Raw genomic sequence first — 55,857 nt, 5'->3', positions numbered from 1 at the left:
TACCTTCACTTTCGGGTTCGAGACTTCAGGGTTCGAGGTCCAGGACCGACCGCCCGGTGGCGAAGTCGGTCGGGACCGAGATCTGGTCGTGCGTGATCAGCCAGGCGCCGTCGAGCTTGCGGAAGCACGCCGTCCACCTGACCCAGTAGCCGGTCCGGTCGCCGGTCTGCAGCATGCCGCTCAGGCGGTTGACGGCGTACGCCACCGCCAGGTCGCCGTTCACGAGGACGGTCAGGTCGCGGACCTCGTAGTCGAGCTCGGCGTAGACCGTGAAGACCTTGGTCCAGTTCTGCAGCTTCGCCTCCGCGCCCAGGTGGCGCAGCGGCGGCTCGATGTCGAACGAGACCAGGTTCGGCGCGAACATCGTCCTGACCGCGTCGAGGTCCTTGGTCCGCACCGCCTCGACCAGCGTGTCGATCCGCTCCCGGATGTCGACTTCGTCCACTGCTTGTTCGGTGCTCATGACCACTCCGACGAGACAGCCCCCGAAAGTGTGAGGACCTCACACTTGGGTACGGCGTTTCGTCGTAGGGGTGTACGGCGGACCCGAGGAAGGGAAGCGTGGACACCATGACTGGAGCAGGGCCGGACGCAGCAGATCCCGGCCTGAGCGCGATCATGAGCGAGCGGCGCCAGCTGATCAACCTCGCCTACCGGCTGCTCGGGTCGCTGGCCGACGCGGAGGACGTGGTCCAGGAGACCTACACCCGCTGGTACGCGATGCCGGCCGAGGAGCGGGAGGCGATCGAGTCGCCCGGCGCCTGGTTGACGACGGTCGCCAGCCGGATCTGCCTGGACCTGCTCGGCTCGGCCCGGGCCCGCCGGGAGCGGTACGTCGGCGAGTGGATCCCGGAGCCGCTGCCGGACGGCGCCGAGTGGCGGTCGGCCGGTGTGGCCGTCGACCCCGCTGACCGGGTCACCCTGGACGAGTCGGTGAACATGGCGTTCCTCGTCGTACTGGAGTCGATGACGCCGGCCGAGCGGGTCGCGTTCATCCTGCACGACGTGTTCCGGTACCCGTTCCCGGAGGTGGCCGAGATCGTCGGCCGCTCCCCCGCGGCCTGCCGCCAGCTCGCCACCTCGGCGCGGCGCCGGATCGCCGCGGCCCAGACGCCGCCGACTCCCACCGCGCAGAGCGCCAGCCTGGTCCGGGACTTCAAGGAGGCGTGGCAGGCGCAGGACATCCAGGCATTGATCACCCTGCTGGATCCCGACGCAGTCGCGGTCGGCGACGGCGGCGGTCTGGTCAGCGCGGAGCTGCACCCGGTCGCCGGCGGCGAGCAGATCGCCCGCTACTTCGCCGACCTGGCCGGCCGCCGGCCCGGCATCACGCTGCTCGAGCGCACCGTCAACGGCCAGCCGGGCCTGGTCGCCCAGGAGGACGGGGTCACCGTCACGGTCATCGCGTTCGACATCGCCGACGACCAGATCAAGCACATCTGGGCCGTCCGCAACCCCGAGAAGCTCCGGCCCTGGACTCGCTAATCCCGCAAAGTCACCACGGTGTAGCGGATCAGCACTCATCGACACCTCCCAGCCGCACCGAAAGTCCAGGAACGACCGGTGCGCCGCCGCCCGGTTACTCGGCGTGTCCGGCCGACTGCTTGTAACGGAGGTCGGTCGTTGTCCGATGTGATGGTTGACATCGGTGTTCCGAGCAGCAGCGCCGAGACGGTCGCCCCTGCCGTGATCGTTTGACGACAGTGCCATGACTACCGCCTCGGAGGCTCCGATGACGTGCGAGACGACGCAGCGACTGCTCGCGCTGCTCCGTATCGTGGAGCGCGACGCGGCGCCGTTCGGCGCGCTCGGAGACGACGCGGTACTCGACGCCTGGTTCGGGATCCGCTCACCGGTGTGGCAGCAGAACTCCCAGGAAGCGCCTCAGCCCCAGCAGGTGTGACCGCCGGCGGTCACTCGTCGGTGTGCCGGGTGCCGGGGTCGACGTTGGCGGCCAGGTCGAGGGCGATCAGGGCGCGGCGGAGGGTCTCCAGGCTCGGCTGCCTGTCCTCCGGCGGTCCGAACAGGCAGACCACGGTCAAGCCGTCGCTGGTCAGGCCGGCTCGCTCCACCTTGCCCTCGTCGTCGTACAGGAGCTCCCAGCCCTCCTCGTCGAGGTGGCTCAGCGCGCGTCGCCAGTCAGCCGTATGCAGCGACAGGCCGCCGACGAACGACTCGTCCGGCGCCGGGATGTCCCGCTCGGGGTCGGGCGTGACCAGGTAGCCGGTCCCGGTCCGCGGGTCCAGGTACGCCGTGTGCGACGCGAACTCGACGACCGTCACATCGACGTACGGCTCGCGCTCCGCCCGGTTCACCGCAGCTCGCCCGTCATGCCGCCTCTACCTCGAAGACCCGGTCGAGACCGGTCCGGCGCAGTACGTCGGTCAGCTGCCGGCTCGCATGCCGAATCACCACCCCACCCCCACGGCGACGGCACACCCGGTGCGTGTCGAGCAACGCGGTGAGCAGCGTCGACGAGATCTGCCCGAGCTCGGACACATCGACGACCACCAGGCAGGCGCCGTCCATGACCAGTCCGTGCAACCGCCAGCGCAGCGCGGACAGCTCGCCGTCGAGGTCGGACTCGGACAGCGTTACGATCGCCTTCTGCGGCAGCGGGCTGTGGGTGGCGTCGCTCATGGCGGTCCCTCCCCCTGGACGGTGCAGGCATTGGGACCACTCTCCGGGTTGGACTTTGAGATTCGCCGTACCCCTTCTTGACGATCCGATGACGACCCGTCCGGGGCCGGTCCGGCGGGCAACCCGAACTTTACGATCGGATGACATGCCGCCCCAGGCCGTCACAACGCGCGGCCGGATTGCCAGGATGTGACGATGCCGATGCAGGTCTTGGTCGTGGAGGACGACGATCGAATCCGGGAGGTGCTGCGCCTCGCCCTGGAGGACGAGGGGTACCGGGTCGCCGAGGCGGCCGACACCCCGTCCGCCCTCGAGCAGGTCCGCACCGCGATGCCGGACCTGATGATGGTCGACCTGATGCTCGGCGAGATCGACGGCTACACCTGCATCCGTGAGGTACGGCGGCTCAGCGACATCCCGATCGTGGTCGTCAGCGCCCGGTCCGACACCCACGACATCGTCGCCGGACTCGAAGCCGGCGCGGACGACTACGTCACCAAACCCTTCCAGATCAAGGAGATCACCGCCCGGCTGCGCGCCCTGCGCCGGCGGCTGCGGACCAGCGCGGAGGCCGCCGAGCCGGACATCGTGCTGGACTCCGACGCGAAGCGGAGCCTGGTGCTGTCCACCTCGCGCGGAACGGTGATGCTCGACGGGCAGGACGTCAACCTGACCGTGACCGAGTACCGGCTGCTGGCCGAGCTCGCCAAGCCGCCGGGCCGGGTGCTCAGCCGGTCCGCGTTGCTCGCGTCGGTCTGGGAGCACGGGTACTACGGCGACGAGCGGATCGTCGACGTCCACATCCGGCGGTTGCGCACCAAGATCGAGCGCGACCCCGGCCGGCCGCAGCTCGTGATGACGGTCCGCGGGATGGGTTACCGGCTGGACCCGCGATGAGACTTGGTGGGCGCCCTCCTGGACTGAGACATCGCTTGGTGCTCGCGTTCAGCCTGGTCGCCCTGCTGGTGTCGGCGGTGTTTGCCGTCAGCACCTATCTGCTGGCGCGCGGGTACCTGCTCGCCCAGCGCGAGCGGGTGGTCCAGCACCAGGCCTTCGAGGACGCCGCGTTCGTGCAGCGCCGGCTGCGCAACACCAACGCGGACGTTTCCTCCGTCCTGACCGCCGCGGGCACGCCGGCCGGGAACACGATCATCTTGAAGTGGCGCGGCCAGTGGTACGCGTCCGCGCTCGACGAGGGCCGCGACGCCGTACCGGCAGCGGTCCGGGAGCAGGTCGCGGACGGGCGGGCCACCGGCCAGCGGTTCCACTCGGTGGACGGGCCCTCGATCGTGGTCGGGGTGCCGGTGCCGGCGGTGCAGGCCGAGTTCTACGAGATCGCGCCGCTGACCGAGCTCGACGAAACACTCCGGCTGCTCAGCGGGATCCTCATCGGAGGCGCACTGCTTGCGACCGCGGCCGGAGCGGCTCTTGGCCTCTGGGCGAGCCGGTCCGTCGTCACGCCGCTCAACCGGGTCGCCGTCGCGACCGCGACCATCGCGGGTGGTGACCTCGACACCCGGTTGCCCGCAACCGAGGACCCTGAGCTCGCCACGATCGTCGGCTCCTTCAACAGCATGGTCGACACGTTGCAGCAGCGCATCAACCGCGATGCCCGGCTGGCCGCGGACGTCAGCCACGAGCTCCGGTCGCCGTTGACCACGCTGGTCGGCAGCGTCGACCTGCTCAACGCCCGGCGCGACGAGCTGCCCGAGCGTTCCCAGCGGGCGCTCGACCTCGTCACCGCCGACCTGCAACGCTTCCGGCGGTTGCTCGACGACCTGCTCGAGCTGGCGCGGTCCGACGGCGGACTCGATCGGCGGCCGAGTGCGCGACTCGAGCTGACCTCGCTGATTCGTCAGGTACTGAGTGAGGTCGGGCGAGATCCGGCGATCCTGACCGGCGTCGAGGATGTCGTCGTACTGGCCGACAAGCCGCGGCTGGGCCGGATGTTCCGGAACCTGTTCGAGAACGCCGAGACGCACGGCGGCGGGCTCACCGGCGTCGAGGTCAGCCGGGTCGGATCGGATGTGCTGGTGCTCGTGAACGACTCCGGACCCGGCATCCAGCCGCTCGACCGGGAGCGGGTGTTCGAGCGGTTCGCCACCGGCGCGAACAAGCGCGGATCGTCTTCCGGGACAGGGCTCGGGCTTGCCTTGGCCGCGGAGACCGCGGCCGCGCATGGCGGGGCAGTGTGGTGTACGGCGTCCCCGACCGGCGGGGCGCAGTTCGTCGTACGCCTTCCAGAGGCGGCGACGTGAGACGGCTGACCGGGGTAGTCGCGGCGCTGCTGGTGCTTGTCAGTTGCGGCGTGCCGCTGCAGGACGAGCCGGCGCCGATCGAGCCTCGGGCCATCCCGTCGCACCTGCAGACTCCCGCCGTACCGACGTCCCTTGCGACTACGGCGCGAACGGCGGTGCAGGTGGTCTATGTCCGCAACAACCGGCTGGTCAGCGTTGCCCGGGAGGTGTCCGGAGTCGGCGTCCTCGACGGGGTGATCCAGGAACTGACGAACGGCCCGACGGGACCCGAACAGGCCGACGGCATCACCACGGCGCTGCCGCCGGGGCTCGAGCTCGCGGTCGTGGCCGTGCAGGGAACCCGGGTCGTGCTCGAGCTCTCCGGTGAGACCGACGGCCGCTCCGCCACCGAGAACGTGCTGGCAGTCGGGCAGATCGTCCTCTCCGTCACCGCTCTGCAGTCGGTCGAAGAGGTCACGTTCTCGCGCGCCGGCGAACCGGTCGAGGCGCTGCTCGCGGACGGCGCGCTCACCACCCAACCGCTGACCGCGGCCGACTACGAGGCGTTGCGGGTGCCGTGAGTTTGACGAGGACGCTGAGGGATCTTTGAGATCGTGTGTCACCCTCCGGGGCGGCGCGGCTACCGACCCATCTGAACGTTACACAGGTCTGAACGGCACCTTTCGAAGGAGGATCGTGACCGAGCGGCCGCCCACGCACCAGACAACCCGGCAGACATGAAGCCCGTCGCCTGGATCGTCCTGCTCCTCGTCGTCGCCGCCGTGATCGCCCTGCCCTGGGTGCTCAAGCAGCGCCGCCGCCGCGCGGCCGCCGTACAGGTCATCGGCAACGAGCTCACCAGCTGGAGCGACGCCCAGCTGTACGCCGTCTGGTCCGCCACCGCCGACGAGCTCCACCGCGCCGCCCACTCCGACGACGCCGCCACCGCCGCCCGCGCCCGCGAGCTCCTCCTCACCGAAATAGAACGCCGCCACCCCCGCCAAACCGCCACCTGGCTCTCCTCCCCCGAAGCCCTCACCGGCGAACCCCCAGCCTTCCTCCTCAACCCCTAGAGCAGGACGGGGTTCAGCTCCGGGGACTGCATGTTGGGGTCGAAGGGGTACATGGGGCGGGCGATGGCGTGGTGACCAAGGGAGAGGAGGTCTTGGTTGACGCCGCCGGGGGTCAGGGCCAGGAGCCAGTCGGCGGACATGGTGTAGAGCTCGGGTTCCAGGTAGCCGATCTTGACGATGACCAGGTCGGCGTCGCGCGGGGACAGGCCGAGGGCGGTGAAGTCGGACTCGAGGTGGTACGGCTTGCGGTGGGTGGTGACGATGATGTGGAGACCGCCGGTGCTGAGGGCGACGGCTGCGTTGGTGGGGTCGAGAGCGGATACCTGAGCAGTCAGGGGAACAGGGCCGCAGGGGACGGAGTCGATCTTGCCGCCGAGGTGTACGTCGATCGTGGCGCCGACGCCGGCCTTGGTGGCAGCCGCGGTGACTTCGGGGTCGACGATGGCGGCGTAGATGGTGGTCAGGTCCGACGACGTGATCGCGGGCATGCGGAGGAGAGCGTCCAGGGTCCACGACGTGTCACCGGCGCCGCCGGCCGTCGGGTTGTCGCCGGAGTCGCTGATGAAGAAGGGCCGCGCGGTGCTTGCCACGGCGCGCTCGACACATTCCTCGAGAGTGCCGGTCGGCGCGACGAACTCGAACTCGTCGTGCGCATCCCAGTAAGCATCAGCAAGCCGCTTCGCCTGCTTGGTGATCACGTCGGCGTCATCACCGGTCACGACGACAGCTGCCTGACAGCGCGGCTCGTCCGCCCACGCGTACCCGACCCAGATCGCCGCATCCAGTACGCCGTCCATCGCCTCGACGTCGTCGACCATCGCGTAGATCCGCTTGGCCGGGTTGATCCGGGTGCTCGTCTTCTCCCCCGGCAGCAGCACCGGCACCTGCACCCACGCCTTCTGCGGACGGCCGCCAGACCGGAGCCGAGCCACCAGGTTGCGTGCTGCGCGCTCCCTCGTGTCCCACGCATCGGTGTGCGGCGCCTTGCGGTAGCACGTGATCAGATCCAGCGTCTCCGCCAGCGAACGCGACACGTTCCCGTGCAGATCCATCGACGCGGACAGCAACGTCGATGGGCCGACGAACTCCCGGATCCCGGCGACGAACTCGGCCTCGATGTCGGTCCGGCCGAGCACGGTCATCGCGCCGTGGAAGTCGATGAACACTCCGTCCAACGGGCCCGCCGTACGCAGCCGGTCGAAGATCTCGCCCGCCAGCTGCTCGTACGTGTCCTCAGTCACTGGGCCGCCCGGGACCGCGACTGCGTGCAGCAGCGGCACCCACTCGACGCCCTCGGTCAGCTCCGACCCAGGCGACAGGAACGCGTAGCGGGCCAGCAACTCGGCCCCGCGCGTCACCCGGAAGTCGTCCAACGTACTGCGATGTGGCGAGAACGTGCTCGACTCGATCGCGATCCCGGCAATTCCGATCCGCAAGGGCTTCATCCGCCCGACCCTATCGGGGCCGGACCGCCCGCACGTAGGCCAGCACCGGCCGCCGGTGACCGGTCTCGACGATCTCGAATCCCGCGCCGAGCGCCAGGTCGAGCAGCGGCACGTGCTCGGCCGCATGACGGGTGAACGCACCGATGGCCAGCCGCGACAGCCTCCCCGTCGGCGGCCGGAAGTCGGCGATGACCAACCGGCCACCTGGCTTCAGCACCCGGTACATCTCGGCAAACGCCCGACCGCGGTAGTCGGCCCCGATGTGATGCGCGGCCAAGCACGACACGACCGCATCGAACGAGCCGTCGTCGTACGGCAGCTCCTCCGCGCCCGCTACCCGGAAGGTCGCGTTCGGCGCCGCCCGCTCGTTGGCGTAGGCAACGACCGACGTCGACGGATCGATTCCCTCGACGCGGCCGTCCGGCCCGACCGCCCGCGCCACCCGCCCGCTCAGGTACCCGGTGCCGCACCCGACGTCGAGCACCCGGTCTCCCGGACGGACGTCGCTCAGCCGGACCAGGCCGTCGTACACCCGCCGGCGCTGACCGGCGAACCCGATCGCCGCGGAGATCTCGTAGAAGCGCGGGTTCTCGACGTGCATGTGCTGGTGGTTCATGTCCCGACTGCCTCTCCCGACTTGTCCCAGTTCGAGCGCAGCCGGTCGAGGTAGGACTGCGCCTGCGGGCCGGGCTTCACGCCCCGCGCGAACTTCCGCATGTTGCCGCCGCCGGCGTTGTAGCCCAGGGCAAGCAACTCGTCCTTGGTCAGCTGACCGGTCAGCGTCGACGGCAGTCGCCTGGCCAGGTCGTGCAGGTGCCAGGCCGCGGCCTGAATGGCCAGCGCCGGGTCGTCGGGCAGCTCCTCCCACTTCCGCTTCGCGAACGCCCGGCCGCGCTTGGTGTCGTCGAAGGCCGGCCGGTGCATGTTCGCGATACCGAACGCGGGGTCGGAGTCGATCTGCGCCCACGACCGCTCGAGCTCGGGGTCGTGCGGCTTGTACGACTCGTTGTACAAGATTGCCATCAGCAACTGCGGCCGGATGCCCGCCTGCCCGGCATACTTCCGGACCTGTACGGCGAACTGCGCCGGATCGTAGTCCACGTACCAAGGCTTGGGAGTCGTGCTCTTTGCCGCCGGAGCGGGAGCCGACGGCGACGGTGTCCGGCTGCTGGCCGATGACGTCGGCGCCTGCCCGGACTCGGGTGTATCGCCGCACTGCGCAGCCACCGCTCCCACGGCGACGGCGCCGACCGCGATCCAGACCCACTGCTTCGCCACGACCCCAACCTAGAGCATCAGCGGTAAGCCCGAGCCTGCAACTCGAAGAGCTCCGCATAACGGCCGCCGGCCACGAGAAGCTCCTCGTGGCTGCCGACCTCCTCCACCCGCCCGTTGTGCATCACCACGATCAGGTCGGCCATCCGCACGGTCGAGAAGCGGTGCGACACCAGGACCGTGACCCCACCGGTCTCGGCCGAGGCGACCTTCGCGGCTGCGGCGTACTGCTCGTACAACCGGTGCTCGGCCTCCGGATCCAGCGCCGCCGTCGGCTCGTCGAGGAGCAACAGCAACGGCCGCTCCCGCATGAACGCCCGCGCCAGCGCTAGCCGCTGCCACTGTCCACCCGACAGTTCGACGCCGTCGGTGAACTTCTTGCCCAGTTGCGTGTCCAGCCCGCGCGGCAGCCCGGCGACCACCGTCGCCGCGTCACCTCGCCCGATCGCCGCGAGCACGGCTTGCTCGTCGGACTCCCGCCGTACGTCGCCGACTGCGACGACCTCGCGCGCGGTCAACTCGAACTTGACGAAGTCCTGGAACCCGGCCGAGAGCTGGGACCGCCAGGAGTCCGGCTCGATGTCCGCCAGGTCCACGCCGTCGACCAGGATGCGCCCGCTCGTCGGGTCGTACATCCGCGCGAGTAGCTTCACCAGCGTGGTCTTCCCGGCGCCGTTCTCCCCCACCAGCGCAACCGCGGATCCCGCCGGCAGCACCAGGTTCACATCGCTGAGTACGGCGGAATCCGTGCCAGGGTAGGCGAATCCGACCTGACGCAGCTCGATCCCGGAGGTGAGCCGGGCCGGCGCCGGCGTGGTGCTCGCTCGCCACGAGTTGTCCTTGGCGTACGTCCGCAGCCAGTCGTAGCGGCTGAAGCTGCGCACTACCTCGCCGACCCAGTAGACGTTCTGCGCGATACCACCCGTCATCTGATCCACCTGCGGCGCGAGCAGCAGCACGAGCACTACGTCCCCGGCCGTCTGCTGGCCGTTGCGCGCCCGCGCGATGATCCAGATGACGGCCACGGCGTACGCGAGACCGAAGGCCAGCCGCACCGACCCGTCAACCTTGCCGCCCCAGCGAGCTGCCGCGACCCGGCGACGGAAGCGCTCGGTCTGCAACGCGTGGATCCTGTCCAGCAGCACCCGCCCGAGCCCGAAGACGCGCACCTCCAGCCCGCTGCGCGGATCCTTGGCCACCTCGATCAGCCGATCGACGAGCCGCTCCTGCGGCAGCGAGTCCTCATACGCCTTGTGCCACCGCGTGCTGCTCACGTACGCCGACCAGATCCGCGCGGCACCGAGCAACGGCAGCAACAACAGCAGCGGATGCACAGACCCGAGCAACCCGAGCACGGTCACCGTGTTGGCCACGGTCGCGAACGCCCACAGCAAGACCTCGGCACCCACGCCCATCCGCCAGGCACGTTCGCGGACGAGCTCCAGCCGGTCCGCGATGTCGGGGCGTTCGTGATGGGTCAGCCCCGGGATCCCGGTCGTCACGTCCAGCAGGTCGCGGTGCACGCGGCCGGCCATCCGCTCCTGCGCGGTGTCCTGCAGCGGCCAGCCGATCACGTCGGCGACGAACGAGATCGCCAGGCCGCCGACGATGATGCCGATCCCGAGCGCGATGGTGTCCGACTGGTTCCCCGCGATCCCCTCGACCAGTTGGCTGACGCCGTACGTCTGGATCGGCGCGGCGATGGCCCGGGCGGCGACGAGCACCGCGGAGATCGCCATCAGCCACGGTGCGGCGCGGAACGAGGTGGAGAACCACAACCAGGTGATCCGCAGGCTACGCATCGAGGGCCTCCGGAGCGTCCGGTGAGGTCACGTACCGCTCGGCCTGCAGCCGGAACATGCCGGCGTACATCCCGTCCTGCTCCAGCAACCGGTCATGCGTGCCGTCCTCCACGATGCGCCCGTCGGCGAGCACGCAGATCCGGTCGGCGTTCCGAACCACCGAGAACCGGTGCGAGATGATCAGCGACGCCACGCCCGAGGTCAGCTCGAGATACCGCTCGACCAGCTCGGCCTCGGCCCGCACGTCCAGCGCAGCCGCCGGCTCGTCGAGCACCAGCACCCCGGCCCCGGCATGGACGGCGAACAGCGCCCGGGCCAGCGCGATCCGCTGCCACTCGCCGCCGGACAGGTCGACGCCGCCGTCGAAGGACTTGTCGAGCACCGTGTCCCAGCCGTCGGACAGGCCGCGGACCACTTCGTCGATCCCGGCCTCCCGCGCGGCCTTGGCCAGCGTGACCTCGTCATCGACGCGCTCGACCGCACCGAACACGACGTTGTCGGTCACCGACAGCGGGAACCGCAGGAAGTCCTGCACGATCGCGGCGATCCGCCGCTGCCACGCGGCCAGGTCGAGCTCGGCGAGGTCCACGCCGTCGACCGTGATCCGGCCCTCGGTCGGCCGGTAGACACCGCCAAGCAGCTTCACCAGCGTGGACTTGCCGGCGCCGTTGACACCGACGAGCGCGAGCGCCTCGTGCGCGTGGATGGTCAGGTCGAGGCCGCGGAGCACGTCGACGTCGGAGCCGGGATACCGGAAGCTCACGTTCTCGAAGCGCACCTCGCGGGCCGGCATCGTCTCCACCCGGTGCCGCGTGGTCGCGGCCGGCTCGGGGTGCCGCTCGGCGATCGTCCCGGGCAGCTCGGCCATCGCCCGGTACGCCGACAACCCCCGCTTCACCTGGACGACGCCGTACCCGTTCGCTGCCACGCTGATCGACAGGATGGCCGGCACCGTCGTCGCGACCTCGGTGAGCGGCAGGTCGCCGGCCAGTGCGGCGCGGCCGACCAGGAGGATCGCGGCCCCGGTCGCGGCAAGGTTGACCGCACCCGCCGGGATCGACCACCGCACGTTCCGCGCGCGTCGCGCCCAGACCGCCTGGAAGCCGAGCGTCCACTCCCGCACGTACCGGTCGACGAGCCAGCCGTGCAGCCCGAACACGCGCAGCTCCTTCGGCGCGTCGCGCATGCCCAGGTTGAACAGGTACTCCGCGCGCCGCTGCTCCTCGGTGTTGCCCCACCAGACGTCGATCTCGCGCGCGATGAGGCGACCGAAGTGCCACTCCAACAGCAACGCCACCACGACCAGCATCGCAGCGACGAGCCAGGAGAACATCACTCCGACGATGACGCCCGACCCGATCAGCGTGACCCGGCTGGCGAGCAGCCAGGGCAAGTTCCCCAGGCCCTGGGCGAGGTGGAAGCCACCTTTGCCCTTCGCGCGCTCCTGCAGGTCGAGCACCTCGGCGTCCTCGAGGTGCGTGACCCTGCTCGGCCGCAGCAAGGGCTCTGTGATGCCGGTCCCGATCGCGCGCACCAGCGCCGCGTCCATGGTCTGTGAGGCCACCTGGTGGATCGACGGCGTCAGGCTGTCGATGACGAAGACGGCCAGCAGCGCCGCGAGCATCCAGCCGAACCCACCGAGCGGCTGCTCCGGGCCGGCGTCGATCACACCTGGGACCGCCCCGACGACCTGACCGGTCAGCAGCGTGACCGCCATCCCCAGCACCGAACCGAGCACGGCAAGGCCCATCGTCAACGCAGTACTACCAGGTGAGACCCGCAGCGCGTACCGAAGCAGAATCACCATTCCACCGACCGTAACGACCCCCACCGACAAAAGCATTCGAGTTTCCCCTCGGCAGACCGTCACACATCGCGAAGCTGCCCGGTCCTACTGGTGAGGGCACAGCTGAGAGGTGGGCAAGTGAGCACAATCGCGTTCCTCAACATCGCCATGCACGGGCGGGTCAACCCGACGCTGCCGATCGTCGCCGAGCTCGTCCGGCGCGGCCACTCGGTCAGCTACCACACCTCCCCCGCGTTCGCCGCGGAGATCGAGGCCGACGGCGCGAAGGTGTGCCTCTACCCCGGCGGCGACCAGCCATTGCCCGACCCGCCGACGCCGATCTCGCTGCTGGAAGGTCTCGCGCGCACCGCCGTCCACGTGCTGCCGACGGTTCTGGCCGACCTGCGTGCCAGCCGGCCCAACCTGATCGTGCACGACTCGGCCTGCCCGTGGGGTGCGATCGCCGCTCGCGAGCTCGGCGTACCGGCGGCCTCGTCATTCACCACCTTCGCCTTCAACGAGCAGGTCCCCAGCCCGACTGCCGCGTCGTGGCAGCTGCTGTCGGAAGCTCGGCTCAGCAACCTGACCGGCTACGTGCGGGCGCGCTGGAGGCTGCGCCGCAAGTACGACGTGCACGGGCTGCCGCTGCTCGACCTGGGCAACATCCAGCAGCCGCTCAACCTGGTCTACACCTCGCAGGCGTTCCAGCCTGGGTTCGAGGAGTTCGACCAGACCTTCCGGTTCGTCGGACCGAGTATCGGTGCTCGCCCGCCCGACCAGTCGTTCCCCATCCATGAGCTGCAGGACCCGGTGCTCTACGCCTCGCTGGGCACAGTCTTCAAGGCCAATCCGCAACTACTGCGGTCGTTCGCCACTGCACTCGCCCCACTGGGCGGTACTGTGGTCGTCGCGACCGGTCAGACCGATCCCGCCGCGCTGGAGCCGCTGCCGTCCAACGTCCTGGTACGGCGCTCAGTGCCACAACCAGACGTACTCGCGCGAGCCGCGCTGTTCATCACGCACGGCGGTATGAACAGCGTCAACGAGGCCATGTACGCCGGTGTCCCGATGCTGGTCGTCCCGCAGGGTGCCGACCAGCCGTTGGTCGCCGCCCGCGTCGAACAGCTCGGAGCCGGTCTGTCGCTCCGCAGCCAGGACGTCGCCGAGGACACTGTCCGGGACCTCGCCCGGAACCTGCTCGACGACCCCAGCTTCACCACGGCTGCGAGCGTCCTGCAGGGCGCACAGCACGAGGCTGGTGGCTACCTGCGCGCCGTCGACGAGTTGGAGCGCTACCTGCAGGCCGCTGAGCCGGCCACGCCCTGGCGAGGCTGACGATGTCGGCTGTCCTTGTACTGATCCTGGTGGCTGGGCTGTCGGAGGCCGCTGGCCGTGTGCTGCCGCTGGTAGCTCGCCGTCCTTCCATGTCGCACTTCCACGTCATCGGGTTGCTGCTCACGGGAGCTCTCGTCGAAGCCACAGTGATCGCACTCTGGCCGGTGACCGCCGCGGCGCTCGCCGAGCTGGCAACCGAAGGCGCTGTCGAGCTGTCATGGACGGCCGGTCTGGTCGCTCCACTGGTGCTCGCCGCCATCCTCGCTTTCCCCATGCTCGGGCCGGCGCTTCACCTCCTGCTCCTGATCGGAGTCGGCGCCGGCCTGACCGGCCACCTCGCAGACGCCTCCGGACTCAGCTGGGGAGCCAGCGCGCTCTGCGTGGCCGTCGCAGGCTTCGGCCTCGCGCTCGCTGTGGACCTCGTACGGCGTCTGGTCGCGGCACTGATCGCGATCCGCATGCCGGAGCCGGTCGCATGAACGGCTTCCTGCTCTGGGGCGGTCTGATCGGCCTGACCCTCATCGTCGAAGGGCTGTTGGCGCGCTACGAAGTACTGGCGTACAGCGTCGGCTGGCGCGGTCTGATCACCGAGCTCCCGGCCGACCTGCCGTACGCGCGGGGTGCTGCCGCTGACCGCCCTCCGGATGCGTACCTGGTGTACCTCGACGGGATCGGGAAGCGGCAGTTCCGCGACACGCGTGACGGCGGCAAGCTCGTTCAAGGGCTGATCGCAGGCGCACCCGAACTGCGGGTGCTGGGACAGGTCCAGCCGTACTCGCCACTGGCGGCCCCGCTCGCTCAACGCCCGGTCTGGGCCTGGCTGCGGCGGCGCGCCGGCCTGTTGCTGTTCCTGCACAACGTCATGCAGACCTTCGTCGCCGCCGACCACAGGTACCGGCCGATCTACAACCGGGCCGTTGGCAACCAGATCGTCACCCAGCTCCAGCTGGCCGGCTACCAGCCCGACAGTGGCATCCCGGTGGTGCTGCTCAGCTACAGCGGTGGCGCTCAGGTCGCCACTGGAGCTGTCGACGAGCTGCACACCCAACTACGCGCACCGCTGCTACTCATCATGCTCGGCGGCTTCCACAGCGGCGCCAACGACCTCACCCATGCCGAGCACCTGCACCAGCTCACCAGTGCGAGCGACCGCATCGAGCGGGTCGGCACCTGGATCTTCCCGCAGCGGTGGCGCTTGTACCGCCGCAGTGCATGGAACCGAGCGATCCGGGACGGCAAGATCACCGTGCATCGGCTCGACCCGGCGACTCATGTCGGGCCGCGCAGCTACATCAGCCCGACCGCGCAGCTGCCCGACGGCCGCACCCACCTCGAGCGCACGACCGACACAGCCATCGAGCTGATCCGCGACTACTGCGCCGACAGAACCAAGACGCCAGGCTAACGGCGCTGGCTCACGCATCGAGTGCACTGGGCCGGTGCCAACTCCGGAGCTTTTCCGGGTTCAGGACGACCCACACCGCGGTCGCCTCGGCCCCGGCGACACTCAGGCTGATCACGGCCACGGCTTGCTCGGCTCGCCGCAGTACGACGCCCGCTTGGCCGTTCACCGGCTGGACGGCCAGGTCGGCGTCAAGCAGACCGCTCAGCAGCGCCGCGACGAACCGAGCGGCTGCGCGTGCGCCATGGACCGGGCGGATCGAGGCCCGCACCTTGCCGCCGCCGTCGCTCACGACCACGGCGTCAGCGGCAAGGACAGCCTCCAGGGCGGCCAGGTCACCCGACTGGCAGGCCGCCGCGAACCGCCGTACGACGGCCGTGTGCTGGTCGAACACCCACTGACCGGCCCGCCGCTGCACCGCCGGTGTCGGGCTGGGCGGCGGCGGACAGGGAACGGCGAACCGCAGCTGTGACGTGGTCGCCGGGACCGTGGCCGCTGCCGCCAGCAGCTCCAGCGAGATCCCGCCGGCCACCCTGGTCAGCCAGGCCCGCGGTACGGCGATGGCGACCCGCTGCTCGTCGTCCAGGTCGTACCAGCGCCGGTAGGTCTCCTGGACGATCCAGTCCGCCGTCGCGGCCGAGCCGAAGATCCACAACGCGATCTCGAGCAGGTGCCGGCGCTCGTCCAGCATGTCCGCCAGCGACGCGGCAGCATCCCCGTCGTACTCAGGGTCGACCACCTGCGGTCTCCGTTCTCTCGGTGCCTGCAGCTAAGACAGGTACGACCCCGCGGTTGTGACTCAGATCGCTCCGAACGGGTCAGGACGGCCGGGGAGCGCGGCGGTCCTGCCGCTCGGCCAGCTCGTCCTCGTCCACCAGGACCAGCATCGGCTGGTTCGGGTCGCACAGCATGGTGACGAGGAACCGGACGGGTACGTCGTCGCGCGCGTTGCCGTCCTGGTAGTGGATGACGTCGCCACCGGGCTCCCAGAACGTCTCCCCGGCGCGCACGATCCGCTCCGGCTCACCCTCGAGCTCGAACCGCATCTCGCCCTCGAGGACGTAGCCGAACGCCGGTCCGCCCGGGTGCCGGTGCGGCGGCGCACCCGGGTCGCCCGCCGGGTACTCCACGACCACGGTCATCGCGTGCGCTCCGGCCGGGATGAACGGCGGCTCGGCCTCCTGCAGCACGGTCAGCGCTGTCTGCCAGGCGTTCGATCGGGGTGTCTGCTCAGTGGTCACCACTACCTCCAGGACGATCGGGCACTCGTACCCCAGCTATGACCGCCCACTGTGGCCCGCTGTGACATGACCCCCGAGGCTGATAGGGAGTGGACGGTCAACGAGGGAGGGGTTTCTGTGTCTGAGCACACGACCGGATACGCGCCCGTGAACGGGCTGCAGATGTACTACGAGATCCACGGGTCGGGCGGGACGCCGTTGCTGTTGCTGCACGGCGGGCTGTTCGACATCGACCAGCAGTTCGGGGAGCTGCTGCCGAGCCTGGCCAAGGACCGGCAGGTCATCGCCGCGGACTTCCAGGGGCACGGCCGGACGAACGACATCGACCGCCCGCTCGGCACCGTCGACCTGGCCTCGGACGTGGTCGGGCTGCTGCAGCACCTCGGGGTGTCCAAGGTCGACGTGTTCGGCTTCAGCGTCGGCGGCGCGGTGGCGCTGTACCTGACCATCAAGCACCCGGAGCTGGTCCGCAAGGCGATCATCTCGTCGGTGTCGTTCCACCCCGACGGCGACCGGATCGAGAACACCGAGGCCGTCGGCGAGATGAAGGTGGAGATGATCGCCGGCACGCCGATGGAGGCGGAGTACCTGCGCAAGTCGCCGCACCCGGACCTGGAGCACCTGCAGACCCTGCTGACCAAGCTCGGCGGATACGACAAGGGCGTGACCGGCTGGTCCGACGACGACATCCGCGGGATCGCCGCGCCGACCCTGATCACGGTCGGCGACTGCGACGCGGTGAAGCTGGAGCACGCCGTACGGTTCCTGCAGCTGCGCGGCGGTGACGTGAACGGCGACTTCGTCGGTGTGCCGTCCTCGCAGCTCGCGGTGTTCCCGGGGACCACTCACTTCACCGGCCTGGCCCGCACGGACCTGGCCCGCGACGTCGTCCTGACCTTCCTCGACGCCCCGATGCCGGAGGCCTGACCCGCACGGGGGAACCAGTTCCCTCGCCTGGGGGATCCCGGACGCCGGCGGCGGGAGCATGCTCCAGACATGCTGAAAACCTGTCGCCGGTGGCCGGAGTGGGTCGGACGCGCCACGCAAGTCTGGGCAGTCCTGTACGGCGCCCTTGCCGTCTACTGGACCGCTGGCGGCCGGACGGGCTTCCCGGTCGCGAACCTGCAGGGCGACGCGCCCGGCGGAGTCACCGGCGGCACGGCGATTGCACTGCTGCTGGTGACCGGCTGTGTCGCCGCAGTGATGTCGGCCCGGTCGACGTCCCGGATCGCTGTGCTCGGGCTGGTCTTCGCGACTGCCACAGCCGGGGTCGGCACGTTCGGACTGGTGCTGAGCGGCGTCGGCATCGTCGCGTCCGGGACAATCGAGCGTCCGTTCGCCATGGTGACCCAACTGGCGGCCCTGGGCGGGGCAGTGCTGCTGTTCGCGACCGCACAGGCCCAGTCGCGCCGACGCCGGGACCGGTGCCCACGCTGCGGCGGTCACCACCCGCTGCCGCTCAGGCCCACTGCACCCCTGTCGCGGCCGGCCCGGCGACCGTCGTCCACGCGTAGCCGCCGTAGGTCGTACGTCCTCCTGCTCGGCCTCTTGCCGTGGGCAACCGTGAAGACGATCTGGATACTCGGTGGGTCCGCACTGGGTGTGACGAGCAGCGAGTGGCGCTCCACGATGGACAGGAGCGACCAGTCGGAGCTCACCCGGCTCCTGGAGACCGTCGGCATCGACATCACCGTCCTGGCCGCGCTCGCCGGCGCCTGCCTGGTCGTGGCACTCCTGCACACCTACCGTTTCCCCCGCTGGCTCCTGCTCCTGCCCGCCTTGACCGCAGCGGCCAGCCTCACGCTGTACGGCGTACCACTCGTCATCTGGGGTTCGCTCACGCTGACCGGTGTGGCGCCCGCTGCGGGTGATCCGGGACCGTTCACGGCGTCCGGCCTCGCCTGGATGGTGGTCTTCGGCGGGCTCGCGTTCGGTGGGCTGGGAGGCGCGCTGGCGATCAGCGCGCGGTCCTACCTGCGCCGTACTCGGCCGATTTGCGCACCCACGGGCTGGCGCGACGGCCGGCTGGGGCTACGATTGGGATAGCACCGAACGTCGGCAACCCTTCACGACGCCGATTGCCCCGCGAGGGTGCACCAGCGACGCAGTTCACGGCCGCCTGTCCAGCGGTCGCGAGCCCCGTCGGAAGCCAGCGTGTTCGTCGCGCCGGTCTGAGCATCGAGTGCCGGTGAGCACCCCGGTCACTCGGCATCGCGTCGCGTGGTGTGCCGCCGTGCGGTGGTGTGTTCGGCTGCGGCACCGGTGCCGCGGCAGACCGAGGAGGATTCTTTGGCCCGACGAGGCCAGCGCCAGTCCGGCGCTACGCGTAGCGCCACCCCACGCCGGCGTCGTGTCCGCGACGCCGAGGGGATCATGCCCGTGCTCGCCCGCGCCGTGCGCGAGGTCGAGGGCGCCGTCCAGCGCGGCGCCGTCCAGGCGTCCGTGCGGACCAAGTTCCAGGTCATCGCGCTGCTCGTGCGCGAGGAGCGGGCCCGGGTGAACGCCGACCAGTCGGCCGCCGAGGCCGACCGCACCAAGCAGCTGCGGCGGCTCGACGGGATCGCGACGATCCTGGCCAAGACCGCCGCCCGCGACACCTCGCTGCTGGCGCTGCTCGCCGAGGACGCGACCGTCTCCCCCGCGGCCGCCGCGCTCAAGCGCGAGATGATGCTGGACGCCGGTCTGGAGGTGCCTGCCGAGGAACCGAAGCGCCCCGAGCCGGCGCCGGCCAACACCTCGACGGCGCGCCGCGTCGTACCGCAGTCGGTGGTCCAGCGGCAGCTCGCCAACCCGTTCCTCACCCCGGACTTCTCGTCGCCCGCGCCGAAGCAGGTCCGCCCGCAGCGGCTGGCGGGCTGGGAGCTGCTCGGCCCGCTGTTCAAGTCGTTCGAGTACGCCACCGCCTCGGCCAGCAAGTCCCTGCCCGAGCCGACCTCGCTGCGTGCGGCGAACGGCCAGGAGCTCATGCGGCACCAGGCCCGGCTGATCGCGGCCGTCGCGAACGGACACCGGACCTTCCTGCTGGCCGACGAGCCGGGTCTCGGCAAGACCGCTCAGGCGCTGCTGGCCGCACAGGCCGCCGACGCCTACCCGCTGCTCGCCGTCGTGCCGAACGTCGTGAAGACGAACTGGGCCCGCGAGGCCGGCCTCTGGACGCCGCGGCGCAAGCCGACCGTGATCCAGGGCGACGGGGACACCATCGACGGGTTCGCCGACATCGTCATCGTCAACTACGAGGTGCTCGACCGGCACGTCGGCTGGCTCGGCGACCTCGGCTTCCGCGGCATGGTCGTGGACGAGGCGCACTTCATCAAGAACAAGAAGTCGCAGCGCTCACAGAACGTGCTGCACTTGTCCGACCGGATCCGGTCCCGGACCACCCGGCCGCTGCTGATGGCGCTTACCGGCACGCCGCTGATCAACGACATCGAGGACTTCGCGGCGATCTGGCAGTTCCTCGGCTGGATCGACGACAAGAGCCCGCGCGCCGAGCTGACCGAGAAGCTGGAGGAGTCCGGCCTGACCCCGGCCGACCCCGGGTTCTACGCGGCCGCACGGGCGAGCGTGATCGACCTGGGCATCGTCCGGCGCCGCAAGGTCGACGTGGCCGCCGACATCCCGGCGCGCCGGGTGGCCGACCTGCCGGTCGAGCTCGACGACGCCGCCGGCCGCTCGATCCGGGCCGCCGAGCGCGAGCTCGCCGACCGCCTGGTCGCTCGCTACCACGCCGTACTCGCGGCCCGCGACGGCGGCGACGACGTCGACGGCGTCGACCACGATCTGGTCCGCCGGGTGGCCGAGTGGGAGCGCGCCGAGTCGGCCAAGTCAAAGTCCGGCGACAACATCTTCAACCTGGTCCGCCGGATCGGCGCGGCGAAGGCCGGGATGGCCGCCGACTACGCGGCTCAGCTGGCGCACAACGTCGGCAAGGTGGTGTTCTTCGCCCGGCACATCGAGGTGCTGGACGCCGCCCAGGACCTGTTCACCGAGCGCGGCATCCAGTACTCGTCGATCCGCGGCGACCAGTCCCGGACCACCCGGCAGAAGAACATCGACGCGTTCGTCAACGACCCCGAGGTCTCCATCGCCGTCTGCTCACTGCTGACGGCCGGTGTCGGACTCAACCTGCAGGTCGCGTCGAACGTCGTACTGGCCGAGCTGTCCTGGACGAACGCCGAGCAGGAACAGGCCATCGACCGCGTGCACCGGATCGGCCAGTCCGACCCGGTGACGGCGTGGCGCATCATCGCCGCGCAGACGATCGACACCCGGATCGCCGACCTGATCGACAGCAAGGCCGGCCTGGCCGCCCGCGCCCTCGACGGCTCCGACGAGGAGATCTCCTCCTCCGCCGACTTCCAGCTCGAGGCCCTCACCGCCCTCCTCACGAAGGCCCTCACCGACTGATCGGCCCGTGGCGGATGGCGAACAGTTCGGCGAGGTGCAGGGTGGGGACCTGGGCCAGGTCGTCGAGCTGGAAGCGGCACGACATTCCGTCCGCGAGTACGACGGCGTCCGGGTGGGCGCGTACGGCGGGGAGGAGGTGGGTTTCGGCGATGGCGACCGAGACTTCGTAGTGGCCCGCCTCGACACCGAAGTTGCCGGCCAGGCCGCAGCAACCGGGGACCCTGGTGACGGTGGCGCCGGCGCGTTGCAGGAGATGCTGATCCGCCGACCAGCCGAGCACGGAGCTCTGGTGACAATGCGGCTGGGCGACGACCTCGACCCCGGTCAGGTCGGGTAGTGGAAGGTCCAGCTTGGTCACCAGCTCGGCAAAGGTGAGCATGCCGTCGGCGACCAACTTCGCCTCAGGCGCGTCGCTGAGCTCGAGCGCGTCACTCCGCAGCGTCGCGAGACACGACGGCTCCAGCCCGATCACCGGCACACCTGAGGCCACGTACGGCGCGAGCGTCTTGACGGTCCGCCCGATCATCCGCCGCGCCTGCCCAAGCTGCCCGGTGGTGATCCACGTCAACCCACAACAGGCATTCTCCCGAATCACCCGCGCTGTGAGCCGACTGGCCGCGAGGAACCGGATCGCCGCCAACCCGGATTCCGGGAAGAAGTGGTCGGTGAAGGAGTCCGCCCAAATCCAGACATCAGGCACCCCCTCCGCGCGGCGGGCTGAGCGTTTGAGGGTCTTCTTGGCGAAGGGTGGGATCGAGCGGCGGGGGTCGATTCCGGCGATGCGTTTGGCCAGTTGCGCGATGGGACCGCGCGTCGAGAGCGGCGCTGCGAGGCGGGCCCAGTGCGGGAGTCTGCCCAGGGTGTAGTGCGAGCGAGGGCGCCGTCTGCCTTTGTACTTCTGGAAGAGGGCTTCGGACTTGTACGTGGCCATGTCGACGCCGGCTGGACAGTCTGAGGAACAGCCTTTGCAGGAAAGGCACAGATCGAGGGCCTCGTCGACGGCTGGATGGTCGAGACCGTTGATCAGCGATCCATCCAGGGCCTCCTGGAGGACGCGGGCGCGGCCGCGGGTGGAGTCCCTCTCGTCGCGGGTTGCCAGGTACGACGGGCACATAACGCCCGTCGTCTTCGGAGCGACGCAGCGGCCGACGCCCGTGCAGCGGTGGACCGCCGCGCCGAAGTCGCCGCCGTCGTGGACCAGCCGCACACCCGGACGCTCCGGCGTGGTGCGCGGCCGGACCGGTCGGAGGTCGTCCGTGATGGACGCCGGGTCGACGATGACGCCGGGGTTGAGGAGGTTGTCCGGGTCGCAGATCTGCTTCGCCTGCGCGAACAGTCCGATCGAGGCCTCGTCGTACATCATCGGCAGGAGCTCGGACCGGACGCGCCCGTCTCCGTGCTCACCGGACAACGACCCGCCGTACTTCTTCAGCGTGGTCGCGCACTCGAGCATGAACTCCCGGAAGCCCGCGGCGCTCCCAGGGCGACCGGCCTCGAACGGGAAGTCGATGCGGCAGTGCACGCAGCCGTCACCGAAGTGACCGTACGGATACCCGTGCAGGCCGTGCGACGCCAGAAGCCCCTCGAATTCGCGCAACCAGGCGCCGAGATACTCGGGTGGAACCGCCGCGTCCTCCCAGCCGGAGTGCGCGGGCGTCGGTAGACTTACGCCCGCAAGGCCGGCGCCGTCCTCACGAATCCGCCACAAGGCAGCTGCCTCGCCCGCATCAGTGACCAATTTCGTCTCGAGCGCACCGGACGCGGCCGCAAGGCGGCTGATCAACTCAGGCCCGTCCTCACCAACGACTTCCGCGAACAGCCAGCCCGCACCCTTCGGCAGCTCCGGCACCGGCTTGCCCTGGCTGCGCACGAGATTCACGATCCGCGCATCCATGCCCTCACAAGCGATCAGGCGCCCCGGCACGGCGGCAAGCAGAGCCGGTACGGCGTCCGCCGCATCGGCCATCGTCGGATAGCCGAGCACGAGCAGCAGCCGCCCCGGCTCGTCCGGCACCAACCGAACCGTTGCCTCAAGCACCGTCCCGAGCGTGCCCTCGCTACCCACCAGGAAGCGATCCACCCGCCCTCCGTTCTCCGGCAGCAGATGCTCCAAGCTGTAGCCACTCACCTGCCGCCCGAACCGCCCGAACGACGTCCGCACGTGAGCCAGGTTGTCCGCCACCAACCCCAGCAACCGGTCAGCCGTGGTGCCCCCGCCGGCGTCGTGGGTTGCTCCGTTGCCGAACAGGACTTGTAGACCCTCGACGTTGTCTACTGTTCGGCCGTAGCCGAGGGCTCGGGAGCCGCAGGCGTTGTTGCCGATCATGCCGCCGATCGTGCAGCGGGTGTGGGTGGACGGGTCCGGCCCGAAGCGCAGTCCGTACGGCGCTACTGCGCGCTGGAGGTCGGCGTGGACGACGCCGGGCTCGACCGTCGCCGTACGCGCATCGGGGTCGATGGCAATGATCCGCTGGAGCCGACGGGTGTCGACGACAATGCCTGGACCGACCGCGTTGCCCGCGATCGACGTACCGGCGCCACGCATGGTCACGGGGACGTGTAGCTCTCGCGCGGCCGCGTGGATGGCGAGGAGCTCGTCCGTCCGGCGCGGCCGCACCACGACCAACGGGACGACGCGGTAGAGGCTCGCGTCGCCGGCGTACATCGCGCGGGCAAGCGCAGAGTCGTCGGCCTCGCTGATGCCGCGTGATCGCAGCTCGGCAACCAGTTCGTTCACACCGAGAAGTCCACCCCCTGGGCGAGCGGGAGCTCACCGGAGTAGTTGATCGTGTTCGTCGCACGCCGCATGTACCCGCGCCAGGCGTCCGAACCCGACTCGCGACCGCCGCCGGTCTGTTTCTCGCCGCCGAACGCGCCGCCGATCTCGGCACCGGACGTGCCGATATTCACGTTGACGATGCCGCAGTCGGACCCCTCGGCGGAGACGAAGACCTCGGCCTCGCCCTGGTCGCGGGTGAAGATCGAGGAAGACAGGCCCTGCGGCACATTGTTGTTGAGGGCAATGGCCTCGGCGAGGTCGTCGTACGTCAGGACGTAGAGCAGCGGCGCGAAGGTCTCGGTTCGGACGATGTCGGTCTGGCTCGGCATCGTGACGATGGCCGGCTCGACGTAGAAGGCATTCGGCGCGGCGTCGGCGAGCACCCGGCCGCCACCGGCGACCGCCTTGCCGCCTTCGGCTCCGGCCTGGGCGATCGCCGCGGTCATCACGTCGTACGCCTTGCCGTGGATCAGCGGGCCGACCAGGGTGCCCGCCGCCATCGGGTTGCCGATCGGGAGGCGTGCGTACGTCTCGACGAGGCGCTCGGTGAGTTGCTGGGCGACGGAGGTGTGCGCGATGACGCGGCGCATCGTCGTACAGCGCTGTCCGGCTGTCCCGGCGGCGGAGAAGACGATCCCGCGCAGGGCCAGATCGAGATCGGCCGAGGGCGCGACGATGGCTGCGTTGTTGCCGCCCAGCTCGAGCAGCGACCGGCCGAAGCGGTTGGCGACCCGAGGGCCGACCGCCTTGCCCATCCGGCTGGAGCCGGTGGCGCTGACCAGCGCGACACCCGAGTGATCGACCAGGGCCTCACCGACCTCCGGCCCGCCCACGACGACCTGGGACACGTCGGCCGGTGCGCCGGACTCCGCCAAGGCGCGGTCGAGCAGCGCCGCGGAGGCCCAGGCGCACAGTGGCGCTTGCTCGGACGGCTTCCAGACCACCGTGTCGCCGCACACCAGGGCGATGGCGGTGTTCCACGACCAGACGGCGACCGGGAAGTTGAACGCGCTGATCACACCGACCACGCCGAGCGGGTGCCAGGTCTCCATCAAACGGTGGCCGGGGCGTTCGGAGACCGTCGTACGGCCGTAGAGCTGTCGCGACAGGCCGACCGCGAAGTCGCAGATGTCGATCATCTCCTGCACCTCACCGAGGGCCTCGGAGGCGATCTTGCCGACCTCCGCGCTGACCAACGTCGCCAAGTCTGTCTTGTGCTCGGTGAGCAGCTCGCCGAAGCGCTTGATGACCGCGCCACGGGCCGGAGCCGGGACCTTCCGCCACTTTAGGAAGGCAGCGTTGGCGCGAGCGACCACGTCGTCGACGGCGCCCGCCTCGTCCCAGCGCACACCACCGAGGTCGCCTCCGTTGATTGGCGACCGGTGGTCCCGCTCACCAGCGATGGCGGCGGCGTCGACGCCACAGGCCTGCGCAGCGGCCAGCGCCTGGGCGCCGAGGATCTCGGGACCGGGAATCTCGGTACGGGACATGGTCGCTCCTTGTGGGATCGGGTGGTCAGACAACGTTCAGCTCCGGGCGCGCGCCAGCCGCACTGAACCGCTCGGCGTCCAGCGAGGTGACGTCGACCACCGGCTCGCGGTCGAGGCAGAGGTCACGCAGTACTTCCCCGATCGCCGGTCCCATCAGGAATCCGTGGCCGGAGAAGCCGCACGCGTACACGAATCCTGGCACGGTTCGCGAGCGGCCGATGACGGCGTTGTGGTCGGGGGTCATCTCGTAGAGCCCGGCCCAGCCGCGGCCGATGCCGAACTCCCCCAGCGCGGGGACGCGGCGCTCGATCGCCTCTGCCAGCGTGGTCAACCAGCCCGGGTCCCGCGACGTGTCGAAGCTCCACGAGTCGACGCTCTCGGGACAGCCGACCAGGAGTCCTTCGCCCTCGCGGTGGAAGTACAGCGAGGTGGTGAAGTCGATCGTGAACGGCGTCTTCGGGTCGAGACCGGGGATCGGCTCGGTGATCGCGATCTGGCGGCGGAGCGGGACCACCGGCAGGTCCACGCCGACCCAGCCGCCGACCTGCGCCGACCAGGCACCGGCCGCGCAAACCACCTGGTCTGTACGAATCGCCCCGGCGGCGGTGACGACCTGCACGATCCGGCTGCCGTCGGTCTCGATCCCTGTGGCCGGGCAGTTGGTGAGCAGCGTCGCGCCGGCTGCGCGGCCTGCCTTCGCGTATCCCTGGACGACTGATTCCGGCGTACAGTGCCCGTCTCGGGGTGACCAAGCCGCGCCGAGGATGCCGGTGCTGTCGATCAGCGGTGAGAGCCGCTTCGCCTCGGCCGCCGAGATCATCCGGCTGTCGCCGCCGGCGGCGTTGTGCAGCGCGACATTGCGTTCGAACACCGCCAGGTCGTCGGCATCGTCGACGAGGAACAGGTAGCCGGTCTGGTGCAGGTCGATCTCGGTGCCGAACAGGTCACCGAACCGCTCGAAGACCTCGAGGCTGCGCAGACCAATTTGGATGTTGACCTCGTCGGAGAAGAACCCGCGCACACCGCCGGCCGCGTGACAGGTCGATCCCTGGCCGAGCGCGCCCTGCTCGAGCAGTACGACGCGCTGCCCGGCCGACGCGAGGTGGTACGCCGTACTGACACCCATGATCCCGCCGCCGATGACGACCACGTCGGCGGCCGCGGGGAGGGTGCGAACGCGACTCATGGCACCCACTCTTTCGCGGTACGGCGGCCGCGCGAAAGCCCCCGCGGGCAAGTATCTGTGCGAGCCCGGCGCCCTGCCGCCAGAACAGGGCGCCGGTCTCGCGGTGGGGGCGCGCTAACGGGACAGCGGAGCTCCGCAGGCGTTGCAGAAGCGGGCTCCGGGTGGGTTGTTGCGGTGATCACAGCCGGGTGGGTTGGCCGGCTGCTGCGGTCCGTACTGCGGCATCGCCGTACCGACGAAGGCTGGTTGCTCCACTGGAACGGGCCTTGTGCGGTTGCGCTGGTACCAGACGATGACGCCACCTGCCAAGACGAGCAGGAGGGCCACGCCGCCGGGTAGCCACCACGGGAAGCCTCCGCCGGAGTCGGCGGCCGGCGCGGGCAGCGGGTGGTTGCCGGTGGATGCGTCGTCCCCGGTGGCAGCCCGGGGCGCGACCGGGTTCACGCCGTGCTGGCGCAGGAAGGCACCGAGGTCGGTGGTGTCGGTGATGAAGTTGAAGTTCTGCTGGTCGCGCAGCAGGAAGCTGTTCACGCCGAGCACGTTTCCGGCCTCGTCGACGGTCGGGCCGCCGGACATGCCGCCGCTCAGGTCGGCGTTGACCTCGGTCTGCGGGACGCCCTTCGGCGAGGTCTGCTGCGAGCTCGCCGTACCGGTCTTGAAACTGGCCCGCTGGTTCTCGTCGATCACCCGGCCGACCGCGGCCGGGAACCCGATCGAGATCAGCTTCGTGCCGACCGCCGGGTCCTGCGTTGCGATGGGCAACGGAAGTGCGCCCGAGATGCCGGACACCCGCAGCAGCGCGACATCGCCGTCGTTGAAGGACTTGTAGTCGATGATCTGGGCGTTGTGGTCGAACTTCACCGGCCCGCCGACCGACTCCGGCTGGGTGATGCGGACACGCGTCTCCGGCTTGCTGCCCTTGCTGCCGCCCTCGACGTCCCAGTTCTTGACGGCGTACTCCAGCCAGTCCTTGGCCTTGGTGATCTGCTTGGCCTTCTCCATGTAGAGCAGCGCCTCGATGATCAGGTCACGCCGGATCTCCTGCGGGTCGACGCAGTGGCCGGCCGTGACGATGTCGCCGGTGGCGCTGACGAGGAAGCCCGAGCACGCCCCTTCGACGACCATCGGCTCCTTGACGACGTCCTCGCCGCCCCCTTCGGTCGGGTAGCGCACGTTCGCGACCGTCCTGATGTGCAGCGCGACGACGCTCTTCTCCAGCTCGGCGCTCTGCACCGGCTCGGCCGCCGACGCCGCGACCGGCGCCATCACCCCCAGCGGCACCAGCAGAGCCGCAACGACGGCAGCCCTCTGCATCCGTCCCATCATGTGCTCCCCGTTCCCCCACGAACGCACAGAGGGGCACACCCCCAGGCAGGCCGGCACCACCCGTGCCACCGACCCTCTACTTTCCCCCCGCGGCCCCCACGACCGCACCTCGAATGTAAGTCCGCAACCCCCACCCGTCCAGAGCCCCACCCCACATCACCCCGGGGTAGGCGACTAGTTGCTCACGGCAATCCCGAGCGGGGTGCTCCACATGCATGGTCGGCGACACAAATTCAGGCGGAGGTGTGTGGGACCAGCACATGGTGCTCGGGGGTGAGGGGCAGAAACATCGGTGGGAAGAGTTCGCCCCGCTCTAGGTGAGGTGCTTATGTGGCGGTTGGTTGTGGTGTTCGCGGTGATTGTCGGATTTGGCGTCGTGCCGGCGCCTGTTGTGCAGGCTGCGGGGGTTCAGGAAGTGACTGGGTTTGGGTCTAATCCGGGGAATCTGAGGATGTTCCGGTATGTGCCTGACGGGCTCGAGGCGGGGCGGCCGTTGGTGGTTGCGTTGCACGGGTGCACGCAGTCGGCGGCCGCGTACGACGTCGAGCCGGGTTGGGTCGAGGTCGCCGAACGGATGCGCTTCGCGTTGCTGCTGCCTCAGCAGCAGAGCTCGAACAACCTGAACTCGTGCTTCAACTGGTTCGAGACGGGTGACACGACGCGGGGGTCCGGCGAGGCGCTGTCGATCAAGCAGATGGTCGATCGGATGCGGTCGGACTTCGGTACTGCGAGCAGCTTCGTCACGGGGTTGTCAGCTGGTGGTGCGATGACGTCGGTGATGTTGGCGACGTACCCGGAGGCGTTCGCTGCCGGAGCTGTCGTTGCGGGCCTGCCGTACCGTTGCGCCACGGGTGTTGCTCAGGCCTTCTCCTGCATGTCACCCGGCACGAACCTGACACCACAACAGTGGGGCGACAAGGTGCGCGCCGCTTCGACCGGTCCGTGGCCGACAATCTCGCTCTGGCACGGCACAGCCGACTCGACGGTTGCCTATAGCAACCTCAATGAGCTCGTCGAGCAGTGGACCAATGTGCACAGCACGGATCAGACGGCCGACGTGTCGGACACCATCGGCGGCTATCCGCACAAGGTGTATCGCAACAGCGCCGGCGTTTCGGTCGTGGAGACGTACTCGATCACCGGGATGAATCATGGGCAGCCGATCGATCCCGGTACGTGCGGGACGACTGCGCCGTACGTCCTCGATGTCAACATCTGCGCGGCCGAGCACATTGCGCGCTTCTGGGGTCTCGACGATGCTCCGACCTCACCTGGCACGCGGATGTTCCCGAGCATCGACAGCCAGGACGGCTACGTCAAAGCTCAGTCCGACGGCTCCGCCCCCATCGTCGGGACGCTCGCCAACCTGGCTGTCGGCCAAGGCACGGACGGCAAGCAGAATCGCGCCGTACTCTCCTTCGACACCTCGACCATCCCCGACGACGCCACCATCACCCGCGCCTGGCTGACCGTCACCTCCGTCTCAGGCGTCGGCGACCCTTGGGCCGGCTCCAACCAACTCCTGATCGACCTTCAGACCGGTTGCTTCAACACCTGCACCACCGAACCCGCTGACTGGGCCGCCCCGCCAACGACTCCAGCCGTGGCGAGCCTCCCGCCCTTCGCCACCGGCCCAGCCACCTCTACCGACTTCTCCCCCACTGCCATCAACCGAACCGGCCCCACCCAGCTCAAACTCCGCTTCGCCCAATCCCCCACAACCACCGCCTACCGCTTCCTCTCCCCCGGAGCTCAAGCGACCTTGCACATCACGTACGACGGTTAGTTCTGGCCCAAGCAAAAGGAAAGGCAAGGAGAATGGAACTCCCTGCCACTATCAACCTATAGCGCACTGGGGGACTTGCCGCAAGGCCCCGGTCGTGCTGCAGAATCGCGGTTCTCAGCCAGAAGAATCTCGATCAGTGGGGGTTTTTGTGATTGACGTGATCGTTGCCGGCGGCGGGCCGACCGGGATGATGCTGGCCAGTGAACTGCGGCTGCACGGCGTGCACGTGGTCGTGCTCGAGCGGGACTCCGGACCGACCAAAGTCGTCCGGGCGCTCGGGCTGCATGCGCGCAGTATCGAGGTGCTGGACCAGCGCGGTCTGCTGGAGCGGTTCCAGGAGCACGGGAAGCAGTTCCCGGTCGGCGGGTTCTTCGCCGGGATCCTCAAGCCGAACCCGGTTCACCTGGACAGCTCCCATCCGTACGTCCTCGGCATCCCGCAGAACATCACCGACCGTCTGCTCGCCGAGCATGCCGCCGAGGTCGGCGCCGATATCCGGCCCGACACCGAGCTGGTCGATCTGAGCCAGGACGCCGACGGGGTGACCGTCGTACTGGCTGATGGGAGTCAGCTGCGCTCGCGGTATCTCGTGGGCTGCGACGGTGGCCGCAGTACGGTGCGCCGGCTGCTCGGCGTCGGCTTTCCGGGTGAGACCAGTCAGGTCGAGACGTTGCTTGGTGAGATGGAGGTGGCGGCGGCACCGGAGACGCTCATGGCTGCCGTCATGGAGATCCGCAAGACCGAGCTGCGGTTCGGGGCCATGCCGCTCCAGGATGGGACGTACCGCGTCGTCGTACCTGCTGATGGGTTGACCGGGGACCGCACGACCCCGCCTAGTTTCGAGGAGTTCAAGGGGCAGTTGCAGAAGTACGCCGGTACGGACTTCGGAGTGCACTCACCACGCTGGCTCTCCCGGTTCGGCGACGCGACGCGCCTGGCCGACCTGTACCGCACCGGGCGCGTCCTGCTCGCCGGCGACGCCGCCCACATCCACCCGCCGGCGGGCGGTCAGGGCCTCAACCTCGGCATCCAGGACGCGGTCAACCTGGGGTGGAAACTCGCCGCCGAGATCAACGGGTGGGCGCCCGACGATCTCCTCGACACCTACCACGCCGAACGGCACCCCGTGGCTGCCGACGTACTCGACAACACCCGGGCCCAGATGGAACTCATGTCCACCGAGCCCGGAGCCCAAGCGGTACGGCGCTTGGTGTCAGAGCTCATGGATTTCGAGGACGTCCACCGTCTCCTGATCGAGAAGATCACAGCCACCGCGATCCGCTACGACTTCGGCGAGGACCACGACCTGATCGGCCGCCGCCTCCCGGACCTCCCTCTCAAACAGGGCCGCCTCTACGATCACCTCCACACCGCCCGCGGCATCCTGCTCGACCAAACCGGCACCCTCTCCATCACCGGCTGGGAAGACCGCGTAGACCACCTCACCGGAGACCTCCCCCACCCCGCCCTCCTCCTCCGCCCCGACGGCCACATCGCCTGGCTCGGCAACTCCCAGCAAGCCCTCAACCCCCACCTCACCAAGTGGTTCGGCCGCAAGAACACCTGAGCCGCGCCGCCCGGTGACTGTGGTGTGGTCACCGGGCGGGGGCGTGGGGACGGGCTAGTTGGGTGGGAGGGTGGTGGTGTGGAGGGTGGTGCCGGATTGGTCTCGGAGGTTGACGGTTAGGTGGTGGGTGGTGGCGTCGATGGTTACTTCGCCGAAGTACTGGTAGCCGTAGGCGGGGTTGCCTACGTCGGCGGAGGGGGCGCCCTTGGCGAAGACGACCTGGGGGCCGAAGGTGGGGTCGACGGGGTTCGGGCGCGGCTCGACGCCGACTGCTGCGTTGAGGGGGCCGGAGACGAACTCCCAGAACGGGTCGAAGTCGGTGAACTTGGCGCGTGACGGGTCGTAGTGGTGGGCAGCGGTGTAGTGCACGTCGCCGGTGACCCAGACCATGCCGGTGATGCGGTTGCGTTTGGCGTACGCGAGCAGCTCGGCGATCTCGAGCTCGCGGCCCAGCGGCGTACCGGGGTCGCCTTGGGCGATGGCTTCGATGGCGGCGCCGTCGGGGACGACGAGACTGATCGGGAGGTCGGCCGCGAGCACCTTCCAGGTGGCCCGGGATGCCTTGAGCTCGCGCTTCAGCCAGTCGAGCTGACGGCGCCCGAACACGCCGCCGTCGCTGACGGCCTCCAGCCCGGCAGTGTTGGCGTCCTTGTACGAGCGCATGTCGATCACGAAGACGTCGAGCAGTTCGCCGTACCGATTGACCCGGTACACGCGGCCTTCGTCGTCGGTGCGGGTGCTGGTGGGCAGGTACTCGTGGAAGGCACGACGTGCCCGGGCAGCGAGTACGTCGACCCGCTTCTCGGTGTACCGGCTGTCGTCCAGGATCTCGCCCGGGTACCAGTTGTTGGTGACCTCGTGGTCGTCCCAGGAGTTGATCTGCGGCACCTCGGCGTTGAACCGCCGCAGGTTCTCGTCGAGCAGGTTGTAGCGGTAGTTGCCGCGGTACTCGGCCAGCGTCTCGGCCACCTTCGACTTCTCGGCGGTGACGAGGTTGCGCCACACGGTGCCGTCCGGCAGCGGCTTCTCCGCGGGCAGTACGCCGTCGGCGTAGATCAGGTCGCCGGAGCAGATGAAGAAGTCCGGGTTCAGCCGGCGCATCGCCTCGAAGATCCGGTACCCGCCGCGCGCGGGGTCGATCCCCCACCCCTGGCCGGCGAGGTCGGCCGACCACAGGAACCGGATGTCGGCCGATCCGTTCGGCGCGGTCCGCAGCCGGCCGTACTCCGGCGCGCTGTTGCGCCGGTCGTCGTCCGGATCCGCGACGACGACCCGGTAGAAGACGTCCTCACCGGCGGGCAGGCCGCGGAGCAGAGTCTTGCCGGTGAAGTCGCTGCGCTCATCCAGGATCGGGCCGCTCAGACGCCGTACCCGTCGAAAGGTCTCGGTCGGACTCACCTCGACCCACATCCGGGCCGGCCGGTCCGACCGCGCCCAGACGACCGCCTGCGACGCGGAGACGTCACCGGACTGCACGCCATGGGTGATTGCGGGGCGACCCGACCGCACCAGAGCCGGCGCGCCGATGGCCGATGAGGTCGGCAGTAACAGCGACGCGCCCGCGGCCGCGCCACCGAGCAGCAGAGTACGGCGACCTGGACGGTGGAAGGACTTCGGTTCGGACATGACACTCCCGGGGGGCAGGGGAAAGGACTCCTCCGGTCTAACCACGGCGAACCAAGCTCGGGTGAAACCCGCGCCAATGTCTCCGAAACCCCTGCCGAGCAGCTACCGACTCCGATCGATGGGGCAAGAAGCGGACGGGATAGATTGTGGGGGTGCGGGGACTGCGCGGGCGGCGGCGAGAAGTTGCCGTGTTGGAGGGGTTGGTCGGGGCTGCGCGGGCGGGCCGGAGCGAGGCGCTGGTGCTTCGTGGCGAGGCTGGGGTCGGGAAGTCGGCGTTGCTCGACGCGCTGGTTGCGCGGAGCGAGGCTTGCCGGGTTGCGCGGGCCGTGGGTGTCGAGTCCGAGATGGAGCTTGCGTACTCCGGACTCCATCAGCTGTGTGCGCCCTTCCTTGACCTGGCCGACCGGCTACCGGGGCCGCAGCATGACGCGCTCGGTACGGCGTTCGGCGAGCAGAGCGGACCTGCTCCGGACAAGTTTCTGGTCGGCCTCGCCGTACTGAATCTTCTGTCCGACGCGGCGACCAAGCAGCCGGTGCTGTGTGTCATCGACGACGCGCAATGGATCGATCTGATGTCCGCCCGGATCCTGGCGTTTGTCGCGCGGAGGTTGGCTGCTGAGTCGGTGGTGATGGTGTTCGCCGTACGCGATGGTGAGGATCACGAGCTGACTGGTTTGGCCGAGCTCGAGGTTCGCGGGCTGGGTGATGCAGACGCGCGAGCTCTGCTCGACTCGGTGCTGCCCGGTCCGGTTGACCCGCGAGTGCGGGACCGGATCGTGGCCGAGACCCGCGGCAATCCGCTTGCCCTGCTTGAGCTTCCGCACGCGTGGAGCCTCACCGAGTTGGCGGACGGCGCCAGTCCGGGCACGCTTGCGAGCCGGATCGAGGAGGGCTTCGTACGGCGGCTCGAGGTGCTCCCGCAAGACACCCGGCTGCTCCTGCTCACGGCAGCCGCGGAGCCGCTCGGCGACCCGACATTGCTCTGGCGTGCGGCGGAGAAGCTCGAACTCGGGGCAGATCCCGCGGCTGCGGCGATCGCAACCGGGCTGATCACCTTTGGCCGGCACATTCAGTTCAGGCATCCGATGGTGCGGTCGGCGGCCTACCGGCTGGCGACGCCGCAGGAGCGGCAGGCGGTGCACCGAGCGTTGGCCGAGGTGACCGATCCCGACGTGGACCCGGACCGGCGCGCGTGGCACCGGGCGAACGCGACACCGCTCCCTGATGAGGTGGTCGCCGCCGAGCTCGAGCGGTCTGCCGACCGCGCGCGGGCGCGAGGCGGGTTCTTCGCGGCCGGCGCGTTCCTGGAACGATCGGCGGCGCTGACGCTCGACCCTGATCGCCGGTCGCAGCGGTTGTTGGCTGCCGCCGCGGCCAAGCGCCGGGCTGGTGCGCTCGAGGCAACGCTCGATCTTCTCGGCAGCGCGCTCGTCGGACCACCGAACGCGCTCCACGAAGCCGAGGCCCAGCGACTGCGCGGCCAGATCGCGTTCGACCAAGGCAGAGCCGACGAGGCGGCCCGCACTCTGCTCGCCGCAGCTGGCCGACTCGAGCCCCACGACGTCGACCAAGCGCGGCTCGCCTACCTCGAGGCGATGTCGGCAGCCATCTGGGCAAGCGGCCCAGACACCGCGAGCATCCTCACAACCGCAGCAACCGCAACTCCCCCACCACACCCGCCCGATGAGCTGCTGCAGGCGCTTGCGGTGCGGGTCACACGTGGGTACGGCGAAGCGGCGCCCCAGCTCATGGCGGCGGTTGAGCGTGCGCGTTCGGCGGGTGGCGACGCGGGCGAGGTCGCCGGACGGGTCGGTGGGATGGTCGCGATTGAGGTTTGGGATTTTGATGCCGCGCTCGAGCTTGCGGGGTGGCAGGACCGGGCGGCTCGGGAGAGCGGCGCGCTTGTGCAGTTGCAGTTTGCGCTCAGTTCGCGGGCCAATCTGTTGTGCTTGTCGGGCGAACTGAGCGCGGTGTCCGGCATTGTCGACGAGGATCGGCAGATTGCGGCATCTACTGGGAACCCGCCGGTCGTCTACGGGCCTTTGCTGTTCGAGGCGTTTCGCGGCAACGAGCGTGAGGCCCGCCGGCTGGTCGACGCGACGATTCAAGAGGCGACCGAACATCACCAGGGTCGGATCGCGGCGTTCGCGTCGTACGCGGATGCGGTGCTCAACAACGGTCTCGGCAGGTACGACGTTGCTCGCGACGCCGCGCTTCACGTGTTCGAGCAAGATGTCGTCGGGCACGGCGTACTGGTCGTCGGGGAGCTCGCCGAGGCGGCGTCGAGGACTGGCGACACCAAGCTGGTCGAGTCCGCGTTGGCCTGGGTGACCGAGCGCGTCACCGCGACTCCGACGGACTGGGGGCGCGGCATCGAGGCACGCGTCCGGGCGTTGCTCGGCGGGGACGAAGATGCCTATCGCCAGTCGATCGAGCACCTTCGACGGACCAAGCTGCGCGTCGAGGTGGCTCGGGCCGAGCTGTTGTACGGCGAGTGGTTGCGCCGCGAGGGACGTCGTGCGGATGCTCGTGAACAACTGCGGACGGCTCACGAGCAGCTCGCTGCGATGGGGCTCGAGGCGTTCGCTGAGCGCGCTCGGCACGAGCTGCTGGCCACCGGCGAGACGGTCCGCAAACGCACGCCGGACACGCTCAACGACCTCACTGCGCAGGAGGCCCAGATCGCGGGACTGGCGCGGGACGGGCTCACGAATGTCGAGATCGGGGCGCAGCTGTACATCAGTCCCCGGACCGTGGAGTGGCACCTGCGCAACACGTTCTCGAAGCTCGGGATCACGTCCCGCCGGCAGCTCCGGAAGGCGCTCGACTCGCAGAACCAGGGATGACCACGGGGGCGACGAGCGCTTGCGGTGCCGAGGATGGGAGGACCTTCGTCGAAGGAGTCGTCCCATGGACGCCAAGCTCAAGGCTGTCGTCGTACCCGTGTCCGATGTCGATCGGACCCGGCATTTCTACCGTGCGCTCGGGTTTCACCTGGACTGCGACCAGCAGGACGGCGAGGTGCGGGTCGTGCAGCTGACCCCGCCGGGCTCGCTGTGCTCGATCATCATCGGCACCGGCATCGAGTCAGCCCAGCCGGGGTCGGCCGTCGGTGTGCTGAGGGTGGATGACCTCCCGGCAGCGATCGCCGACCTGGCGAAGCGCGGCGCCGCTCCGAGCCCCATCAGGAAGAGCGCAACAGGCGTCGACCAGGCATCCTTCCACGACCCGGATGGCAACAAGTGGCTCCTGGTGGGCGATGCACCCTGGAACTGAGGACCTCCTCAGGTTCGGGCGTCGCGGGGGATGCCGGCCGCCGCGTACGCGTCGGGTTCGTCGAGGGTTTCGTGGATGAGGAGTTGGGTGGCGATGCCGTCGAGGCGGTCGCGGTTCTCCCGCAACAGCCGCCTGGCTTCTTGGTAGCACTCGTCGATGAGGCGGCGGACCTCCTCGTCGACGGTGTTCAGGAGACCATCTGAGGCGACAGCCCGCGGATCCCCGTCCGACGGGAGGACCGAGACCGGACCGACGGCCGCGGACATCCCCCAGCGGCCGACCATCGCGCGGGCGATCCGGGTCGCGGTCTCCAGATCGCTCTCGGCGCCAGTGGTCACCACGCCCAGCACCTCCTGCTCGGCAGCCATCCCACCCAGCGCGCCGATGATCCGACCGCGCAGGTAGTCCGCGTCGTACCCGTACCGGTCCATCTCCGGCGTCGACAACGTCACCCCCAACGCCCGGCCCCGCGGGATGATCGACACCTTCCGCACCGGGTCCGCACCGACCTGGATCATCCCCAGCAGGGCATGTCCACCCTCGTGATACGCCGTACGACGCCTCTCCTCCTCCGGCATCACCACATTGCGCGCCGTCCCGAGCTGGATCTTCTCCAACGCGTCAGTCAGATCGTGGTGATGGATCTCCGAACGACCCGACCGCGCGGCAGCCAACGCCGCCTCGTTCAACAGGTTGGCCAGGTCCGCACCGGTCATCCCCGGCGTGGACCGCGACATCGCGGCAAGATCAACATCCGAAGCCAGCGGCTTCCCCCGCGCGTGCACCCGCAGAATCGCCTCCCGGCCCTGCTGATCAGGAGCGTGCACGGTGATCGTCCGGTCGAACCGCCCCGGCCGCAGCAACGCCGGATCGAGCACGTCGGGCCGGTTCGTCGCCGCCAGAACCACCACGCCCTCGGTCCCGGAGAAACCGTCCATCTCGGTCAGGATCTGATTCAGCGTCTGCTCCCCCTCGTCGTGGCCACCGATCGCCCGGCCACCACCCCGCGCCCGCCCGATGGTGTCGATCTCGTCGATGAAGATGATCGCCGGCGCCACCTTCCGCGCCTCCCCGAACAGCTGCCGCACCCGACTCGCCCCAACCCCGACGATCGCCTCGATGAACTCCGAAGCACTCGCCGAGAAGAACGGCACCCCCGCCTCACCGGCGGTTGCCCGCGCAAGCAGCGTCTTCCCCGTCCCCGGCGCACCCGCCAGCAACACACCCTTCGGTGCCCGCGCACCCAACCGGCGGTACTTGTCCGGGTCCTTCAGGTAGTCGACGATCTCGGTGATCTCCCCCTTCACCTCGTCGATCCCCGCCACATCGGCGAACGTCGTCCGCACGCTCTCCGGATCCACCGGCTTCTTCTGCCCACCGCCCAGCAAACCACCCAGACCACCCGCGGCCGCACGCTGCTGACGCCGGAACAACCACAGGTAGAACCCGACCAGCAACAGGATCGGCGCGAACGAGATCAGCAAGTTCCACAACGTGCCGCGGGACTGGACCACCGGAGTCGCCCGCACCGTCGTCCCGCTCTTCTCCAATGCGCCGTACAGGTCGTCGTTGGCGAACGTCGGCCGCTCGGTGGTGAACTTCGTGTACGACGTGTCCGTCTTGCCCGGCACCGACGCAGCCTCCTTCAGCTGGCCCTCGATCGTGTCGCCCCGAGCGAAGATCTCCGCGACGTTGCCCTTCTCGACCTGCGTGGTGAACTCGGTGTACGCGATCGTCTCCGCGCCGCCGGACATCTGGTCCTGCATCGTGGTGAGCAGGAACAGCACGAGGTAGCCGCCGACGATCCACGCCACCAACCTCAGCCAGCCAGGCCGGCGCGGCCGGTTTCCCTTTCCGGTCGGCATGCCTTCGGTCCGCCACGGTTGATCGGGCCGCCGCTCGGCCTGGTCACGCTCGGCGGGCCGCCGCTCGTCGCGTTCGGCAGGCTGCTGCTCACCCTGGCGCTGGTTCTGGTCACTCATGGTCAGCTCCCCCTGGCCGGGATCTTTCCCTGACTCGAACAGGTGTCCCACGCCCGGCCGGTCCGGCGCAACCACCGTCCCATCCCAGCCCCAGGGACGACACCAGGGATCACCACTGGGGCGAGCACGCGCCCGGGGAGCGACAGTCAATGGTGTCGGAACAACTACAGGAGGAAGCAGTGAGCACCGATCTCAAGTTCGAGGCCGTCGTCATCCCGGTCACCGACGTGGACAAGGCGAAGGCGTTCTACGAGCAGCTGGACTGGCGGCTGGACGTCGACTTCGCGTTCGACAACGGTTTCCGGGTCGTTCAGTTCACCCCGCCGGGCTCGCCGGCGTCGGTGCAGTTCGGCAGCAACATCACCACCGCCGAGCCGGGCTCGGCCCAGGGCCTCTACCTCATCGTCTCCGACATCGAGGCCGCGCGGAGCGAGCTCGCGGCGCGCGGAGTCGAGGTCAGCGAGGCGTTCCACCCCGCGACCCCGGGCGCGCAGTTCCAGGCCGACGACAGCGGCCGAGTCAACGGGCCGGCCGACGAGCGCGCCAGCTACGGCTCGTTCGCCACTTTCACCGACCCCGACGGCAACGGCTGGCTGCTGCAGGAGGTCACCAAGCGGCTGCCCGGCCGGGTCGACCCCGCGGAAACGACGTACACCTCGGTGGACGACCTGAAGCAGGCGCTGACTCGCGCAGCGACGGCTCACGGCGAGCACGAGAAGCGCAACGGCGGCGAGTACGACGAGGCCTGGCCCGAGTGGTACGCCACCTACATGGTCGCCGAGCGGACCGGCCAGGAACTCCCCCAATGAGCGACTACGACGTCATCGTGATCGGCGGCGGCTCCCCCGGTGAGCACGCCGCCGGGGCCCTCGCCGAGGGCGGCCTGCGGGTCGCGGTCGTCGAGTCCGAACTGGTCGGGGGCGAGTGCTCGTACTGGGCCTGCATCCCGTCGAAGACCCTGCTCCGTCCGGGCGAGGCCGCGCAGGCCGCGAACGAGGCCGCCGCTCCCGCGACGGTCGACGTCGAGGCGGCGCTGGCGTACCGCGACTTCATGGTCTCGGACTACTCCGACGCCGGTCAGGAGAAGTGGCTCGCCGACAACAAGATCGACCTGATCCGCGGCCGCGGCCGGCTGGCCGGAACCGGCGTGGTCGAGGTCGACGGACGCCAGTACACCGCAGAGCACGTCGTACTCGCGAACGGCTCCGACGCCGTCGTGCCGCCCATCCCGGGCCTCGACGAGCTCGACGGCGTCTGGACGAGCCGCGAGGCGACGAGCATGAAGGCGGTCCCCCGCCGCTTGGTGGTGCTCGGAGGCGGACCGGTCGGCGTCGAGATGGCGCAAGCGGTACGGCGCTTGGGCGGCGACGTCGTCCTGGTCGAGTCAGCCGACCACCTGCTGTCCCATGAGGCCGCACCACTGGGTGAGGCCCTCGGCGAGGTGCTACGACGCGACGGGATCGAGCTGATCACCGGCGCACGAGCGACTGCGGCCCGACGCGACGGTGACGACTACGTGCTCGTGCTGGAGGACGATCGCGAGGTTCGCGGCGACCGGCTGCTGATCGCCACCGGTCGCCGGCCGCGTGTCGACGGCATCGGGCTGGAGACGATCGGCGTCACGGCCGACGCCGACGGAGTGCCGGTCAACGCTCGCCTGCAGGTCGCGGACCGGGTCTGGGCAGTGGGCGATGTGACGGGCATCTGGCTGTTGACCCATGTCGGCAAGTACCAAGCCCGCGTCGTCGCCGCGAACATCCTCGGCGAACCACGGGAGGCGAACTACGACGCCGTACCGCGGGTCGTCTTCACCGATCAGCAGGCCGCGGCGGTCGGTGCGACGGCGGCGCCGTACAGCGCGACCATCGCGCTGCGGGACGTGGCGAAGACGGCCACGTACACGCACGAGTACGCCAACAGCCCGGGATTCCTCACGCTGCTGAGTGACGGCGAACGCCTCACCGGCGCCTACGCCCTCGGGCCGGAAGCCGGCGAGTGGCTGCAGCAGGCCACGCTCGCGATCCGCGCCCGCATCCCGATCACCGTCCTCCGCGACACCATCCAGCCCTTCCCGACCTTCTCCGAGATCTACCTCCCGGCCCTCAAAGCCCTGGCAACTACGTGAGTCGCTGCCTTAGTATCTGCGTATGCGCGTAGATACGCAGTCGCGTAGGTCGATTCCGGGCGACGAGCAGGTCGAGTTGGCGGTTCGGGTGTTCCAGATGCTGTCGGACGCGACCCGGGTGCGGCTGCTGTGGGCGCTGCTGGACGGCGAGATGCCGGTCAACGAGCTGGCCGCGGCGGTCGGCAAGTCGCCGGCCGGGGTGTCCCAGCACCTGGCCAAGCTGCGGATGGCGCACCTGGTGCGGACCCGGCGGCAGGGCAACCAGATCTTCTACCGGATCGAGAGCTCCCACGTCAGTCAGTTGGTCGAGGACGCGATCTACCACGCCGAGCACTCCAGCGGGGGCTTTCCCGAGCACCATCGGTCCGCGGACGCCGTACCTCACGACGACCCGGCAACCGGCACCACGCAGAGGCGGGAACGCCGATGAGCGCGACGGGCCACCATCACGATCACGAAGCGACCACCGGCCACAGCCACGGGCATGGGCATGGGCATGGGCATCATGGTGGGTTGCTGGGCAAGGTGAAGGAGATCTTCGTCCCGCACTCGCACGACAGCGCCGACAAGGTCGACTCTGCGCTGGAGGCGAGCAAGGAGGGCATGCGCTGCCTGAAGATCAGCTTCGTCGGCCTGATGGTCACCGCGCTGATCCAGACCCTGATCGTCGTCTACACGAACTCGGTCGCCCTGCTCGGCGACACCCTGCACAACTACGCCGACGCGCTGACTGCGATCCCGTTGGCGATCGCCTTCATCGTCGGCCGCCGGCTCGCGACCCGCAGCTACACCTACGGGTACGGGCGGGCCGAGGACCTGGCCGGGATTGTCGTGGTGGTGCTGATCGCGGCCTCCGCGGCGTACGCCGGATACGAGGCGATCATGCGGTTCATCCATCCCGGTGACGTCCGCCATGTCGGCGTACTGGCGGTCGCCGGCGTGATCGGCTTCCTGGGCAACGAAATCGTCGCCCAGTACCGGATCCGCACCGGCCGTCGGATCGGTTCGGCCGCCCTGGTCGCCGACGGTCTGCACGCTCGTACCGACGGCTTCACCAGCCTCGCCGTGGTCCTCAGCGCGGCCGGCGCCTGGCTCGGCTTCGGATTGGCCGACCCGATCATCGGCCTGCTGATCACGATCGCGATCCTGTTCGTCCTGCGCGACGCCGCCCGCGAGGTCTACCGGCGACTCATGGACGCGGTCGACCCAGCACTCGTCGACCAGGCCGAGCAAGTCATCCGCTCCACTCCGGGCGTCGTCGACGTGACCGGCGTACAACTTCGCTGGCTGGGCCACACGCTCCGCGCCGAAGCACGCATCAGCGTCGACTCCAACATGTCTCTGGTCGACGCCCACCACCTCAGCCACCAGGTCGAGCACGAACTGGTCCACGGCGTACGTTGCCTCTCCTCGGCAACCATCCACGCCGAGCCCCTCCCCCACGACTCCACCGCAGCCCATGACCTGATCAGCCACCACCGCTGACCACGTGCCCTGGGCAATCGCTTGGCGAACGGAGACAGGGGATGCGAGGGTAGGTGCGACAGGTGTCGGGCCTGGGGTCGACCGCCATCGTGCCGCCCCGGGGAGCACCTATGAGCACTTTCCTCGCGGGCGTGCTGGTCACGTACTGCGTCGCACTAGGGCGGGGCGTCGACCGTTGGCTCAGCCGGTCCACCTGGAGCCGGAACCATCCGCGCCTCGCACTACAACTCTGGCAAGCGTGCGGTATCGCCACACCGTCGGCCCTGGTCGGAGCCGTGTTCCTCCTCACCCACGAGGTCCCGGCGTCGCCCGAGTGGATGGCGGCGGCACTGCTGATCGCCGTACTGATCACCGGTTTGAGCCTCGACGTCGTACGGCGAGCTGTCGCGGCCGCGCGGATCCGCGGCCGGCACCGCCTCCTGGTCAGACTCTGTGCCCGACCAACCGCAGACCGCGACGTCTACTTGCTCGACACACCCGAAGTCGCCGCGTACTGCGTCCCCGGACGACGCCGGTCGGGTCGGGTGATCGTCACGTCGGCCGGCCGCCGGCTCCTCACCGACGCCGAGATGGCCGCGACGGTCGCCCACGAGCGCGCACATCTCGGTCAGCGCCACCACGCGAAGATCCTGCTGGCCGACACGATCACCGGCCTGCTCGCGCCATTCGGACTCCTCCCCGACTACGCCACGCAGACTCGTCGCCTGGTCGAGATGGCAGCCGACGACCAGGCCGCCGGCGTGTGCGGACGCGAGACCGTAGCCAGTGCGCTCTTCAGGGTCGGCGCCGCCGCCGGCCCGGCGTCGGGGCCGTCGCCGTTCCTCGGCGTCGCGGCGTCGTACACGGCCGAACGGATCCGCCGCCTCCTCCAACCCGCGCGGCCGACCGGTCGCCTGCTCTCCGTGGCTGTCGGCGCCCTCATGCTCGCGATCACCCTGGTGCCGCCCGCTGTGATCGCCGGATCACACAACCTGGTGCTTCACTAACCACTCGCCGCGCCGATGGTGTGACAATGCGGTATGCGCACATTCGGTGACCTGGAGTCGGTCGTCATGGAGTGCCTGTGGAACCGGTCCGAGCCGGCCACTGTACGCAGCGTGCTCGAGGAAGTGCAGACGAGTCGCAAGGTGGCCTACACGACCGTCCTGACGGTCATGGACAACCTGTACCGCAAGGGCTTCCTGGCCCGCGAACTCCACGGCCGCGCGCACGAGTACTGGACCACGCGCAGCCGCGCCGACTACGCCGCGGAACTCATGAACGACGCGCTCGCCCAGAGCGGCGACCCGACGGCCGCGCTGCTGCGGTTCGTGCAGCAGATCCCGCCGGAAGAGGCCGCCAAACTGCAGCAACTGCTGAGCCAGGCCGACCGTCCGGACTGAGGACGACCACGCCCGGCGCCCTACTACTATCCGCGATAGTTGCTACTATCCCGAATAGTAGATAGAGCCTTGATCCAAGGGGGGTCCGGGATGGCTCTGCATCACACGGTTCAGGCACGGGTGCGCAGACTCGGCGCGAGGGGCAAACCGCTGATCCAGCGGACGTTGAGCACCGTCGGCCTCACCCACTCGGATCGGCACCTGGCCTCGGACGCCCAGCTGTACTGGGAGGACGACGGCGGCAGCACTTGGAAGGGCAACTCGCACTGGCGGGACGCGGACGTCTTCTCGAACGAGCACGCAGACCTGTGGGCGCAGCTCGGGCGCCGGCACCTCGACCTGTTCGACCGCTACTCCGCGATGCTCGACGAACCGCCTCGGTGGGGGCGCGTGCTCGAGTGGGGCTGCGGCGGCGGCATGAACGCCGTACATTTCGCGCCTCGCGCGGACGAGTTCGTCGGGGTGGATGTGTCGACGGCGAGTCTAGACGAGTGCGGCCGTCAGGTTGCCCGCGTCTGCGAGACGCCGTACCAGCCGATCCTGATCCATGTCGACGGCCCCGAGCGAGTGCTCCGCTCCGTCGACGGTCCCTGCGACATCTTCCTCAGCTTCTACGTCTTCGAGCTCATCCCGACCCCCGAGTACGGCGAACGCCTGCTCCGGATCGCCTTCGAGCTTCTCCGCCCGGGTGGCGTGGCGCTCATCCAGACCAAGTACGACGAGGGTCGTTTCAGCACCCGTCCGATGCGCCGCGACTACAACTCCCGGCTCGCCGACATGACGACGTACCGCATCTCCGACTTCTGGCAGCTCGCCACCGCCTGCGGCTTCTCCCCCGCCGCCCTCAACCTCGAGCCGCACAACGAGCTCGACCACCGCTACGCCTATTACCTACTCACCAAGCCGGCCGACTAGGCCGGACCGGAGCCGTCCGGCTCCGGCGGGAGGATGCGGCGCGCGGCTTGGAGCACGATGGACGGAGGTGCTTGCCAGACGTGGCGGTCGTCGATGGACCAGGCGTAGGTCAATGCTCCGTCGTGGATGGCGTCGAGCAGTTGTGGGACTTCGAGCTCGCCGGCTGACCATTCGTACAGCTGTTGCAGGCGCGGGACGATCATGCCGTAATCGAGGAGCCGGCCGAAGCCCAGTTCGGCGCCGAGGTAGAAGCGGACGTCGTCGCGTAGCGGGTACTCGTCGGGGAGCACGCGGGACAGTTGGAAGAAGATGCCGGTCATCCCGAGGCGCGGGTCGCCGAGGAGTGGGGCGAGAGGGCGTAACCAGCCGAGGGACATGCGTGGCGCGGCGACCAGCGCATGGGCGTAGAGCACGCGGCAGAGGACGACGTTCATGAAGAAGCGTTCGGCGGCCGTCTCGGGCTCGGCCAGCTCGCGGTGTTCGACGTACCCGGCGACGATGCTTCCGTTGTGTGCCCGCCACCATGCTCGGGCGGTCGGCTCCAACGCGAAGGACAACCAGAACTCGGCAGTGCGCGACGACGGCGGACCCGGGAGGTCCCCGCTGAGCGCCACCGCCTCACACCCGTCTCGGAGGACACGCTCATTGACCGCCCGCCACCACGGGCTTCCGGGCTGATCACTGAACGGCGGCTGCAGCACACCCCGCTTCAGCTGCCACCGCATCGCTGAAGCCGCTGCCCGCCGGTACGGCAGATGCCGAGGAGCACTCCCGAACGGGCCGTTGTAGCACCGCTCCATCAACGCGAGCCGCCCCGCCGGATCATCCCGCACCGCCGCCACCTGCTGCTCAGCCCATGCGTCGGCCCTCACCCCGGCAGCGTAGCCGCCGTGCCGCCGAGCAGGGTGTGGTTTCGGGAACTGTGGATACCGTGCGGGGGTGATCATCGTCGAGCGCACGGTTGTCGTGGACACTCCGGTCGAGCGCGCCTACACGTATCTGGCCGACTTCGAGACCACGGAGGAGTGGGATCCGGGAACCGTCTCGACGCAGCGGGTCGACGGGGACGGCGGGCCGGGTACGACGTACCGCAACGTCTCCGAGTTCGCCGGGCGGAAGACGGAGCTGCAGTACGTCGTTCTGCGGCGCGACGAGGGCGAGCTGCTCCAGCTGCGCGGGGAGAACAAGACTGTCGTCGCCGTGGACACGATGACGTTCGCCACCCAGGACGGGCGCACTACGGTTGGATATCGCGCCGAGTTCACCTTCAAGGGTGTTGCGCGGCTGGTCGAGCCGCTGTTCCGCGGGCGGTTCGCCAAACTCGGCGACGAGGCCGAGGCCGGTCTGCGGAACGCGCTCCAGAGGCTCTGATGCTCGCGCTCGTCACGGGGGTGACCGGGTACATCGGCGGGCGGCTGGTGCCGGAACTGCTCGCGCGCGGGTTTCGGGTCCGCGCGATGGCGCGGAATCCGGGGCGACTTCGGGATCGGGCGTGGTACGACGAGGTCGAGGTCGTCGAGGCGGATGCCGGAGATCCCGGCCAGCTGCGGGCAGTGATGGCGGGCGTCGACGTCGCCTACTACCTGATCCACTCGCTCGGGACCGGGCGGCGGTTCGAGGCGCGGGATCGGCACAACGCGCTGACCTTCGGGACGGCTGCACGCGAGGCCGGCGTACGGCGCATCGTGTACCTGGGCGGGCTGTATCCGGAGGGCGAGGAGCTCTCGCCACACCTGGACTCCCGCCGCGAGGTCGGCGAGATCCTGCTGGCCTCTGGTGTGCCCGCCACGGTGCTGCGCGCGGCCGTGATCATCGGCTCCGGCTCGGCGTCGTTCGAGATGCTGCGCCACCTCACCGACCGACTGCCGGTGATGGTCACCCCACGCTGGCTGAGCACGAGGATCCAGCCGATCGCCGTCCGCGACGTGCTGCACTACCTGGTCGGCAGCGCGTCGATGCCGAACGAGGTGAGCCGCGGCTTCGACATCGGCGGGCCCGACGTCCTCACCTATCGCGACATGATGCAGCGCTACGCGAAGGTTGCCCACCTCAACCAACGGCGGATCCTGCTGCTGCCGCTGCTCACTCCCTCGCTGTCCAGCCACTGGGTCGGCCTGGTCACCCCGGTGCCGAGCAGCATCGCCCGGCCGCTGGTCGACAGCCTGGTGCATGAGGTCGTCTGCAAGGAGCACGACATCGCGCGGCACATCCCCGATCCCGCGCCGGGCCTGATCGGCTTCGACCGCGCGGTCGAGCTCGCCCTCAAGCGGGTCCAGGACCTGGATGTCACCACGACCTGGGCGTCCGCGTCGACACCCGGCGCACCGAGCGACCCGTTGCCGAGCGACCCGGAGTGGTCGGGCGGTTCTTTGTATGTCGACGAGCGTGAGAGCGCCGTACCTGCGAGCCCCGAGCGGCTGTGGACAGTCATCAAAGGGATCGGCGGCGGCAACGGCTGGTACTCGTGGCGGCTGGGCTGGTGGACCCGCGGTCTGCTGGACCGGCTCTTCGGCGGCCCAGGACTGCGGCGCGGCCGGCGCAATCCGCGCGACCTGTCGGTGGGCGATCCGCTCGACTGGTGGCGGGTCGAGGAAATCGAAGACCGGCGATTACTCCGACTCCGCGCCGAGATGCGGTTGCCGGGGCTCGCCTGGCTCGAACTGGTCATCGACAGCGACGACGACGGCAAGACAGTCTTCCGGCAGCGCGCACTGTTCCATCCGCACGGTCTCCCGGGCCACCTCTACTGGTGGGCGATCAAGCCGTTCCACGGCATCGTCTTCGGCGGCATGCAGCGCAACATCGCGCACGCAGCAGCCGAGCGCTGATCCTCAGCGGGCGTCGCGCTTGGCCTGGCGGCGGGCGCCGGTCGCACGCGTCGAGGCGTCCTTCTTGAGGCCCCCGGTGGTCTTGGTGGCGCGCCGCTTGACGGGTTCCGGAGGTTTCGGCATGTCCCCGGCACGCATCACCGGAGCCTCGATGCTGGGCTTGACCGAGCGTGCCGCTTCGATGCGCTCGGTTCGCAACTGCTTGGACGCGCGACTGGCGGCCACTGCGACCTCGCGACTGACTCTCGCCAGGGCCGCCTCGAACAACTCGGCCTTGTCGCGGTCCCGCTGGTTCCGGGCGTAGGACATCCCCCGGCCACCGGCCGGCGCGACGGCGGCACTCGCGGCCCGCCGGTAGTTCTTCACGTACTTCGTCCTGGCCCGGCGAATACGCTGGTGCAGGTCCAGGAGGTCGTCCTCGTCCAGACCTTTCAAGGTGCTCCTGTCCGTCTCGGCCACCAGCAGGCGCTCGGCATCCGTCAACGAGTTCAGCAAGCCTTGATTCATCGCACTCTCCTCGGCCGACCTACCCGAGTCTTCCCCGCGAGCCGCCCGGCTTGCTCATCCGCTGTGGGTGAATCTTCGCCGCGGACCAAGCGTGCGAGGATGCTGTCATGGCGAACTCGGACGTTGCCGAACACCTCGAGAAAGTGCGCTCCGCGAAGCGCCGCCGGGATGCCGAGACGATGCTCGGGCTGATGGGCCGCGTCACCGGCGAGGAGCCGCGGATGTGGGCGACCGTGATCGGGTACGGCCAGTACCACTACCACTACGCCAGCGGCCGCCAGGGCGACGCCCCCGCCGCCGGCTTCGCACCCCGCGCCGCCGCCACCACCGTCTACCTGAACGACGGAGTCGCCGCCCACGCCGACCTGCTCGCCAAGCTCGGCCCGCACACCACCGGCGTCGGCTGCCTCTACCTCAAGGACCTCACCGACATCGACCTCGACGTCCTCGAGACCATCGTCCGCAACTCCTACGAGTCCCTGACCTCCGGCACCTACACCCAGCGCGCCCGCGAATCCGGCGACTCCTGACTCGACACCTCGGAATGTGCCGAAGGGCCCGGTGGCCGCGGCCATGCTGGGTCATGAGACGACGATCGCGCTGGATCCCGATCCCGCCGTACCCGAGGTGATCGCCCGGATCTTCCTCGCCGACCGCCGCGTCCCGGTGCACGCTCTGAGCTCCCTGTACGGCGACCTGACCCGCAGCCACCCGCCTCGCGGCGCGTGATCGACGAACCGGTGTCACCTCTCGTCCTGGACCGGCTCGGCAAGGCGGCCCGGGCGGAACACGCCGACCTGTACTGGGTCAACAAGCACCACCGTGGCTCGCTGCCCGACCTCGTCGCGTTCGAGCAGGCGCCGGCGGTCGCGATCCTCACCACCCGCGAGGAGAACCAACGAGCCTGGACCCGGTCCGGCCTCGCGCTCCAGCGCGTATGCTGACGGCAACGTCGTACGAGCTGACCGCGTCGTTCCTCAACCCCGACGCTGCCGACCGCGCCCGGCTGCGCGACGTCGTACGCCGGACCGGCTGGCCGCAGCTCATCCTCCGCGTGGGTTGCTGACCATCTCGTACTGTCTCTTCATAGGGGCGAGAGCACGGGAGGGGCGGTCAGATGGCGAAGAACGGGCGGTTGCCGAAGAAGGTGTACGAGCGGGAGCTGCTGCGGTTGCAGGCGGAGCTGGTCAAGCTGCAGGAGTGGGTCCGCACCGAGGGCGCACGGGTCGTGGTCGTCTTCGAGGGCCGGGACGCGGCCGGCAAGGGCAGCACGATCAAGCGGGTGACGCAGTACCTGAACCCCCGCGTCGCCCGGATCGTCGCGCTCCCCGCGCCGACAGAGCGCGAGCGCACCCAGTGGTACTTCCAGCGGTACGTCGAACACCTGCCGGCGGCCGGCGAGATCGCCCTGTTCGACCGCAGCTGGTACAACCGGGCCGGGGTCGAGCGGGTGATGGGCTTCTGCACCAACCAGGAGTACGCCCGGTTCCTGCACCAGAGCCCGATCTTCGAGCGGCTGCTGCTCGAGGACGGCGTGCTGCTGCGCAAGTACTGGTTCTCGGTCAGCGACACCGAGCAGGAGAACCGCTTCCGCAGCCGGCTCGAGGACCCGATGCGGCGCTGGAAGCTGTCGCCGATGGACCTGGAGTCGATCACCCGGTGGGAGGCGTACTCCCGCGCCAAGGACGAGATGTTCGTGCACACCGACATCCCGGAGGCGCCCTGGTACGTCGTCGAGAGCGAGGACAAACGCGCGGCGCGGATCAACATGATCGCCCACCTGCTGTCGACCGTCCCGTACCGCGACGTGCAGCGCCCGCCCCTGGAGCTCCCCGCCCGGCCACCGTCCGGCGGCTACGAACGCACGCCGCGCGAGATGCAGACCCAGGTCCCCGACCACGCGTCGAGCCTGGCCAAGTAAGAGCGTCCCACCCGGCGGCGGGGACCACCGGGTGGGAGCCGGGCCCTGGGGGGAATGGGCCCTCGGCCCCACCGGTTGCGCCCTCGGCGGAGCCTGTCGATCTGTCCGCTGAAGGTCAGCGTGTTCTTGGCTCGGCGCCCACCGGGACGACCACCACCGGACAGCGGGCCAGCTGGGCACACGCCGTACTGACGCTGCCGAGCGCCGAGTGGATGAGTGACGTCGTGGCGTGACTGCCGACCACCAGCAGCTCAGCGCGTGCGGACGCCTCGATCAGCACCTGCACCGGATCGCCGACGCTGATCTCGACCTCCGTCGGCGGCAGCGGCATGCCACCCGCGCTGTCGACCTCGGCGCGAATGTTCTTCCTGGCCTGGTCCACCTCGGACTCGGACAGCACGACATGTACGACCCGCATCGGCGCATGCCGACGCTGGGCCTCCCCGACCGCGAACCGCAACGCCCGCCGCCCACCGGACGAGCCGTCGACCCCCACAACGATCATCCCGCGCCTCCTCACCACCTCTATTCCACCGCTCCGGCGCGAACCAGAACAAGGGCCAAAGGTCCTCCGGCTGGGGGAATCCGTGTCCTACGCTCGTGCACATAGCGTCGACAACCAGGGGCTGCCGTGACGGACGCTCTCGTCGAGACCAAGCTGTTCCGCCCTGCACCACGGGCCGAAGTCGTCATGCGGCCACGCCTCGACGATCAACTGTCTCGGAGCGGCCGCCTGGTCCTGGTCTCGGCGCCGGCCGGGTTCGGCAAGACCACTCTGCTGGGACAGTGGCTGGAACGCTCCGCGAGCGCGGTTGCGTGGGTCGCCCTCGACGCGGGAGATCGCGAGGCTTCGACGTTCTGGACGTACGTCGCCACCGCGCTGGACCGGGTCGTTCCGGGCGTCGGAACCGGCGCCCTTGCACTGCTGCAGGCAGGGCAGACACCGATCGAGAATGTCCTGACCGTCCTCCTCAACGAGCTGAGCGTGCTGCCGGACGAAGTCACGCTGGTCCTCGACGACTACCACCTCGTCGACGGCCCGGGCATCCAGCCCGGAATGACCTTCTTGATCGACCACCTGCCTCCACAGGCGCGGCTGATCATCAGCACTCGTGCGGACCCCGGCCTGCCACTGGCCCGCCTGCGCGCCCGCGGCGAGCTTGTCGAGCTCCGGGCTGCCGACCTTCGCTTCACCCTCGCCGAGACAGAGAGCTACCTCAACGAGCTGAGCGGCCTTCAGCTCACTACCGAGGACCTCACGTCGCTGGAGGAACGCACCGAGGGGTGGGTCGCAGCCCTCCAGCTCGCCGCCCTGTCCCTTCGTGGTCGCAGCGACCCGACCAGGTTCATCGCCGGGTTCGCCGGCGACGACCGATTCGTCGTCGACTACCTCGTGGAAGAAGTCCTGGACCGGCAGCCCGACCCGGTACGGCGCTTCTTGCTGCAGACATCCGTCCTGGACCGGCTCACCGGCGCGCTGTGCGACCGCGTGACCGGCGACCACGACGGCAAGGCAATGCTGGAGCGGCTCGACCGCGCCAACCTGTTCCTGGTCCCGCTCGACGACCAACGACGCTGGTACCGGTATCACCACCTCTTCGGGGAGGTCCTCCGCTCCCATCTGGTCGCCGAGAGCGTCAACGTGGCGGAGCTACACCGACGCGCCAGTTCCTGGTACGACGACGCCGGCGAACCGATTCCCGCCGTACGGCATGCACTTGCGGCCGGGGACGTCGGGCGGGCAGCCGATCTGGTCGAGCGGGCTGTGCCGGAGTTGCGCAGGAATCGGCAGGAGCACACCTTGCGGCGGTGGATCGATGAGCTGCCGGACGACGTGGTCGACCGTCGGCCGGTGCTCGCGATGGAGTTCATCGGCGCGCTGATGGCCGGCAACGAGTTCGACGACGTCCAGCGCCGGTTGGGCAATGTCGAACGGCTGCTGAGCGGTTCGGAGCACGTCGTGGTCGTGGATGATCGCGAGCTGGCCAGGCTGCCTGGTGGCATCGAGCTGTACCGGGCCGGCCTGGCTCTCATCGGGAGCAACCCGGCAGGCACGCTGGAACACGCGAGACTGGCGGTCGCCCGGGCTCCCGAGGAGGACGACCTGACCCGAGCGTCGGCCGAGGCGTTGGCTGGGCTCGCCGCGTGGACGACGGGCGACCTCGAGTCCGCCCACCGCAGCTACACCGATGCCACCAACGGACTGCACCGGCTCGGCTACGTCTCCGACGTACTGGGGTGTTCCATCACGCTTGCCGATCTCGAAACCACACAGGGCCGGCTGCGCCAAGCACAACGCACCTACGAGCGCGCCCTCGAACTCGCGGCGGGCCAAGGCCTGCGGGGCACCGGGGACATGTACGTCGGTCTGAGCCAGCTCGCGTTGGAGCGCAACGATCTGGCCGGAGCCACCGAGTATTTGAGGCGTAGTGACGAACTCGGAGAGCAGTTCGGGTTGCCGCAGAACCCTTACCGCTGGCGGGTGGCGATGGCGCTGCTCCGGGAGGCTGAGGGCGACCTCGACGCGGCACTCGGGCTGCTCGCCGAGGCGGAACGCGTGTACGTGGGCGACTTCGCACCCAACGTGCGACCGATCCCGGCCCTGCGCGCGCGAATGCAGGCAGTGCACGAGGACGTGGGTTCGGCGCTGGCGTGGGCGCGGCAGTACGGCGTGAGCGCGCAGGACGAGCTGTCATACCTGCGCGAGTACGAGCATGTGACTCTTGCCCGCGTCCTTCTCGCCGAGGGGTCGAACGACGCCGCCGGTTTGCTGGAGCGCCTCCTGGCCGCGGCGGAGGCCGGCGGCAGGCAAGGCACCGTCATCGAGGTGCTGGTGCTGCTGGCCCTCGCGACCGGCGACGACTCGACGCTGGAGCGCGCGCTGACGCTCGCAGAACCTGAAGGCTATGTCCGAGTCTTCACCCGCGAAGTCCAGCCGCTGCTCAAGTCGCTCGACCGACGTCGACCAGGTTGGGCCTACTTGCGCGAACTCCTGGCGACTTCCCGCGTGCCGGCGGGCAGACCTGCCCAGGATGACCTCATCGAGCCGCTGACCGAGCGCGAGCTGGATGTGCTGCGGCTGCTGGCCAGCGAGCTGGACGGCCCCGCCATCGCCCGCCAGCTCGTCGTGTCGCTCAACACGGTGCGAACGCACACCAAGAACATCTACGCCAAGCTCGGCGTCAACAACCGCCGCGCGGCAGTCCGCCGGGCGCACCAGCTGAACCTGCTGTCCCGCAGCCAGGCCGGCTGATCATCACCGAGTTCACCACATGATGTGAGGCCGTCTCACCACAACGGCTCCTAGCTTGCAGCCATGAGCAGCAAGGCCGGCAGCAACTGGTACGAGATCCGCCTTGGCGGGCGTCTCGACCCGCGCTGGTCGGACTGGTTCGACGGGCTCACGCTCACCGCCGGAGCCGACGGCTCCACCACCCTCCGAGGTCCGGTCGTGGACCAGGCCGCCCTGTACGGCGTGCTGCAACGACTTCACGACCTCGGTCTGCCACTCATCTCGATCGCCCAGGTCGACCCGAACACTGGAGACAAGTCATGACCACCACCACAGCACGACCCACGACCGCGACCCGCAGTGCCGGCGACCCGACGCGCAACCACGCCCGCGTCGCAGGCATCTTCTACCTGATCACCTTCGCGGCGTCCCTGCCTGCCTTCGCCCTGATCCAGGCGGCCGTGAACCCGGACCTGACGGTCGCCGCCGGCCACGACAACCGGCTCCTGACGGCCGGGCTGCTGGACTTCGTCACCGCCCTCGCGGGTATCGGCAGCGCGGTGGCGCTGTACCCGGTCCTCAAGCGCGTGAACCAGGCGTTCGCCCTCGGGCTGGTCACCTCGAGGCTCGTCGAGGCCTCGATCATCATGACCGGCGTGGTCAGCCTGCTCACCGTCGTCACGCTCAACCAGGAGGTCACCGGCGTGACCGGCAGCACCCAGGCGCTCGTCGCGGTCCGTGACTGGACGTTCCTGTTCGGACCTGGGTTCATGGCCAGCATCAACGCCGTACTGCTCGGCACCTTGATGTACAAGTCGCGGCTGGTCCCGCGGATCATCCCCACCCTCGGACTCATCGGAGCCCCACTGCTGATCGCCGCGAACGTCGCGACCCTGTTCGGCCACAACGAGCAGACCTCCGGCGTGACGATGCTGGCAACTCTCCCCGTCGCCGGCTGGGAGCTCTCACTGGGCATCTGGATGACCTTCAAGGGATTCCGGCGCCAGCTATCGTGAGGCAACCCGGGTCGCCAGCGTGAGGAGAGCCAGATGGACCGGGTCAGCCCGCGCTTCATCACTCTCTACGCGCTGGCGTCCATGGGCACCTCGCTCGTCTTCCTGGCTCCCCTGCTCGTCTCCTTGGCCCTGAAGGTCAACTCGCTGGTCGGGATCGAGCAGGCTCCGAACAGCCTGGCTCTCGTCGCCGGCGTCGGCTCGGTCGTGGCGATGGTCGGCAACCCGTTCTTCGGCAAACTCAGTGACCGTACGGCGTCGCCGTACGGCATGCGCCGGCCCTGGATGGTCACCGGCCTCGCCGGCGGCTGTCTGGGCATCCTGATCGTCGCCCTGGCACCCAGTGTCCTGGTCGTCCTCATCGGATGGTGCCTCGCGCAGCTGTTTCTGAACGCACTGCTCGCCGCCCAGGTCGCGGTGCTGCCGGACCAGGTCCCCGTCGCTCAACGCGGGATGGTCGCCGGTGTCCTCGGGATCGGTCTGCCGGTTGCGTCGGTGGGCGCCACCTACCTCGTCCAGCTGTTCACCGGCAACCGGCTCGCGATGTTCCTGGTGCCCTGCGCGATCGGCGGGTTCTTCGTCGTGCTGTTCGTGATCACGCTGAAGGATCGCCGGCTCGATCAGGCGCACAAGCCGGCGTGGTCCTGGCGCGAGCTGGCCGGCACGTTCTACGTCGACCCGCGCAGAAGCCCGGACTTCGCTTGGGCGTTCGCCAGCCGATTCATGCTGCTGCTGGCCTATGCCTTCCTCACCACCTACCAGGCCTACTACCTGCTCGACCAACTCGGCAGCCCGGAGGCCGATGTACCGCACCAGGTCTTCCTCGGCACCCTCGCCCAGTCCGCCGCCCTCATCACCGCGTCCCTGCTCGGAGGCGAGCTCTCCGATCGCACAGGCCGGCGGAAGATCCTCGTCGTCATCGCGTCGATCCTGTACGGCGTCGCGCTGTTCGTGATCGCAGTCGCCGACGACTTCAACGGCTATCTGCTCGGTATGGGCCTCAGCGGTCTCGGCTTCGGCCTGTACGTCGCCGTCGACCTGGCACTCGTGGCCGACGTACTTCCCGATCGGGCATCCGCCGCGAAGGACCTCGGGGTGTTCAACATCGCCGGGGCGCTGCCCTTCTTCGTCGCGCCCGCCATCGCGCCGGCGATCCTGGCGGTCGGAGGCGGCAGCTACGCCGTGCTCTACACCGTTGCAGGCGTGTCGGCCCTCACCGGGGCCGCGGCGATCCTCCCGGTCAAGCGTGTCCGCTGAGGTCGGACGTATACGCAGCTTGGAGGTCGTCGTCCCACGGGTCGGTCTCGGCGGCGAGGGAGTCGAGGACGGTCTCCGGGCGGGTCGCACCGGAGATCACCGAGAGCACCGGCGACGAAGCCAGCAGGGCGCGGAGTTGCAGGCGTTGGACCGAGACGCCGCGCTCCTCTGCCTTGGCCGCGAGGTTGGGACCGCTCGCAGATCGCAGCGGCGAGTATGCGAAGAACGTCACCTGGTTGGCTTCGCACCACGCGAGCACGTCGGCCGACTCACGCCCCATCGCGCTGTGCTGGTTCTGTACGGCGTCCACGCGCGCGACCGCCGTGGCCCGTTCGAGCTCGGCGACGCTGACGTTGGACAGACCGATCCGCGCCAGCTTCCCCTCGTCGCGCAGGGTCGCGAGCGCCGCGATGCCTTCCTCCACGGGCTGTTCGGCGAGGTCCACCCGGTGCAGGTAGTAGAGGTCCAGGCGCTCACCACCGAAGACGCGCAGGCTGGTCTCCACGTCCTCACGGATCCGGGGTGCGCTGATGTCCGCGTCCCAGGTGGTCTCACCCGTTCGGGAGTGACCACCTTTCGTGCCGACGATGACGCCCGTACCGTGGGCGGCTTCCGCGGCCAGCTCCTCGCCGTACAAGGGCTGATCGACGTGGGCGTACGCCCGCGCGGTGTCCAGGATCGTCGCGCCCGCGGCGATGCCGGCCCGGAGCGTCGCCAGGTCACCCGATCGGTCCCGAGGGGCGAACGAGAGTCCGGCGACGCCGAGTGCAACCCGGCCGGCGAGCTCCGTCACTGGGTCTTCTCGCGGAGCCAGTCGGGGATGTACTGGTCCTCGCGCGGGAACTCGGCCAGGTCGGACGCGTAGATCTCGGCGTCGACCGGCATCGACCACGCGGGCTCGCTCTCGTAGTCGAAGTCGGTCGTGAAGTGCCCGTCCGCGGTGATCGAGATGGTTGCTGTCAGCCACGTTCCCTTGCCCTGCTGGTACATCTGCAGCCGCAGGGTCTCGAAGTGTCCCTCCAGCCCCTCGGCCAGCGGATCCACCTGCTCGGCATTTCCTTCTGCGTCGACGACATCCGCGTCGAGCTCCGCGTACGGCGCCGTCGCGCGGTAGGTCGCCCGCACCTCACGCCACCCGGCGGGCAACTCCGACGTCAGGGCCCGCGCGATCGCCTCGATCGTGCCCATCTCGTTGGTCATCTCGGTCATCAACGATCCTCAACGGTCCCGGTTCGCCTGGGGCTTGGTCTCCTTGAAGATACGCCGCGGCGATCTTCGTCCGTCATGGCGGTCGACCACCGCCCGGGACGACGGCCGGCGCGTGGTCCCGTCCGGGTAGCGCACGTCGATACTGGCATGCACCTGGATGCCCGCCGCGCGCAGCGCCTGCCAGCTCTCCTCCATCCGCCGCCAGTTGTCGCTGGCCTTCACCGCCTGGTTCTGGTTCCGCGACTGCGCGGTGAGGTTGACCGCCTCCCCGGGGCCGTCGAACGCCGTACCGAACAGGTGCCCACCGTCGTCGTTTCGCTGG

56 protein-coding genes (1 of these 56 running past the window's edge) are annotated in these 55,857 nt (G+C 69.4%); 34 read left to right on the top strand and 22 right to left on the bottom strand.

Features of this window, described 5'->3' with window-relative positions; genetic code table 11:
- Window positions 1-25: 25 nt before the first annotated feature.
- The gene (locus ACIBGM_RS26020) at window positions 26-463 is read right to left on the bottom strand and encodes a YybH family protein (protein ID WP_396386983.1); all 438 of its coding nucleotides are present in this window, start codon (window positions 461-463) and stop codon (window positions 26-28) included.
- A 107-nt stretch (window positions 464-570) separates the two neighbouring features.
- Here ACIBGM_RS26020 and sigJ point away from each other — a divergent pair, with 107 nt between their 5' ends.
- Both sigJ and ACIBGM_RS26010 read left to right on the top strand, forming a co-directional pair.
- Window positions 571-1,485 carry an RNA polymerase sigma factor SigJ gene (gene sigJ / locus ACIBGM_RS26015; protein WP_360523640.1) on the top strand — a complete coding sequence of 305 codons (915 nt, stop codon included), beginning with the start codon at window positions 571-573 and terminating at the stop codon, window positions 1,483-1,485.
- 223 nt (window positions 1,486-1,708) lie between these two features.
- Window positions 1,709-1,903: a hypothetical protein gene (locus tag ACIBGM_RS26010; protein WP_360523637.1), complete on the top strand. Its 195-nt coding sequence runs from the start codon at window positions 1,709-1,711 to the stop codon at window positions 1,901-1,903.
- A 10-nt stretch (window positions 1,904-1,913) separates the two neighbouring features.
- Here the strand turns inward: ACIBGM_RS26010 and ACIBGM_RS26005 are convergent, their stop codons facing one another.
- On the bottom strand, window positions 1,914-2,315 hold the full coding sequence (locus ACIBGM_RS26005) for a hypothetical protein (RefSeq protein WP_396386982.1): 402 nt from the start codon (window positions 2,313-2,315) through the stop codon (window positions 1,914-1,916).
- A gap of 13 nt (window positions 2,316-2,328) precedes the next feature.
- The gene (locus tag ACIBGM_RS26000) at window positions 2,329-2,640 is read right to left on the bottom strand and encodes an STAS domain-containing protein (protein ID WP_360523631.1); all 312 of its coding nucleotides are present in this window, start codon (window positions 2,638-2,640) and stop codon (window positions 2,329-2,331) included.
- Window positions 2,641-2,835: 195 nt separating this feature from the next.
- Here ACIBGM_RS26000 and ACIBGM_RS25995 point away from each other — a divergent pair, with 195 nt between their 5' ends.
- The 4 genes from ACIBGM_RS25995 to ACIBGM_RS25980 all read left to right on the top strand — a co-directional run bounded on the left by ACIBGM_RS25995 (window position 2,836) and on the right by ACIBGM_RS25980 (window position 5,950).
- Window positions 2,836-3,537 (top strand): response regulator transcription factor, encoded by a 702-nt coding sequence (locus ACIBGM_RS25995; RefSeq protein ID WP_360523628.1) that lies wholly within the window; start codon window positions 2,836-2,838, stop codon window positions 3,535-3,537.
- Between the two features lie 38 nt (window positions 3,538-3,575).
- Window positions 3,576-4,898, top strand: a complete 1,323-nt coding sequence (locus ACIBGM_RS25990) for an ATP-binding protein (RefSeq protein ID WP_396386981.1) — start codon at window positions 3,576-3,578, stop codon at window positions 4,896-4,898.
- Window positions 4,895-5,458, top strand: a complete 564-nt coding sequence (locus tag ACIBGM_RS25985) for a GerMN domain-containing protein (protein WP_396386980.1) — start codon at window positions 4,895-4,897, stop codon at window positions 5,456-5,458. The genes ACIBGM_RS25990 and ACIBGM_RS25985 overlap by 4 nt, the downstream gene beginning before the upstream one ends.
- A gap of 156 nt (window positions 5,459-5,614) precedes the next feature.
- On the top strand, window positions 5,615-5,950 hold the full coding sequence (locus tag ACIBGM_RS25980) for a hypothetical protein (RefSeq protein ID WP_396386979.1): 336 nt from the start codon (window positions 5,615-5,617) through the stop codon (window positions 5,948-5,950).
- Here the strand turns inward: ACIBGM_RS25980 and ACIBGM_RS25975 are convergent.
- Genes ACIBGM_RS25975 through ACIBGM_RS25955 form a run of 5 tightly spaced genes read right to left on the bottom strand, consistent with a single transcriptional unit; the run spans window position 5,947 to window position 12,279 of the window.
- On the bottom strand, window positions 5,947-7,395 hold the full coding sequence (locus tag ACIBGM_RS25975) for a M81 family metallopeptidase (protein WP_396386978.1): 1,449 nt from the start codon (window positions 7,393-7,395) through the stop codon (window positions 5,947-5,949). The genes ACIBGM_RS25980 and ACIBGM_RS25975 overlap by 4 nt on opposite strands.
- Before the next feature lie 10 nt (window positions 7,396-7,405).
- Entirely contained in the window at window positions 7,406-8,011 is a 606-nt protein-coding gene (locus ACIBGM_RS25970; RefSeq protein ID WP_396386977.1) for a methyltransferase domain-containing protein, read from the bottom strand.
- Window positions 8,008-8,673 carry a transglycosylase SLT domain-containing protein gene (locus ACIBGM_RS25965; protein WP_360523610.1) on the bottom strand — a complete coding sequence of 222 codons (666 nt, stop codon included), beginning with the start codon at window positions 8,671-8,673 and terminating at the stop codon, window positions 8,008-8,010. Before ACIBGM_RS25965 ends, ACIBGM_RS25970 begins: the two co-directional genes overlap by 4 nt.
- A 17-nt stretch (window positions 8,674-8,690) precedes the next feature.
- Window positions 8,691-10,472: an ABC transporter ATP-binding protein gene (locus tag ACIBGM_RS25960; protein ID WP_396386976.1), complete on the bottom strand. Its 1,782-nt coding sequence runs from the start codon at window positions 10,470-10,472 to the stop codon at window positions 8,691-8,693.
- Window positions 10,465-12,279, bottom strand: coding sequence for an ABC transporter ATP-binding protein (locus ACIBGM_RS25955; protein ID WP_396386975.1), 1,815 nt, complete (start codon window positions 12,277-12,279; stop codon window positions 10,465-10,467). Before ACIBGM_RS25955 ends, ACIBGM_RS25960 begins: the two co-directional genes overlap by 8 nt.
- Before the next feature lie 117 nt (window positions 12,280-12,396).
- Between ACIBGM_RS25955 and ACIBGM_RS25950 the strand changes: the two genes are divergently transcribed.
- Genes ACIBGM_RS25950 through ACIBGM_RS25940 form a run of 3 tightly spaced genes read left to right on the top strand, consistent with a single transcriptional unit; the run spans window position 12,397 to window position 14,998 of the window.
- Window positions 12,397-13,593: a macrolide family glycosyltransferase gene (locus ACIBGM_RS25950; RefSeq protein ID WP_360523601.1), complete on the top strand. Its 1,197-nt coding sequence runs from the start codon at window positions 12,397-12,399 to the stop codon at window positions 13,591-13,593.
- A 2-nt stretch (window positions 13,594-13,595) separates the two neighbouring features.
- Window positions 13,596-14,072, top strand: a complete 477-nt coding sequence (locus tag ACIBGM_RS25945) for a hypothetical protein (protein WP_360523598.1) — start codon at window positions 13,596-13,598, stop codon at window positions 14,070-14,072.
- Window positions 14,069-14,998 carry a hypothetical protein gene (locus ACIBGM_RS25940; protein WP_396386974.1) on the top strand — a complete coding sequence of 310 codons (930 nt, stop codon included), beginning with the start codon at window positions 14,069-14,071 and terminating at the stop codon, window positions 14,996-14,998. The genes ACIBGM_RS25945 and ACIBGM_RS25940 overlap by 4 nt, the downstream gene beginning before the upstream one ends.
- Before the next feature lie 10 nt (window positions 14,999-15,008).
- Here ACIBGM_RS25940 and ACIBGM_RS25935 read toward each other — a convergent pair whose 3' ends face one another.
- Both ACIBGM_RS25935 and ACIBGM_RS25930 read right to left on the bottom strand, forming a co-directional pair.
- Window positions 15,009-15,734 (bottom strand): nuclear transport factor 2 family protein, encoded by a 726-nt coding sequence (locus ACIBGM_RS25935; RefSeq protein WP_396386973.1) that lies wholly within the window; start codon window positions 15,732-15,734, stop codon window positions 15,009-15,011.
- Between the two features lie 79 nt (window positions 15,735-15,813).
- On the bottom strand, window positions 15,814-16,236 hold the full coding sequence (locus ACIBGM_RS25930; protein WP_360523589.1) for a cupin domain-containing protein: 423 nt from the start codon (window positions 16,234-16,236) through the stop codon (window positions 15,814-15,816).
- 117 nt (window positions 16,237-16,353) lie between these two features.
- Here ACIBGM_RS25930 and ACIBGM_RS25925 point away from each other — a divergent pair, with 117 nt between their 5' ends.
- From ACIBGM_RS25925 to ACIBGM_RS25915, 3 genes are all read left to right on the top strand, one after another.
- Complete coding sequence (locus ACIBGM_RS25925; protein WP_396386972.1) at window positions 16,354-17,163, top strand: alpha/beta fold hydrolase; 810 nt, start codon at window positions 16,354-16,356, stop codon at window positions 17,161-17,163.
- Window positions 17,164-17,232: 69 nt separating this feature from the next.
- Window positions 17,233-18,282 carry a hypothetical protein gene (locus ACIBGM_RS25920; RefSeq protein ID WP_396386971.1) on the top strand — a complete coding sequence of 350 codons (1,050 nt, stop codon included), beginning with the start codon at window positions 17,233-17,235 and terminating at the stop codon, window positions 18,280-18,282.
- Window positions 18,283-18,525: 243 nt separating this feature from the next.
- Window positions 18,526-20,643, top strand: coding sequence for a DEAD/DEAH box helicase (locus ACIBGM_RS25915; RefSeq protein ID WP_396386970.1), 2,118 nt, complete (start codon window positions 18,526-18,528; stop codon window positions 20,641-20,643).
- Here the strand turns inward: ACIBGM_RS25915 and ACIBGM_RS25910 are convergent.
- The 4 genes from ACIBGM_RS25910 to ACIBGM_RS25895 form a co-directional block, all read right to left on the bottom strand.
- On the bottom strand, window positions 20,633-23,380 hold the full coding sequence (locus ACIBGM_RS25910; RefSeq protein WP_396386969.1) for an FAD-binding and (Fe-S)-binding domain-containing protein: 2,748 nt from the start codon (window positions 23,378-23,380) through the stop codon (window positions 20,633-20,635). The two genes, ACIBGM_RS25915 and ACIBGM_RS25910, sit on opposite strands and share 11 nt — an antisense overlap.
- Window positions 23,377-24,912, bottom strand: coding sequence for an aldehyde dehydrogenase family protein (locus ACIBGM_RS25905; protein WP_396386968.1), 1,536 nt, complete (start codon window positions 24,910-24,912; stop codon window positions 23,377-23,379). The genes ACIBGM_RS25910 and ACIBGM_RS25905 overlap by 4 nt, the downstream gene beginning before the upstream one ends.
- Before the next feature lie 25 nt (window positions 24,913-24,937).
- On the bottom strand, window positions 24,938-26,098 hold the full coding sequence (locus ACIBGM_RS25900; RefSeq protein WP_396386967.1) for an NAD(P)/FAD-dependent oxidoreductase: 1,161 nt from the start codon (window positions 26,096-26,098) through the stop codon (window positions 24,938-24,940).
- 114 nt (window positions 26,099-26,212) lie between these two features.
- On the bottom strand, window positions 26,213-27,412 hold the full coding sequence (locus ACIBGM_RS25895) for a trypsin-like peptidase domain-containing protein (RefSeq protein ID WP_396386966.1): 1,200 nt from the start codon (window positions 27,410-27,412) through the stop codon (window positions 26,213-26,215).
- 340 nt (window positions 27,413-27,752) lie between these two features.
- Between ACIBGM_RS25895 and ACIBGM_RS25890 the strand changes: the two genes are divergently transcribed.
- Window positions 27,753-29,210: a PHB depolymerase family esterase gene (locus tag ACIBGM_RS25890; protein WP_396386965.1), complete on the top strand. Its 1,458-nt coding sequence runs from the start codon at window positions 27,753-27,755 to the stop codon at window positions 29,208-29,210.
- A 148-nt stretch (window positions 29,211-29,358) separates the two neighbouring features.
- On the top strand, window positions 29,359-30,777 hold the full coding sequence (rox, locus tag ACIBGM_RS25885) for a rifampin monooxygenase (RefSeq protein ID WP_396386964.1): 1,419 nt from the start codon (window positions 29,359-29,361) through the stop codon (window positions 30,775-30,777).
- A 54-nt stretch (window positions 30,778-30,831) separates the two neighbouring features.
- Here rox and ACIBGM_RS25880 read toward each other — a convergent pair whose 3' ends face one another.
- Window positions 30,832-32,403: an alkaline phosphatase D family protein gene (locus ACIBGM_RS25880; RefSeq protein WP_360523558.1), complete on the bottom strand. Its 1,572-nt coding sequence runs from the start codon at window positions 32,401-32,403 to the stop codon at window positions 30,832-30,834.
- Window positions 32,404-32,549: 146 nt separating this feature from the next.
- On the opposite strand from ACIBGM_RS25880, the gene ACIBGM_RS25875 reads away from it, so the two are divergent.
- Both ACIBGM_RS25875 and ACIBGM_RS25870 read left to right on the top strand, forming a co-directional pair.
- The gene (locus ACIBGM_RS25875) at window positions 32,550-35,249 is read left to right on the top strand and encodes an AAA family ATPase (RefSeq protein WP_360523555.1); all 2,700 of its coding nucleotides are present in this window, start codon (window positions 32,550-32,552) and stop codon (window positions 35,247-35,249) included.
- Between the two features lie 64 nt (window positions 35,250-35,313).
- Window positions 35,314-35,679, top strand: a complete 366-nt coding sequence (locus ACIBGM_RS25870) for a VOC family protein (protein ID WP_360523552.1) — start codon at window positions 35,314-35,316, stop codon at window positions 35,677-35,679.
- 8 nt (window positions 35,680-35,687) lie between these two features.
- Here ACIBGM_RS25870 and ftsH read toward each other — a convergent pair whose 3' ends face one another.
- Window positions 35,688-37,661, bottom strand: coding sequence for an ATP-dependent zinc metalloprotease FtsH (gene ftsH / locus ACIBGM_RS25865; protein WP_360523549.1), 1,974 nt, complete (start codon window positions 37,659-37,661; stop codon window positions 35,688-35,690).
- Window positions 37,662-37,840: 179 nt separating this feature from the next.
- Here ftsH and ACIBGM_RS25860 point away from each other — a divergent pair, with 179 nt between their 5' ends.
- The 7 genes from ACIBGM_RS25860 (at window position 37,841) to ACIBGM_RS25830 (ending at window position 43,568) form a co-directional block, all read left to right on the top strand.
- Window positions 37,841-38,470 (top strand): VOC family protein, encoded by a 630-nt coding sequence (locus ACIBGM_RS25860; RefSeq protein WP_360523546.1) that lies wholly within the window; start codon window positions 37,841-37,843, stop codon window positions 38,468-38,470.
- Window positions 38,467-39,786, top strand: a complete 1,320-nt coding sequence (locus tag ACIBGM_RS25855; protein WP_360523543.1) for an NAD(P)/FAD-dependent oxidoreductase — start codon at window positions 38,467-38,469, stop codon at window positions 39,784-39,786. The genes ACIBGM_RS25860 and ACIBGM_RS25855 overlap by 4 nt, the downstream gene beginning before the upstream one ends.
- 22 nt (window positions 39,787-39,808) lie before the next feature.
- Entirely contained in the window at window positions 39,809-40,216 is a 408-nt protein-coding gene (locus tag ACIBGM_RS25850) for a metalloregulator ArsR/SmtB family transcription factor (protein WP_360523540.1), read from the top strand.
- On the top strand, window positions 40,213-41,271 hold the full coding sequence (locus tag ACIBGM_RS25845) for a cation diffusion facilitator family transporter (protein WP_396386963.1): 1,059 nt from the start codon (window positions 40,213-40,215) through the stop codon (window positions 41,269-41,271). The genes ACIBGM_RS25850 and ACIBGM_RS25845 overlap by 4 nt, the downstream gene beginning before the upstream one ends.
- A gap of 110 nt (window positions 41,272-41,381) precedes the next feature.
- Window positions 41,382-42,257, top strand: coding sequence for a M56 family metallopeptidase (locus tag ACIBGM_RS25840; protein ID WP_360523534.1), 876 nt, complete (start codon window positions 41,382-41,384; stop codon window positions 42,255-42,257).
- Between the two features lie 33 nt (window positions 42,258-42,290).
- Window positions 42,291-42,653, top strand: coding sequence for a BlaI/MecI/CopY family transcriptional regulator (locus ACIBGM_RS25835; protein ID WP_360523531.1), 363 nt, complete (start codon window positions 42,291-42,293; stop codon window positions 42,651-42,653).
- A 90-nt stretch (window positions 42,654-42,743) separates the two neighbouring features.
- Complete coding sequence (locus ACIBGM_RS25830; protein WP_360523529.1) at window positions 42,744-43,568, top strand: class I SAM-dependent methyltransferase; 825 nt, start codon at window positions 42,744-42,746, stop codon at window positions 43,566-43,568.
- Here the strand turns inward: ACIBGM_RS25830 and ACIBGM_RS25825 are convergent.
- The gene (locus tag ACIBGM_RS25825; protein ID WP_360523526.1) at window positions 43,565-44,440 is read right to left on the bottom strand and encodes a hypothetical protein; all 876 of its coding nucleotides are present in this window, start codon (window positions 44,438-44,440) and stop codon (window positions 43,565-43,567) included. The genes ACIBGM_RS25830 and ACIBGM_RS25825 overlap by 4 nt on opposite strands.
- 67 nt (window positions 44,441-44,507) lie before the next feature.
- On the opposite strand from ACIBGM_RS25825, the gene ACIBGM_RS25820 reads away from it, so the two are divergent.
- Together ACIBGM_RS25820 and ACIBGM_RS25815 are read left to right on the top strand one after the other, a co-directional pair.
- Complete coding sequence (locus ACIBGM_RS25820) at window positions 44,508-44,939, top strand: SRPBCC family protein (protein WP_360523523.1); 432 nt, start codon at window positions 44,508-44,510, stop codon at window positions 44,937-44,939.
- Window positions 44,939-46,396 (top strand): SDR family oxidoreductase, encoded by a 1,458-nt coding sequence (locus ACIBGM_RS25815; protein ID WP_360523520.1) that lies wholly within the window; start codon window positions 44,939-44,941, stop codon window positions 46,394-46,396. Before ACIBGM_RS25820 ends, ACIBGM_RS25815 begins: the two co-directional genes overlap by 1 nt.
- Window positions 46,397-46,399: 3 nt before the next feature.
- On the opposite strand, the gene ACIBGM_RS25810 is transcribed toward ACIBGM_RS25815, so the two are convergent.
- Window positions 46,400-46,903 (bottom strand): hypothetical protein, encoded by a 504-nt coding sequence (locus ACIBGM_RS25810; protein WP_360523517.1) that lies wholly within the window; start codon window positions 46,901-46,903, stop codon window positions 46,400-46,402.
- Window positions 46,904-47,010: 107 nt separating this feature from the next.
- Between ACIBGM_RS25810 and ACIBGM_RS25805 the strand changes: the two genes are divergently transcribed.
- From ACIBGM_RS25805 to ppk2, 5 genes are read left to right on the top strand one after another with little or no spacing between them, the layout of a single operon-like run.
- A complete protein-coding gene (locus ACIBGM_RS25805) occupies window positions 47,011-47,433 on the top strand; it encodes a DUF1801 domain-containing protein (RefSeq protein WP_360523514.1) in 423 nt (140 codons plus the stop codon).
- Between the two features lie 16 nt (window positions 47,434-47,449).
- A complete protein-coding gene (locus ACIBGM_RS25800) occupies window positions 47,450-47,632 on the top strand; it encodes a hypothetical protein (RefSeq protein ID WP_360523511.1) in 183 nt (60 codons plus the stop codon).
- A complete protein-coding gene (locus ACIBGM_RS25795) occupies window positions 47,629-47,847 on the top strand; it encodes a hypothetical protein (protein WP_360523508.1) in 219 nt (72 codons plus the stop codon). The genes ACIBGM_RS25800 and ACIBGM_RS25795 overlap by 4 nt, the downstream gene beginning before the upstream one ends.
- Complete coding sequence (locus ACIBGM_RS25790; protein WP_360523505.1) at window positions 47,841-47,969, top strand: hypothetical protein; 129 nt, start codon at window positions 47,841-47,843, stop codon at window positions 47,967-47,969. Before ACIBGM_RS25795 ends, ACIBGM_RS25790 begins: the two co-directional genes overlap by 7 nt.
- A gap of 51 nt (window positions 47,970-48,020) precedes the next feature.
- Window positions 48,021-48,824 carry a polyphosphate kinase 2 gene (ppk2, locus tag ACIBGM_RS25785; protein ID WP_360523502.1) on the top strand — a complete coding sequence of 268 codons (804 nt, stop codon included), beginning with the start codon at window positions 48,021-48,023 and terminating at the stop codon, window positions 48,822-48,824.
- A gap of 115 nt (window positions 48,825-48,939) precedes the next feature.
- On the opposite strand, the gene ACIBGM_RS25780 is transcribed toward ppk2, so the two are convergent.
- Complete coding sequence (locus ACIBGM_RS25780; protein WP_360523500.1) at window positions 48,940-49,329, bottom strand: universal stress protein; 390 nt, start codon at window positions 49,327-49,329, stop codon at window positions 48,940-48,942.
- 126 nt (window positions 49,330-49,455) lie between these two features.
- Between ACIBGM_RS25780 and ACIBGM_RS25775 the strand changes: the two genes are divergently transcribed.
- The 4 genes from ACIBGM_RS25775 to ACIBGM_RS25760 all read left to right on the top strand — a co-directional run bounded on the left by ACIBGM_RS25775 (window position 49,456) and on the right by ACIBGM_RS25760 (window position 54,326).
- Window positions 49,456-52,077: a LuxR C-terminal-related transcriptional regulator gene (locus ACIBGM_RS25775; RefSeq protein WP_360523497.1), complete on the top strand. Its 2,622-nt coding sequence runs from the start codon at window positions 49,456-49,458 to the stop codon at window positions 52,075-52,077.
- 63 nt (window positions 52,078-52,140) lie between these two features.
- Window positions 52,141-52,380: a hypothetical protein gene (locus ACIBGM_RS25770; RefSeq protein WP_360523494.1), complete on the top strand. Its 240-nt coding sequence runs from the start codon at window positions 52,141-52,143 to the stop codon at window positions 52,378-52,380.
- Window positions 52,377-53,072, top strand: a complete 696-nt coding sequence (locus ACIBGM_RS25765; protein WP_360523491.1) for a DUF4386 domain-containing protein — start codon at window positions 52,377-52,379, stop codon at window positions 53,070-53,072. The genes ACIBGM_RS25770 and ACIBGM_RS25765 overlap by 4 nt, the downstream gene beginning before the upstream one ends.
- 33 nt (window positions 53,073-53,105) lie before the next feature.
- Window positions 53,106-54,326, top strand: a complete 1,221-nt coding sequence (locus tag ACIBGM_RS25760) for an MFS transporter (protein ID WP_360523488.1) — start codon at window positions 53,106-53,108, stop codon at window positions 54,324-54,326.
- On the opposite strand, the gene ACIBGM_RS25755 is transcribed toward ACIBGM_RS25760, so the two are convergent.
- The 3 genes in view from ACIBGM_RS25755 to ACIBGM_RS25745 are tightly spaced (at most 9 nt apart) and all read right to left on the bottom strand, a layout consistent with a single transcriptional unit that may run on beyond the window.
- On the bottom strand, window positions 54,310-55,119 hold the full coding sequence (locus ACIBGM_RS25755; RefSeq protein WP_360523485.1) for an aldo/keto reductase: 810 nt from the start codon (window positions 55,117-55,119) through the stop codon (window positions 54,310-54,312). The genes ACIBGM_RS25760 and ACIBGM_RS25755 overlap by 17 nt on opposite strands.
- Window positions 55,116-55,535 carry an immunity protein YezG family protein gene (locus tag ACIBGM_RS25750; RefSeq protein ID WP_360523482.1) on the bottom strand — a complete coding sequence of 140 codons (420 nt, stop codon included), beginning with the start codon at window positions 55,533-55,535 and terminating at the stop codon, window positions 55,116-55,118. The genes ACIBGM_RS25755 and ACIBGM_RS25750 overlap by 4 nt, the downstream gene beginning before the upstream one ends.
- Before the next feature lie 9 nt (window positions 55,536-55,544).
- A protein-coding gene (locus ACIBGM_RS25745; RefSeq protein ID WP_360523479.1) for a DNA/RNA non-specific endonuclease crosses the window boundary here: on the bottom strand, window positions 55,545-55,857 show its 3' end. Its footprint extends 329 nt past the window's final position; 313 of the gene's 642 nt are visible here — the last part of the coding sequence; the start codon falls outside the window, past its right edge — the gene reads right to left on this strand; it ends in the stop codon at window positions 55,545-55,547.

The organism is Kribbella sp. NPDC050470, from assembly GCF_044458365.1.
Classification (GTDB): domain Bacteria; phylum Actinomycetota; class Actinomycetes; order Propionibacteriales; family Kribbellaceae; genus Kribbella.
The sequence above is the reverse complement of the archived record's forward strand: the minus strand, read 5'-3'. Positions and strand labels throughout refer to the sequence as shown.

Bases quoted from the DNA above. Each gene is read 5' to 3' on its own strand.
- ACIBGM_RS26020 (WP_396386983.1), bottom strand. From the start codon at position 463: ATGAGCACCGAACAAGCAGTGGACGAAGTCGACATCCGGGAGCGGATC.
- sigJ (WP_360523640.1), top strand. From the start codon at position 571: ATGACTGGAGCAGGGCCGGACGCAGCAGATCCCGGCCTGAGCGCGATC.
- ACIBGM_RS26010 (WP_360523637.1), top strand. From the start codon at position 1,709: ATGACTACCGCCTCGGAGGCTCCGATGACGTGCGAGACGACGCAGCGA.
- ACIBGM_RS26000 (WP_360523631.1), bottom strand. From the start codon at position 2,640: ATGAGCGACGCCACCCACAGCCCGCTGCCGCAGAAGGCGATCGTAACG.
- ACIBGM_RS25995 (WP_360523628.1), top strand. From the start codon at position 2,836: ATGCCGATGCAGGTCTTGGTCGTGGAGGACGACGATCGAATCCGGGAG.
- ACIBGM_RS25980 (WP_396386979.1), top strand. From the start codon at position 5,615: ATGAAGCCCGTCGCCTGGATCGTCCTGCTCCTCGTCGTCGCCGCCGTG.
- ACIBGM_RS25975 (WP_396386978.1), bottom strand. From the start codon at position 7,395: ATGAAGCCCTTGCGGATCGGAATTGCCGGGATCGCGATCGAGTCGAGC.
- ACIBGM_RS25970 (WP_396386977.1), bottom strand. From the start codon at position 8,011: ATGAACCACCAGCACATGCACGTCGAGAACCCGCGCTTCTACGAGATC.
- ACIBGM_RS25960 (WP_396386976.1), bottom strand. From the start codon at position 10,472: ATGCGTAGCCTGCGGATCACCTGGTTGTGGTTCTCCACCTCGTTCCGC.
- ACIBGM_RS25955 (WP_396386975.1), bottom strand. From the start codon at position 12,279: ATGGTGATTCTGCTTCGGTACGCGCTGCGGGTCTCACCTGGTAGTACT.
- ACIBGM_RS25945 (WP_360523598.1), top strand. From the start codon at position 13,596: ATGTCGGCTGTCCTTGTACTGATCCTGGTGGCTGGGCTGTCGGAGGCC.
- ACIBGM_RS25940 (WP_396386974.1), top strand. From the start codon at position 14,069: ATGAACGGCTTCCTGCTCTGGGGCGGTCTGATCGGCCTGACCCTCATC.
- ACIBGM_RS25920 (WP_396386971.1), top strand. From the start codon at position 17,233: ATGCTGAAAACCTGTCGCCGGTGGCCGGAGTGGGTCGGACGCGCCACG.
- ACIBGM_RS25905 (WP_396386968.1), bottom strand. From the start codon at position 24,912: ATGTCCCGTACCGAGATTCCCGGTCCCGAGATCCTCGGCGCCCAGGCG.
- ACIBGM_RS25900 (WP_396386967.1), bottom strand. From the start codon at position 26,098: ATGAGTCGCGTTCGCACCCTCCCCGCGGCCGCCGACGTGGTCGTCATC.
- ACIBGM_RS25895 (WP_396386966.1), bottom strand. From the start codon at position 27,412: ATGCAGAGGGCTGCCGTCGTTGCGGCTCTGCTGGTGCCGCTGGGGGTG.
- ACIBGM_RS25890 (WP_396386965.1), top strand. From the start codon at position 27,753: ATGTGGCGGTTGGTTGTGGTGTTCGCGGTGATTGTCGGATTTGGCGTC.
- ACIBGM_RS25880 (WP_360523558.1), bottom strand. From the start codon at position 32,403: ATGTCCGAACCGAAGTCCTTCCACCGTCCAGGTCGCCGTACTCTGCTG.
- ACIBGM_RS25870 (WP_360523552.1), top strand. From the start codon at position 35,314: ATGGACGCCAAGCTCAAGGCTGTCGTCGTACCCGTGTCCGATGTCGAT.
- ftsH (WP_360523549.1), bottom strand. From the start codon at position 37,661: ATGAGTGACCAGAACCAGCGCCAGGGTGAGCAGCAGCCTGCCGAACGC.
- ACIBGM_RS25855 (WP_360523543.1), top strand. From the start codon at position 38,467: ATGAGCGACTACGACGTCATCGTGATCGGCGGCGGCTCCCCCGGTGAG.
- ACIBGM_RS25850 (WP_360523540.1), top strand. From the start codon at position 39,809: ATGCGCGTAGATACGCAGTCGCGTAGGTCGATTCCGGGCGACGAGCAG.
- ACIBGM_RS25845 (WP_396386963.1), top strand. From the start codon at position 40,213: ATGAGCGCGACGGGCCACCATCACGATCACGAAGCGACCACCGGCCAC.
- ACIBGM_RS25840 (WP_360523534.1), top strand. From the start codon at position 41,382: ATGAGCACTTTCCTCGCGGGCGTGCTGGTCACGTACTGCGTCGCACTA.
- ACIBGM_RS25835 (WP_360523531.1), top strand. From the start codon at position 42,291: ATGCGCACATTCGGTGACCTGGAGTCGGTCGTCATGGAGTGCCTGTGG.
- ACIBGM_RS25830 (WP_360523529.1), top strand. From the start codon at position 42,744: ATGGCTCTGCATCACACGGTTCAGGCACGGGTGCGCAGACTCGGCGCG.
- ACIBGM_RS25815 (WP_360523520.1), top strand. From the start codon at position 44,939: ATGCTCGCGCTCGTCACGGGGGTGACCGGGTACATCGGCGGGCGGCTG.
- ACIBGM_RS25810 (WP_360523517.1), bottom strand. From the start codon at position 46,903: ATGAATCAAGGCTTGCTGAACTCGTTGACGGATGCCGAGCGCCTGCTG.
- ACIBGM_RS25805 (WP_360523514.1), top strand. From the start codon at position 47,011: ATGGCGAACTCGGACGTTGCCGAACACCTCGAGAAAGTGCGCTCCGCG.
- ACIBGM_RS25790 (WP_360523505.1), top strand. From the start codon at position 47,841: ATGCTGACGGCAACGTCGTACGAGCTGACCGCGTCGTTCCTCAACCCC.
- ppk2 (WP_360523502.1), top strand. From the start codon at position 48,021: ATGGCGAAGAACGGGCGGTTGCCGAAGAAGGTGTACGAGCGGGAGCTG.
- ACIBGM_RS25780 (WP_360523500.1), bottom strand. From the start codon at position 49,329: ATGATCGTTGTGGGGGTCGACGGCTCGTCCGGTGGGCGGCGGGCGTTG.
- ACIBGM_RS25770 (WP_360523494.1), top strand. From the start codon at position 52,141: ATGAGCAGCAAGGCCGGCAGCAACTGGTACGAGATCCGCCTTGGCGGG.
- ACIBGM_RS25765 (WP_360523491.1), top strand. From the start codon at position 52,377: ATGACCACCACCACAGCACGACCCACGACCGCGACCCGCAGTGCCGGC.
- ACIBGM_RS25760 (WP_360523488.1), top strand. From the start codon at position 53,106: ATGGACCGGGTCAGCCCGCGCTTCATCACTCTCTACGCGCTGGCGTCC.
- ACIBGM_RS25750 (WP_360523482.1), bottom strand. From the start codon at position 55,535: ATGACCGAGATGACCAACGAGATGGGCACGATCGAGGCGATCGCGCGG.